This is a genomic window from Paenibacillus litoralis (assembly GCF_046244365.1).
Lineage (GTDB): Bacteria > Bacillota > Bacilli > Paenibacillales > NBRC-103111 > Paenibacillus_V.
Genome location: NZ_CP176395.1, coordinates 5,204,759 through 5,262,429 on the forward strand (window position 1 = coordinate 5,204,759; position 57,671 = coordinate 5,262,429).

The 57,671-nt window shown below is 51.7% G+C and carries 56 protein-coding genes (2 of these 56 running past the window's edge); all 56 read right to left on the bottom strand.

Going from position 1 to position 57,671, the window contains the following annotated elements; translation table 11 throughout:
- Positions 1–1,495 carry the 5' portion of a ribonuclease J gene (locus tag ACKGJP_RS21875; protein ID WP_409340920.1) on the bottom strand. Its footprint begins 182 nt before the window's first position, so only the first 1,495 of its 1,677 coding nucleotides appear in the window; its start codon is at positions 1,493–1,495; its stop codon lies beyond the left edge, outside the window.
- A 181-nt stretch (positions 1,496–1,676) separates the two neighbouring features.
- On the bottom strand, positions 1,677–2,555 hold the full coding sequence (gene dapA / locus ACKGJP_RS21880) for a 4-hydroxy-tetrahydrodipicolinate synthase (protein WP_409340921.1): 879 nt from the start codon (positions 2,553–2,555) through the stop codon (positions 1,677–1,679).
- 11 nt (positions 2,556–2,566) lie between these two features.
- Complete coding sequence (gene dapG / locus ACKGJP_RS21885) at positions 2,567–3,784, bottom strand: aspartate kinase (RefSeq protein WP_409340922.1); 1,218 nt, start codon at positions 3,782–3,784, stop codon at positions 2,567–2,569.
- A 193-nt stretch (positions 3,785–3,977) separates the two neighbouring features.
- Positions 3,978–5,015: an aspartate-semialdehyde dehydrogenase gene (locus ACKGJP_RS21890; protein WP_409340923.1), complete on the bottom strand. Its 1,038-nt coding sequence runs from the start codon at positions 5,013–5,015 to the stop codon at positions 3,978–3,980.
- 110 nt (positions 5,016–5,125) lie between these two features.
- Positions 5,126–5,719 (bottom strand): dipicolinate synthase subunit B, encoded by a 594-nt coding sequence (locus ACKGJP_RS21895; protein ID WP_409347228.1) that lies wholly within the window; start codon positions 5,717–5,719, stop codon positions 5,126–5,128.
- On the bottom strand, positions 5,719–6,612 hold the full coding sequence (gene dpsA, locus ACKGJP_RS21900; RefSeq protein WP_409340924.1) for a dipicolinate synthase subunit DpsA: 894 nt from the start codon (positions 6,610–6,612) through the stop codon (positions 5,719–5,721). The genes ACKGJP_RS21895 and dpsA overlap by 1 nt, the downstream gene beginning before the upstream one ends.
- Positions 6,613–6,806: 194 nt before the next feature.
- On the bottom strand, positions 6,807–7,256 hold the full coding sequence (gene dut, locus ACKGJP_RS21905) for a dUTP diphosphatase (protein ID WP_409340925.1): 450 nt from the start codon (positions 7,254–7,256) through the stop codon (positions 6,807–6,809).
- Entirely contained in the window at positions 7,216–8,499 is a 1,284-nt protein-coding gene (locus ACKGJP_RS21910; protein WP_409340926.1) for a M16 family metallopeptidase, read from the bottom strand. Before ACKGJP_RS21910 ends, dut begins: the two co-directional genes overlap by 41 nt.
- Positions 8,500–8,673: 174 nt before the next feature.
- Positions 8,674–9,702 carry a polysaccharide deacetylase family protein gene (locus ACKGJP_RS21915; RefSeq protein ID WP_409340927.1) on the bottom strand — a complete coding sequence of 343 codons (1,029 nt, stop codon included), beginning with the start codon at positions 9,700–9,702 and terminating at the stop codon, positions 8,674–8,676.
- 299 nt (positions 9,703–10,001) lie between these two features.
- Positions 10,002–12,116 carry a polyribonucleotide nucleotidyltransferase gene (gene pnp / locus ACKGJP_RS21920; RefSeq protein ID WP_409340928.1) on the bottom strand — a complete coding sequence of 705 codons (2,115 nt, stop codon included), beginning with the start codon at positions 12,114–12,116 and terminating at the stop codon, positions 10,002–10,004.
- Positions 12,117–12,450: 334 nt separating this feature from the next.
- Complete coding sequence (gene rpsO, locus ACKGJP_RS21925; protein WP_113028866.1) at positions 12,451–12,720, bottom strand: 30S ribosomal protein S15; 270 nt, start codon at positions 12,718–12,720, stop codon at positions 12,451–12,453.
- A 196-nt stretch (positions 12,721–12,916) separates the two neighbouring features.
- On the bottom strand, positions 12,917–13,864 hold the full coding sequence (locus tag ACKGJP_RS21930; protein WP_409340929.1) for a bifunctional riboflavin kinase/FAD synthetase: 948 nt from the start codon (positions 13,862–13,864) through the stop codon (positions 12,917–12,919).
- A 90-nt stretch (positions 13,865–13,954) separates the two neighbouring features.
- Positions 13,955–14,884 carry a tRNA pseudouridine(55) synthase TruB gene (truB, locus tag ACKGJP_RS21935; protein ID WP_409340930.1) on the bottom strand — a complete coding sequence of 310 codons (930 nt, stop codon included), beginning with the start codon at positions 14,882–14,884 and terminating at the stop codon, positions 13,955–13,957.
- Positions 14,881–15,873, bottom strand: coding sequence for a DHH family phosphoesterase (locus tag ACKGJP_RS21940; protein WP_409340931.1), 993 nt, complete (start codon positions 15,871–15,873; stop codon positions 14,881–14,883). Before ACKGJP_RS21940 ends, truB begins: the two co-directional genes overlap by 4 nt.
- Positions 15,870–16,226 (bottom strand): 30S ribosome-binding factor RbfA, encoded by a 357-nt coding sequence (gene rbfA / locus ACKGJP_RS21945; RefSeq protein WP_409340932.1) that lies wholly within the window; start codon positions 16,224–16,226, stop codon positions 15,870–15,872. Before rbfA ends, ACKGJP_RS21940 begins: the two co-directional genes overlap by 4 nt.
- Positions 16,227–16,232: 6 nt before the next feature.
- Positions 16,233–19,349 (bottom strand): translation initiation factor IF-2, encoded by a 3,117-nt coding sequence (gene infB, locus ACKGJP_RS21950; RefSeq protein ID WP_409340933.1) that lies wholly within the window; start codon positions 19,347–19,349, stop codon positions 16,233–16,235.
- A gap of 135 nt (positions 19,350–19,484) precedes the next feature.
- Positions 19,485–19,799, bottom strand: coding sequence for a YlxQ family RNA-binding protein (locus tag ACKGJP_RS21955; protein WP_409347229.1), 315 nt, complete (start codon positions 19,797–19,799; stop codon positions 19,485–19,487).
- On the bottom strand, positions 19,786–20,100 hold the full coding sequence (gene rnpM / locus ACKGJP_RS21960; protein WP_409340934.1) for an RNase P modulator RnpM: 315 nt from the start codon (positions 20,098–20,100) through the stop codon (positions 19,786–19,788). Before rnpM ends, ACKGJP_RS21955 begins: the two co-directional genes overlap by 14 nt.
- Positions 20,101–20,216: 116 nt before the next feature.
- Positions 20,217–21,314, bottom strand: a complete 1,098-nt coding sequence (gene nusA, locus ACKGJP_RS21965; RefSeq protein ID WP_409340935.1) for a transcription termination factor NusA — start codon at positions 21,312–21,314, stop codon at positions 20,217–20,219.
- Between the two features lie 117 nt (positions 21,315–21,431).
- On the bottom strand, positions 21,432–21,890 hold the full coding sequence (gene rimP / locus ACKGJP_RS21970; protein WP_409340936.1) for a ribosome maturation factor RimP: 459 nt from the start codon (positions 21,888–21,890) through the stop codon (positions 21,432–21,434).
- A gap of 226 nt (positions 21,891–22,116) precedes the next feature.
- Positions 22,117–22,929 carry a phosphotransferase family protein gene (locus ACKGJP_RS21975; RefSeq protein ID WP_409340937.1) on the bottom strand — a complete coding sequence of 271 codons (813 nt, stop codon included), beginning with the start codon at positions 22,927–22,929 and terminating at the stop codon, positions 22,117–22,119.
- A 104-nt stretch (positions 22,930–23,033) separates the two neighbouring features.
- The gene (locus ACKGJP_RS21980; protein WP_409340938.1) at positions 23,034–27,362 is read right to left on the bottom strand and encodes a PolC-type DNA polymerase III; all 4,329 of its coding nucleotides are present in this window, start codon (positions 27,360–27,362) and stop codon (positions 23,034–23,036) included.
- 195 nt (positions 27,363–27,557) lie between these two features.
- Positions 27,558–29,006, bottom strand: coding sequence for a proline--tRNA ligase (proS, locus tag ACKGJP_RS21985; RefSeq protein WP_409340939.1), 1,449 nt, complete (start codon positions 29,004–29,006; stop codon positions 27,558–27,560).
- A gap of 88 nt (positions 29,007–29,094) precedes the next feature.
- Positions 29,095–30,351: an RIP metalloprotease RseP gene (gene rseP, locus ACKGJP_RS21990; RefSeq protein WP_409340940.1), complete on the bottom strand. Its 1,257-nt coding sequence runs from the start codon at positions 30,349–30,351 to the stop codon at positions 29,095–29,097.
- Between the two features lie 214 nt (positions 30,352–30,565).
- Positions 30,566–31,711, bottom strand: a complete 1,146-nt coding sequence (locus ACKGJP_RS21995) for a 1-deoxy-D-xylulose-5-phosphate reductoisomerase (RefSeq protein ID WP_409340941.1) — start codon at positions 31,709–31,711, stop codon at positions 30,566–30,568.
- A 56-nt stretch (positions 31,712–31,767) separates the two neighbouring features.
- Positions 31,768–32,565 carry a phosphatidate cytidylyltransferase gene (locus ACKGJP_RS22000; protein WP_409340942.1) on the bottom strand — a complete coding sequence of 266 codons (798 nt, stop codon included), beginning with the start codon at positions 32,563–32,565 and terminating at the stop codon, positions 31,768–31,770.
- Positions 32,566–32,593: 28 nt separating this feature from the next.
- Positions 32,594–33,361, bottom strand: a complete 768-nt coding sequence (locus ACKGJP_RS22005; RefSeq protein WP_409340943.1) for an isoprenyl transferase — start codon at positions 33,359–33,361, stop codon at positions 32,594–32,596.
- A 90-nt stretch (positions 33,362–33,451) separates the two neighbouring features.
- Positions 33,452–34,009, bottom strand: coding sequence for a ribosome recycling factor (gene frr / locus ACKGJP_RS22010; RefSeq protein WP_409340944.1), 558 nt, complete (start codon positions 34,007–34,009; stop codon positions 33,452–33,454).
- Entirely contained in the window at positions 34,009–34,737 is a 729-nt protein-coding gene (gene pyrH, locus ACKGJP_RS22015) for a UMP kinase (protein WP_409340945.1), read from the bottom strand. The genes frr and pyrH overlap by 1 nt, the downstream gene beginning before the upstream one ends.
- 120 nt (positions 34,738–34,857) lie before the next feature.
- Entirely contained in the window at positions 34,858–35,511 is a 654-nt protein-coding gene (gene tsf / locus ACKGJP_RS22020; RefSeq protein WP_409340946.1) for a translation elongation factor Ts, read from the bottom strand.
- 179 nt (positions 35,512–35,690) lie between these two features.
- Positions 35,691–36,389: a 30S ribosomal protein S2 gene (gene rpsB, locus ACKGJP_RS22025; RefSeq protein WP_113028846.1), complete on the bottom strand. Its 699-nt coding sequence runs from the start codon at positions 36,387–36,389 to the stop codon at positions 35,691–35,693.
- 289 nt (positions 36,390–36,678) lie between these two features.
- Positions 36,679–37,200, bottom strand: coding sequence for a hypothetical protein (locus tag ACKGJP_RS22030; protein ID WP_409340947.1), 522 nt, complete (start codon positions 37,198–37,200; stop codon positions 36,679–36,681).
- Positions 37,193–37,789, bottom strand: coding sequence for a DUF6115 domain-containing protein (locus ACKGJP_RS22035; RefSeq protein ID WP_409340948.1), 597 nt, complete (start codon positions 37,787–37,789; stop codon positions 37,193–37,195). The genes ACKGJP_RS22030 and ACKGJP_RS22035 overlap by 8 nt, the downstream gene beginning before the upstream one ends.
- A 38-nt stretch (positions 37,790–37,827) precedes the next feature.
- Positions 37,828–38,145, bottom strand: a complete 318-nt coding sequence (locus ACKGJP_RS22040; RefSeq protein ID WP_409340949.1) for a hypothetical protein — start codon at positions 38,143–38,145, stop codon at positions 37,828–37,830.
- Between the two features lie 33 nt (positions 38,146–38,178).
- Positions 38,179–39,588 (bottom strand): DUF342 domain-containing protein, encoded by a 1,410-nt coding sequence (locus ACKGJP_RS22045; protein WP_409340950.1) that lies wholly within the window; start codon positions 39,586–39,588, stop codon positions 38,179–38,181.
- Positions 39,589–39,612: 24 nt separating this feature from the next.
- Entirely contained in the window at positions 39,613–40,401 is a 789-nt protein-coding gene (locus ACKGJP_RS22050; RefSeq protein WP_409340951.1) for a FliA/WhiG family RNA polymerase sigma factor, read from the bottom strand.
- Positions 40,402–40,419: 18 nt separating this feature from the next.
- Entirely contained in the window at positions 40,420–40,845 is a 426-nt protein-coding gene (locus ACKGJP_RS22055) for a hypothetical protein (RefSeq protein WP_409340952.1), read from the bottom strand.
- Positions 40,846–40,848: 3 nt separating this feature from the next.
- Positions 40,849–41,343, bottom strand: coding sequence for a chemotaxis protein CheD (locus tag ACKGJP_RS22060; RefSeq protein WP_409340953.1), 495 nt, complete (start codon positions 41,341–41,343; stop codon positions 40,849–40,851).
- Positions 41,340–41,927: a chemotaxis protein CheC gene (locus tag ACKGJP_RS22065; RefSeq protein ID WP_409347230.1), complete on the bottom strand. Its 588-nt coding sequence runs from the start codon at positions 41,925–41,927 to the stop codon at positions 41,340–41,342. The genes ACKGJP_RS22060 and ACKGJP_RS22065 overlap by 4 nt, the downstream gene beginning before the upstream one ends.
- Before the next feature lie 37 nt (positions 41,928–41,964).
- On the bottom strand, positions 41,965–42,426 hold the full coding sequence (locus ACKGJP_RS22070; RefSeq protein WP_409340954.1) for a chemotaxis protein CheW: 462 nt from the start codon (positions 42,424–42,426) through the stop codon (positions 41,965–41,967).
- Between the two features lie 29 nt (positions 42,427–42,455).
- Positions 42,456–44,492, bottom strand: a complete 2,037-nt coding sequence (locus ACKGJP_RS22075) for a chemotaxis protein CheW (RefSeq protein WP_409340955.1) — start codon at positions 44,490–44,492, stop codon at positions 42,456–42,458.
- A gap of 53 nt (positions 44,493–44,545) precedes the next feature.
- Positions 44,546–45,634 carry a chemotaxis response regulator protein-glutamate methylesterase gene (locus tag ACKGJP_RS22080; RefSeq protein WP_409340956.1) on the bottom strand — a complete coding sequence of 363 codons (1,089 nt, stop codon included), beginning with the start codon at positions 45,632–45,634 and terminating at the stop codon, positions 44,546–44,548.
- Between the two features lie 48 nt (positions 45,635–45,682).
- On the bottom strand, positions 45,683–46,555 hold the full coding sequence (locus ACKGJP_RS22085; protein ID WP_409340957.1) for a MinD/ParA family protein: 873 nt from the start codon (positions 46,553–46,555) through the stop codon (positions 45,683–45,685).
- Entirely contained in the window at positions 46,548–47,942 is a 1,395-nt protein-coding gene (gene flhF, locus ACKGJP_RS22090; protein WP_409340958.1) for a flagellar biosynthesis protein FlhF, read from the bottom strand. The genes ACKGJP_RS22085 and flhF overlap by 8 nt, the downstream gene beginning before the upstream one ends.
- Positions 47,939–49,972: a flagellar biosynthesis protein FlhA gene (gene flhA / locus ACKGJP_RS22095; RefSeq protein WP_409340959.1), complete on the bottom strand. Its 2,034-nt coding sequence runs from the start codon at positions 49,970–49,972 to the stop codon at positions 47,939–47,941. Before flhA ends, flhF begins: the two co-directional genes overlap by 4 nt.
- A 21-nt stretch (positions 49,973–49,993) precedes the next feature.
- Positions 49,994–51,121: a flagellar biosynthesis protein FlhB gene (gene flhB / locus ACKGJP_RS22100; protein WP_409340960.1), complete on the bottom strand. Its 1,128-nt coding sequence runs from the start codon at positions 51,119–51,121 to the stop codon at positions 49,994–49,996.
- Positions 51,122–51,898 (bottom strand): flagellar biosynthetic protein FliR, encoded by a 777-nt coding sequence (fliR, locus tag ACKGJP_RS22105; protein ID WP_409340961.1) that lies wholly within the window; start codon positions 51,896–51,898, stop codon positions 51,122–51,124. It abuts the gene before it with no gap.
- A 14-nt stretch (positions 51,899–51,912) separates the two neighbouring features.
- Positions 51,913–52,182: a flagellar biosynthesis protein FliQ gene (gene fliQ / locus ACKGJP_RS22110; protein ID WP_409340962.1), complete on the bottom strand. Its 270-nt coding sequence runs from the start codon at positions 52,180–52,182 to the stop codon at positions 51,913–51,915.
- A gap of 23 nt (positions 52,183–52,205) precedes the next feature.
- Positions 52,206–52,985: a flagellar type III secretion system pore protein FliP gene (gene fliP / locus ACKGJP_RS22115; RefSeq protein WP_409340963.1), complete on the bottom strand. Its 780-nt coding sequence runs from the start codon at positions 52,983–52,985 to the stop codon at positions 52,206–52,208.
- Complete coding sequence (locus ACKGJP_RS22120) at positions 52,982–53,596, bottom strand: flagellar biosynthetic protein FliO (RefSeq protein ID WP_409340964.1); 615 nt, start codon at positions 53,594–53,596, stop codon at positions 52,982–52,984. Before ACKGJP_RS22120 ends, fliP begins: the two co-directional genes overlap by 4 nt.
- 31 nt (positions 53,597–53,627) lie before the next feature.
- Positions 53,628–53,990 carry a response regulator gene (locus ACKGJP_RS22125; protein ID WP_409340965.1) on the bottom strand — a complete coding sequence of 121 codons (363 nt, stop codon included), beginning with the start codon at positions 53,988–53,990 and terminating at the stop codon, positions 53,628–53,630.
- Between the two features lie 24 nt (positions 53,991–54,014).
- On the bottom strand, positions 54,015–55,271 hold the full coding sequence (fliY, locus tag ACKGJP_RS22130) for a flagellar motor switch phosphatase FliY (RefSeq protein WP_409340966.1): 1,257 nt from the start codon (positions 55,269–55,271) through the stop codon (positions 54,015–54,017).
- The gene (gene fliM, locus ACKGJP_RS22135) at positions 55,261–56,262 is read right to left on the bottom strand and encodes a flagellar motor switch protein FliM (RefSeq protein ID WP_409340967.1); all 1,002 of its coding nucleotides are present in this window, start codon (positions 56,260–56,262) and stop codon (positions 55,261–55,263) included. Before fliM ends, fliY begins: the two co-directional genes overlap by 11 nt.
- Before the next feature lie 36 nt (positions 56,263–56,298).
- Positions 56,299–56,772 (bottom strand): flagellar basal body-associated FliL family protein, encoded by a 474-nt coding sequence (locus ACKGJP_RS22140; RefSeq protein ID WP_409340968.1) that lies wholly within the window; start codon positions 56,770–56,772, stop codon positions 56,299–56,301.
- On the bottom strand, positions 56,773–56,994 hold the full coding sequence (locus ACKGJP_RS22145; RefSeq protein WP_409340969.1) for a flagellar FlbD family protein: 222 nt from the start codon (positions 56,992–56,994) through the stop codon (positions 56,773–56,775).
- 58 nt (positions 56,995–57,052) lie between these two features.
- On the bottom strand, positions 57,053–57,671 hold the 3' portion of the coding sequence (flgG, locus tag ACKGJP_RS22150; RefSeq protein WP_409340970.1) for a flagellar basal body rod protein FlgG. 209 nt of this gene lie beyond the right edge of the window; the window shows 619 of its 828 coding nt (coding positions 210–828); its start codon lies beyond the right edge, outside the window; its stop codon occupies positions 57,053–57,055.

Consider the following 57,671-nt stretch of genomic DNA (forward strand, 5'->3'; position numbering starts at 1 on the left):
CGCGTACATAGACGAAACCGCGCGAGATAATGTCCGGACCGGACAAAATCGCGCCATCCTGCTTGCTAAGCGTTACAACGACGACCAGAATGCCGTCCTGCGAAAGCAGCTTACGGTCGCGAAGGACGATATTGCCTACATCGCCTACGCCAAGCCCGTCGATCAGGATGTTGCCGGTAGTCACTTTTCCGCCTTTGCGTGCAGAGCCGTTCTGAATCTCGACGGTTTCCCCGTTGTCAACAATAAAAATATTTTCCCGATCGATGCCTACGGTCTCCGCCAGTTGGCCGTGGAGACGCAGCATCCGATATTCGCCGTGAATCGGAATGAAATATTTCGGCCGCATCAGGTTAAGCATCAGCTTCAGTTCTTCCTGGCTGCCGTGTCCGGAAACGTGTACGCCGGAAACGGAGCCCGGACCGTAAATGACATGCGCCCCTAAACGGAACAACTCGTCGACAGTTCGTCCAACATATTTTTCATTGCCCGGAATCGGCGTTGCAGCAATGATAACCGTGTCCCCAGGCAAAATATCCACTTTACGATGCGAAGAGCGAGCCATCCGGGTCAGCGCCGACATCGGCTCCCCTTGGCTTCCGGTAGACAAGATAACGACGCGGTCCGCCGCAATCTTGTTCACTTCTTCAGGCTCGATCAGCATACCGTCCGGAATCCGCAAATAGCCTAGCTCGGATGCGATTCCTACGACGTTCACCATACTCCGTCCGATTACCGTTACTTTACGTCTCGTTGCGTATGCCGCATCCATTACCTGTTGAATACGGTGAATGTTCGATGCGAATGTGGCTACTACGACGCGCTGTTTCGCTTTGCGGAACACTTCCTCAAGCTCGACGCCGACGCTTCTCTCGGATCCCGTATAACCTGGACGTTCGGCGTTCGTACTATCCGAAAGAAGAGCCAGTACGCCCTTCTGACCGATTTCCGCCATCCGATGCAGGTCGGCATAATGCGCGTTTACCGGCGTTTGATCGAACTTGAAGTCTCCGGTATGAACGACGACGCCTTCCGGCGTTTCGAGCGCTACCCCAACCGAGTCCGGAATACTGTGATTCGTCTTGAAGAAGGATGCTTTGATCGTGCCGAGCTGAAGCTCGGATTCCGCTGTGATCGTAATTCGTTTCGTTTCACCGAGAAGACCGACTTCCTTCAGCTTCGCTTCGATCAGCCCGAGCGTCAATCTCGTAGCATAAATCGGAACGTTCAGCTGTTTCAAAACGTACGGAAGTCCGCCGATATGATCCTCGTGACCGTGAGTGATCAGAATACCTCTCACTTTGTCGCGATTTTCAAGCAAATATGTGATGTCGGGAATGACGATATCAATCCCCAACATATCTTCATCAGGAAATTTCAAACCGGAATCGACAACCACAATATCATTCGCATACTGGATTACATACATGTTCTTTCCGATCTCGCCCACGCCGCCCAGAGCGAAGATCACCAATTTATCGTTATTTTTTTTGGACAAGAAAATAAACCTCCTTATTTAAATTGACGACGATCCGTATTTTCCAAACATTAAGAAGAACCCGCACCAGTCACTTGGAATCATTATACATGATTAAAAACACTAAATACAAGTAAAGCGATTACGATTAGGTTACCCAAAAAAAGAAAACCGATGCTGTGCGCACCGATTTAGACTTTTCTCAACCGAAAAGCGATTGAATGAATCGTCCTTCATGTTCGGTAACATCCACCAGCGGAAGTCTTACGCTTCCTACCTGAAGCCCGCGCAAACGGAGCGCATGCTTGACCGGAACCGGATTCGGAACGCGGTGCGGGCAGTTGAACAAGCCGTCAAAAATCGGCAGCAGCTGCTGATGCAGCTTGGCAGCCTCTTTGACTTGTCCGTTCTCATAGGCATTGATCATGTTCTTCATCTCTTTGCCTACTACGTGGCTAGCAACGCTCACAATACCATGACCGCCCACCGCCAGGAGAGGCAGCGTCAAATTGTCGTCGCCGCTGTAGACAAGGAACCCGGCAGGTGCGTCAGCAATGATCTTAGTCATCTGGTTCAGGTCGCCGCTTGATTCCTTCATCGCGACGATGTTCGGAATTTGCGCGAGTCGCAAAGTCAGCTCGGCAGGCATGTTTACGTTCGTCCGACCCGGAATATTGTAGAGCATGATCGGCAGATCGACCGCTTCGGCGATCGCTTTGAAGTGCTGGTACATACCCTCCGTCGAAGGACGGTTGTAATAAGGCACGACAAGAAGCAGACCGTCTACGCCGCACTGCTTTGCCTGCTTGGAAAGGTGAATGGAATGCGCCGTATCGTAGCTCCCTGCACCTGCAATGATTTTAGCGCGACCGTTCGCATGGCGGACGGCCGTTTCGAACAAGCGCAGCTTCTCTTCCTCCGAAAGCGTTGGAGATTCGCCCGTCGTACCGCAGATGACGAGACTGTCGCTCTGTTGTTCCTCGATCAAATAATCGATCAAGCGCTCGACTTCGGACCAATTCACCTGCATCTGTTCGTCGAATGGGGTAACCATGGCTGTAACAATTTTTCCGAAATCCATTTTGAATCCTCCTAAATGTGCAGTTGAAACTTATTGTGCAGGATGCGTACCGACTTCACTAGATCCTCGCCTCGGACGAGCACCCAAATCGTCGTATTGGAATCGGCGGATTGCAGTATGCTTACGTCTTCCTCGGTAAGCGCTTCAACAATACTCGCCATAATACCCGGGACGCCATTAATACCGCCGCCGATAATAGAAACTTTTGCGCAGCCGGATATGGCTTGCGGTTCGTAACCAAGCGTTTTGAGCGTTTCGACGGCCCGTTGCGCTTCGAAATCGAATACCGTATAGACGACGCCCGACGGATTCACGTTAATGAAATCTACGCTAATCTGCTGCTGCGCCATCGCTTTAAAGACATTTAACTGCAGATCATACTGTCTTTCATAATTGATAACTTGAATTTGCGTAACGTCAGCAACATGGGCAATGCCCGTCACGTATCGGTCCACTAGCGGTTTCGAATCCCCTTTATGCGGGGGAGGTGCGGATACCCATGTACCCGATCCTTCGGAAAACGTTGATCTTACCCGTACGGGTATGTTGGCATGCATGGCGATTTCCACCGCTCGGGGATGAATCACTTTAGCGCCGTTGTGTGCCATATTGCAAATTTCTGCATAGGTGACGCGAGGAAGCGGCTTCGCCTCGCTTACGATTCGCGGATCGGCCGTCAAAATGCCGTCCACATCCGTAAAAATATCGACAAGCTCCGCTTTTAGCGCAGCGCCTAGAGCCGTCGCCGACGTATCGCTTCCGCCTCGGCCCAGCGTGGTGAGATCGTTCTCCGCCGTTACGCCTTGAAAGCCGGTGACGATCACGACACGATCCAGTTCGAGCAGTTCGATAATACGGTTCGGCTGGATCGACAAAATTTGCGCGTTGCCGAATTGCCCATTGGTCAGTATTCCGGCTTGATACCCGCTAAGAACGGAGGACGGAATCCCGCTCTCGTTCAGCAGGCTGCAAAGGACGGCGGCTGAAATCGTTTCGCCGCAGCAGAGCAGCATATCCCTCTCCCTTGCCGGAAGGCGGTTTCCGTTATCCTTAATCAGCTCAAGAAGCGTATCGGTAGCGTACGGCTCCCCTTTTCTTCCCATCGCGGATACGACGACCACAACTCTCATTTGCTGCTGCAATGCTTGCCGGATATGCTTGATCACATGTTCTCTTGCTTGCGCGGTGGAAAGGGAAGTGCCTCCGAATTTTTGAACCAAAATTCGCATGAGGTTCCCTCCTCAAATTATCCCAAAAAGTGACGCTATTCTTTGGAGCCTATTCCGGGTACTTTTCGGGGAACCCTATATCAATCCCCACAAAGCACAGTTACCAAGGAAACGCCGACTGGCATCAGCTTCTTTTGCGGGGCTGCAAGAGCCCCTTCGGCTTTCTGCTTCATCGGCGAGACGGTACGTAGCTTTATTGTTCGATCGCGATATACTCGCCGATTTGAACCGCATTCCAAGCGGCGCCCTTCAGCAAGTTATCGGATACGATCCACATATTGAGCGCACGCGGATTCGAAAGATCGCGGCGAACGCGTCCGACGAACGTGTCGTTCTTGCCTGCCGCGTCAGTGGCGAGCGGATACTGTTGTTCCGCCGGGTTGTCGACCAGCACGATGCCTGGCGCATCGGCCAGAAGGCTTCTTACTTCCTTGATATCGAAGTCTTGTTTCAACTCCACATAGACGGACTCCGAGTGTCCGTATACAACCGGGATTCGAACGCAAGTCGCCGTTACTTCGATGGATTCGTCGTCCATTATCTTTTTCGTTTCCTTAATCATTTTCATTTCCTCGTTCGTAAAGCCGTTGTCGAGGAATTTGTCGATTTGCGGAATCGCATTGAAGGCGATTTGATGCTTAACCGGAAGGGAGGAAACCGGCAAAATATCCGGCGTCACTTGGTTCCCGTCAAGAACTTCCTTCGATTGGCGCAGCATTTCATCGATCGCAAGGTTGCCCGCACCCGAGACGGCTTGATACGTCGAAACGATAATGCGGGATATGCCGAAGCGGTCGTAAAGCGGCTTAAGCGCAGCAACCATTTGGATCGTCGAGCAGTTGGGGTTGGCGATAACGCCTTTATGCTCGTTGATCTTGTCTATATTTACTTCCGGCACGACTAGAGGCGTATCCGGATCCATCCGGAAGGCGTTCGTATTGTCGATACAAACGGCCCCGGCTTCGACAGCATGTGGAACAAGCGCCTTGCTCACGTCTCCGCCCGCGCTAAAAAAGGCAATGTCAATGCCTTGAAAGCTTTCCGGCGTCGCTTCCTGCACCGTTACGTCGCGGTCTTTGAATCGAATCGTTTTACCGGCGGAGCGGGCCGAAGCAAGAAGTCTCAGCTCTTGAATGGGGAAGCTGCGTTCGGCGAGCAAGCGAATGATTTGTTGGCCTACCGCTCCTGTAATTCCGACTACAGCTACGTTAAAAAGCTTTTGATCCGGCATCTGTTACTCTCTCCCCTGTTGAGATCTTACCGTAATTACAGAGACTCGATTAAAGGATGTTTTTACACTCTTGCAACTCCAAAAAAGCAACCTTATTAAACACGGATGAATTAATAATTAAATCTTTCAATGACCATCGGCTGCAGCTGCTTTCCTTGAAGCGCCGCTTCGCACGTATCCATTACAAGATCCATCCTCGCCACCAGCGAATTCGGCTTTGCTTGCGGGGCGTCCTGGCCGAAGGGCACGAAGTAGATGTTTTTGGTTATGAGCAGCTTAGCGATATTGGTCGCATTCAGCCCGAGCCCGTCATTCGTCGAGATTGCCAAAACGAGCGGGCGCTGGTTGCGCATTTGCGCTTTGGCGGCCATCAGAACGGCGCTTTCCGTCATTGCGTTGGCAAGCTTACTCGTCGTATTCCCCGTACAAGGGGCAATGACCATCACATCGAGCAGCTTGGATGGACCGAGCGGCTCCGCATCTACAATTGTAGAAATAATATCATTCCCGGTTATATCTTTCAACTGTTTTTGCCAGTTTTCAGACGTTCCGAAGCGAGTATCCGTCGTCATGATCGTATTCGTCACGATTGGAATCACTCTAGCACCCGCATCGACGAAGTGCTTAATATGCGGCATCACTTCCGGCAGCGTACAATGCGAGCCTGCCAAAGCGAAGCCCACCGTCAACCCATGCCAATCCATCATACATTCCTCCTGTTTCTTTCCTCTTCCATCAGTTGACTTAGCGTCTGGGCAATAATGCGACCCGCTGTTTTCGGAGCAACGATTCCAGGAAGACCAGGAGCAAGCATCGCCTTGATTCCCCGCTTCTCCGCGAAACGGAAATCCGTTCCGCCGGGCTTGGATGCAAGGTCGATGATCAGCGCGCGATGCGGTATATTGGCAATGATTTGTGCTGTGATAATCATAGTCGGAATCGTATTAAAAAGCAAGTCAATGCCCACCACTTTGTCGAACAAATCCTTGATGTAGAAGGGCTCGAAGCCCATCTCCCAAGCCCTTGCATAATGCTCCGGCTTGCGGACGCCAACCTTCACATGGGATCCGAGACCTTGAAGCGTCCTGGCCATCGTAACCCCTGTTCGCCCCATCCCGAGCACCATGCTGTTTGATCCGTGAATCGTGAAGTCGGTGTTCTGGATCGCCATCATAATGGCGCCTTCCGCAGTTGGAATGGAGTTGTAAATCGCCACATCGTCTCGGTCGAACAGCTCAACCAGCCCGATGCCGCTATCGTCGCAAAGCTTTTTGAGATAATCCTTTGCCATTCCCGTATAAATGATGGCATGTTTAGGCAGCGCTTCGATATGCTCGAAGGTCAGCTTCAATTCGTCCGAGCTGAAAATGGTATGAACATGGCCTTGGTCGTCCGTCCCTACAGCCGGTAAAACGACCGCGTCGATATCTTGAAACAAAGCCGCGTTAAGCTGCGTTTTGGTAATCCCGCTGAACGCGTGCTGCAAATTATCAAAGCCGACCAGTTGGATCGTTGCATCAAGTTCGGACAAAATTTGAATCACTTCGAGCTGCCGGGCATCGCCACCGATAAAAAGCACATGAATGCCGGTGAGCATGTTGCTTGAGCACCCCTCTCTCGCCAATTTCGATAACATATCTTATGCCATCGCCCAATAATGGGTTCCTGACGTGATGCAAGACGATCGGCGCCGGCAGAGCTCCAAAAACTGGCGGACATATAGAAAAGCCTAGAGGTGCTAAAAAAATAAAAAAGGCCCCGATCTCGACGATCGAAGCCTTTCTTATTCTGTTAGGAGGTTCCGGTATGCCCGAAGCCTCCGGCACCGCGTGCGGTATCCGAAAGCTCTTGCACTTCCGTAAGCTCGATTTGCGGAACAAGCTGAAACACCATCTGGGCGATCCGTTCGTTCCGAGTGATCGTGAACGCTTCCTGCCCATGATTGATCAGCAGCACCTTGACTTCCCCGCGGTAATCCGCATCGATCGTCCCGGGCGAATTAAGCGCCGTGATGCCGTGCTTGAAAGCAAGACCGCTGCGCGGCCGTATTTGCGCCTCCAGCTCCGCCGGCATGCTCATGGCAAACCCGGTCGGAATCAGACTGCGCTCTCCCGGATTCAGCACAAACGGTTCGTTTACGGCTGCATATAAGTCAAAGCCGCTCGCGAGTTCCGACATTTTGCGCGGAAGCGATATATCTTCATTGCCCGGAAGGCGTTTGATCTGTACCGTGTGAAGCAAGTTGATCCCTCCTGAATTGTTGAATCGCGACGTCGTTCTGACCCACCATGGCAAGCGCAAAAGGCTGGGCGAACAACTGTTTGGTGAGCGAGCGGATATGGTCCATTTCAACCGCTTCGATGCGCGCGATCGTCTCGTCAAGCGTGTAATGCTTGCCGAGCATCAGCTCGTTTTTGCCTAACCGGTTCATCCGGCTGCTCGTGCTCTCCAGACTCAAAATCAGGCTGCCCTTCAACTGCTCCTTACCTTTGCGGAGTTCCGAATCCGTCATGCCGTGCACGATCATCTCTTCGATGACTTCCATCGAGACTTTAAGCACTTCCTCCGTTTGCTTAGGAGCCGTACCGGTGTAGAGCGTAAAAAGTCCGCTATCCAAATGTGCGGAATGATAGGAATACACGGAGTACGCAAGCCCCCGCTTTTCGCGAATTTCCTGGAACAGACGCGAGCTCATGCCGCCGCCGATCGTATTGTTGAGCAAAATCATCGCATATAAATGATCGTCTTTGAGCGAACAGCCTGGAAGCGACAAGCAAATATGGTTTTGTTCGGTTTTCTTGGCATGAAACTTCGAATCGCCGATAAAGGACGGCTCCTTGTATGCAAAGGGCGCACCGGTAGCCGCAAACTGCCCGAAGTGCTTTTCGAGCAGATCGTAGATGCTGTCATCGATGTTGCCGGCAACCGCTATAACCGTATTTTCGATCGTATAGTGCTCAGCCATATAGGCTTTTAGCCGTTCGGAGTTCATTGCCTGCAGGTTGGCTTCCGTACCGAGTATCGTCATGCCGAGCGGGTGATTCCCGTAAGCCGCTTTCGCCAGCAAATCGTGCACCAAATCATCCGGCGTATCCTCATACATCGCAATCTCTTCGAGAATGACGTTGCGTTCCTTGTCTAGTTCCTGCGTATCCATTTGCGAGTTGAAAAACATATCGGCAAGCACGTCGACGGCAATCGGCAGATGTTCATCCAGCACCTTGGCGTAGTAGCAAGTGTACTCTTTGGTCGTAAACGCATTGACATTGCCGCCGATTCCGTCGAAAACTTCGGCAATGTCCTTCGCGCTATAGCGCTCCGTTCCTTTGAACAGCATATGCTCGATAAAATGAGTAATCCCGTTCTGCTCGACCGCTTCATTGCGGGAGCCGGCCTTTACCCAAATGCCGAACGATACGGAACGGCAAGTCGGAATTTGTTCTAAGACGACGCGTAACCCATTGGATAATTCATGCTTAATCAAGGAAGTCCCCCCCAAGTGAACCCCACAAACGTTTCCGCAAGCTAAAGCGAGCTTCATTGATTTGTATATAAGGTAAAGTACGCTGCGTGTCGTAACGCGGCTGCGGAAGATGCAATCGATCCTATTCGTTTGTATGCGGGGCGACACAAATGATTGTTTGCCATATAGCCTATGTTACGGAAGTCTAGTCGGTTGCACGTCCGGAACGCGTGAAGAGGAAAGCAGCTCGCTGACCGTTCCGAGCACGTATCCTTTACGTTTGACTTCTTTGATGATCGATTCCAGCGCTTGACTGGACGCTTGCGTCGGATGCATGAGGATCATCGAGCCCGGCTCCAGTCTGGCGGCAACCTTGCTAATAATCGTCCCGGGCGGCGGATTTTTCCAATCCACCGTATCCAAGGTCCAAAGCACCGTTCTCAGCTTCAGCTCATGAGCAATCTGCACGGTTTGCGCATTAAAGTCGCCGGAAGGCGGAGCAAAAAGCTTGTTTTTGACGCCCAATTCCTTCTCCAGCAGCGCTTCCGTTTTCGTAATTTCCTCGGTTGCCGCTTGCCGGCCGAGGCGGCTCATATTTTTGTGCGAATACGCATGGTTGGACAACTCATGACCATGCGAGCCGATTTCCTTAGCAAGTGGAATATTTTTCTTAAGCCACGATCCATCAAAGAAAAATGTAGCATGAACGTTCTCTTTATTCAATATATCAATCATGGAAGGAATAAATTCATTCCCCCATGCGACATTGATCATGAGCGACACCATCGGTTTTTTGGGGTTGCCTTTATAAACCGGCTGCGCGCCCAAATCGTCGAGGGATACTTTCGGTTCCAGCTCTTTGTAAACGAAAGGGATATCTTTGATCGGCGTTAGCGGCTTCGTCAGCTGGAGCGTTCTTTCCAAATCAACCTCCCGGCCGTTATATCCGGGTACCGCCTTCCAGACGGAGTCTACTTTGGCATCAATCGGCTCGATTCGCCTTCTCGCAGCCTCCTGCCTGACTGATTCCAGCCAGAGCCTTTGCTCTTCGCCATTGTCGGATAAGGAAGTCGCAGCAGCCGCAAAAACGGGCATAGCCGCGCCAAAATCCGTTATCGGCTTCTTTACATTGCGGATATAATCGTCGATACCCGCAGCCTTACCAAGCACAGAGATACAGATGGCCGCTCCCACTGCGCCGAGCGCTAGAACGATTCGATTCATGTTAATGTCAACTCTCCATTCCACGCTGAGGATACGATCGGCCAAAGCAGGCGGCCGCAAGCACATACGTCCCGGACCGTTCCGCTGGAGACGGAAACCAATTGGCCGTCTCCATTAAGATGCTTCTTTGTCCCATTCATATGCGCTTGTCTATCTGCATAGACCAGATCCCGTCGAGATCGCCTTCCAGATTCCGCTTATTATCGCCGAAGATGACAAGAAAACGGACAAGGTGCCGACCTCAAAACAAAAAAGAGACAGACTGCTCTGACTCTTTATGTGGAAGGATGAAATTGTTCTTACTGCTGCTTCTGTGGCTGTTGTTGAGGCTGCTGAGGCAACGTCGCCTTACGGGACAAGTTAACACGGCCTTGGTTGTCGATTTCCGTGACTTTAACCGTAATTTGATCGCCGATGCTAAGCACGTCCTCCACTTTCGCTACGCGCTCATTCGAAATTTGGGAAATGTGGACAAGCCCCTCTTTTCCTGGAAGCACTTCGACGAATGCGCCGAACTTCTCGATGCGTTTAACGGTGCCGAGATACGTTTCGCCGATAACGACTTCCCGAACGATCCCTTCGATAATTTGTTTCGCGCGCTCGTTCGCTTCTGCGTTCGAGGATGCGATATACACTTTACCGTCCTGCTCGATATCGATCTTAACGCCGGTTTCCTCAATGATCTTGTTGATGATCTTCCCGCCTGCGCCGATAACTTCGCGGATTTTATCCGGGTGGATTTGCATGACCGTAATTTTCGGAGCGTATGGAGACAGCGATTTTTTCGGTTCCGCAATGTGCGCCATCATTTTATCCAAAATGAACATACGCCCTTCGCGTGCCTGTGTCAGCGCCTCGGACAAAATGTTCCGGTCGATGCCGTTGATTTTGATATCCATTTGAATGGCTGTTACGCCTTTGGCGCTTCCCGCCACCTTGAAGTCCATATCGCCGAGATGATCTTCCATCCCTTGAATGTCCGTCAAAATGGAAACGTGATCGCCATCTTTAATCAAGCCCATCGCAACGCCGGCAACCGGAGCCTTGATCGGTACGCCAGCATCCATCATTGCCATCGTGCTTGCGCAAATACTAGCCTGGGACGTGGAACCGTTCGATTCAAGCACCTCGGAAACGAGACGAATCGTATACGGGAATTCTGTTTCCGACGGCAGTACCATTTGCAGAGCACGCTCGCCTAATGCGCCATGGCCGATCTCGCGGCGTCCTGGCGCGCGGAGCGGTCTTGCTTCGCCTACGCTGAACGGCGGGAAATTGTAATGGTGCATGAAACGCTTCGTTTCTTCGAGATCCAGGCCGTCAAGCATTTGAACGTCGCCGAGCGCGCCAAGCGTACAAATGCTGAGCGCTTGCGTTTGTCCGCGCGTAAACAATCCCGAACCGTGAGTTCTTGCCAATAGGCCGGTATCGCATTCGATCGGGCGAATTTCCGAAAGCGTTCTGCCGTCCGGGCGCACTTTGTCATGCGTGATCAAGCGGCGAACTTCTTCCTTCACGATATCGTAAAGCACTTCTTTCACGTCGTCTATCTTATCCGGCGCATCCGCATACTGCTCTGTGAAGTGCGCCACGGTTTCGGCATTGACGGCGTCGATTGCGTCTTGCCGGGCATGCTTCTCGGGGATGCGAACCGCTTCAACGAGCCGCGAAGCCGCAAAGCTGCGAACTTCTTCGTTCACCGTCTCGTCTACGCTATGTAGGATCACTTCCATCTTCGGCTTGCCGTTCTCGGCTACGAATTGATCGATAGCGCCGACGATTTTCTTGATTTCTTCATGGCCGAACATGATCGCTTCGAGCATGACTTCTTCCGGAAGCTCCTGCGCTTCCGCTTCGACCATCATGATCGCATCCTTCGTCCCTGCCACGACGAGGTATAAATCGCCCTTTTCGGTTTGCTCGACAGTAGGATTGATCACGAATTGACCGTCAACTCTTCCGACGATGACGCCGCCGATCGGACCGTTGAACGGGACGTCCGAAAGCGCTAGTGCCGCCGATGTGCCGATCATCGCAACAATCTCGGGAGCGCAATCCTGCTCGACGCTCATGACGATATTGACGATTTGAACGTCGTTACGGAACCCCTCGGGAAACAACGGGCGAATCGGACGGTCGGTCAGACGGCTTGACAAAATCGCTTTTTGCGTCGGACGTCCTTCGCGCTTCACATAGCCGCCGGGAATTTTGCCTACGGCATACAGTCTTTCCTCATAGTTAACCGTAAGCGGAAAAAAGTCGAGATCTTTCGGACCGGGCGAAGCGGTTACCGTACATAGCACGGCCGTATCGCCATATCTGGCCATAACGGCTGCGTTGGCTTGCTTGGCAAGTCTACCTGTCTCTAGAGTGAGCGTACGTCCTGCCAAATCGATTTGAATTTTTTTCTCCAATGTTTTCCCTCCTCTACGTGTGCCTCATAAGTCTGCTGCCGGCAGGGTGCCTGTCCGCCATTTTGGGGAACGCAAGCAGCTTCTCTTCCGGTAAATGAGTCGAGTTGCAAACCTTATTTTACTTCTGCACACTGTACATTATTTCCTTCTTTTTGAACAAATAAAAGAGTGTAAATAAACCCCGCAAATCGACGTTCAGCCTTTCCGGCATATTCCGATACTTTGTGGGGCATTTAACGAACGATATCCTTCTTTAAGAAGCAAGAAAAAGCAACCCGCCGACCGCACAGGCTAGCCCATACGGCAGAACGAAGGTTGCTTCTCCGAACGTTTACTATCTGCGCAGACCGAGCTTTTCGATAAGTGCGCTGTAACGTTTAACGTCCTTGTTTTTCAAGTACGCGAGCAATTTGCGGCGCTGACCGACCATTTTAAGCAGACCGCGACGGGAATGATGATCCTTCTTGTGCGTCCGCAAGTGGTTAGTAAGGTTCACAATGTTTTCCGTAAGAATAGCGATTTGTACTTCCGGGGAGCCTGTATCGGTTTCATGAACCTTATGCTCCGAGATCAATTGCTGCTTACGACCTTCTGCAAGTGCCATCCTATTCACCTCCTCAAATCAATGAAATCGCCGTCAGCCCAGAAATCGTCGGTGATACGAGCATCCAAGCTGCGGTTCTCGTCAGCAGGTACAACTTACGTTGTCCGCGACCGTTAATCAGTATAGCATACATGAATGACTAAAGTAAAACGGTATTCTTAAAATAGATGATGACAGCCGTTCCCGGGGTTTGCCCTTATTCGTGACGGGAAGCCAGTCGTTCTCTAGCCGTCTGCGCATCGCGCTGAATTTGGTGCACGAGTTCGTCGACCGAGCCGAACTTCACTTCCTCGCGCAAATAATCGAGAACTTGCACGGTCAGCTCGCGGCCATAAATGGTTTCGTCAAAATCGAAGAGATGGACCTCGATCGTCGGCTTCAACTCGCCCGTAACGAACGTCGGTTTCAGTCCGATATTCATGACGCCCCCCAGCTTTCTGGAGCCAAGCTGCGCCCGAACGGCATATACGCCGCGTTTGGGCAGGACGTAAGCGTCTTTGGCATCGATATTCGCTGTCGGAAAGCCGATTGTCCTTCCTCGCTTGTCCCCCTCGACGACCGTCCCCTTAATCGTATAGAGCCTGCCCATCAGCTGTTCGGCACGAAGCGTATCGCCATCCTGCAAAAATTCGCGAACCAGCGTACTGCTCACCTTGTCGCCATCCATATGAAAAGGCCGGACAACTTCTACGGCAAAACGGCCTTTGCCGAGCAAGCCGAGCGAATCCGCGGTGCCTTCGCCTTGATGACCGAAACGAAAATCGAAGCCGACGACTACCGTTTGGACGGCTAGCCGGCACAAAACCTGATCGACGAACGCTTCCGGAGACAGCTTCGAAAAAGCCGAGTCAAAACGGACGATATACACGGAAGCGACTCCAAGCTTCTCCATGAGAGCCAGCTTATCGTCAAGCGGCGTTAGCGATTGCTCATACTTGCTGTGACCCAATATGACGCGCGGATGGGGATCGAACGTCATGATCGATGCGGGTATGTTCAACTTTTGCGCTGTGCCGATCGCTCGCCGGATGACCTCCTGGTGTCCGAGGTGAATGCCGTCGAAATCGCCAAGGGCCAGAACCTGCGCTTCCGGTACCGCGCTTGCCGGAAGTTCGAATGGGTATGATAACGTATAAACGTTCATGCAATTCTCACCTGTCCTATGTCCGAAAGGCAAGAGAACGAGCTGCCCGATCAGGGCGAGCTTGAGCCGATCTTCCCGTTCGTTAACGTCTTACTCTGAAGATTTACCTGCCTCGGAAAACACTTTCTCCGGGCGAATGATCCCCGTTTCGGGTTCATAGCGAAAAATGCCCAGAAACGTTTCGTCCGGCGCAAAGAGCCGAAATAAATGGTCGGCGGGTGCCGCAGCGGGAGGGCCCGACAATCGAACCTTTTTGCCCTGCAGCGCATCGGCCGCTTCTTTCATGGAAACGTATAAAGCAGGCACATGCGGGATGGCGGCAGCCGTGTCGATCAGCTTCAGCTGAAGCATGCCTTCTTTGGCCAAGCGTTCAACCTCTTCCAAAGTCAGACACTGCTCCCTCGTCATCGAACCCGTTGCCGTACGAATCAGATTCGACATGACGGCCGGATAGCCCAGCGCCGTTCCGATATCGGTGCACAAGGTACGAATGTACGTCCCCTTCGAGCAATCGACGCGGAACTTGATTTCCGGATAGCGCTTCTGCAAATCGACCGACAACAGGTCGATTCCGTATATTTCCACACGGCGAGCTTTGCGCTCCACTTCCTTGCCTTGCCGGGCAAGCTCATAAAGACGCTTACCGTCAACCTTGACCGCCGAATACATAGGAGGCACTTGACTGATGACGCCGACGAACGATCGAATGGCACGCTCGACCTGCTCGGCGGTAACCTGAACGTGCTCCGCTTCCGCAATGACTTGACCGGTCGCATCTTCCGTATCCGTAGAATAGCCGACGGTTAGCGTAGCCTCGTACTGCTTCGGCAGATCCTGTATGTACTCGACGACGCGCGTCGCTCTGCCTATGCAGAGCGGCAGCACGCCCGTCACCTTCGGATCGAGCGTTCCTGTATGCCCGATCCTCTTCACGCCGACGATTCTGCGAACTTTTGCAACCACGTCATGCGATGTAAAATCCACCGGCTTCCAAACCGGCAATACGCCTTCCAAACTCATCCCAGCACCTGACCCACTTCCTTGACCACACGTGCGATCACCTGTTCGATCGTTCCTTCGACCGTACAGCCCGAAGCCCGAACATGGCCGCCTCCGCCAAATGATTGCGCGATTGCCGATACGTCGACCCGGCTTGCCGACCGTAAACTTACCTTCACGGTATGCTCGTTCGCTTGCCGGAAAAGAATGCCGACTTCTACGCCCTCGATATTGCGCGGGTAGTTGACAAGCCCCTCGGAATCCTCCTTGGTGGCTCCCGCCTCCGACATGTCGTCAAGAGACACGGAAACCCATGCGATTTGCCGGTCGTTCGCGAACGAAAGGGTACTTAACGCCTTCCTCAGCAACAGAACTTGAGCAAACGTAAGATTTTCCAGGAAGCGCTCGGCTAATTCATAACCCTTGACGCCATGCTGGATCATCTCCGCCGCAATTCGCATGACGTTCGGTGACGTATTGGAATAGCGGAATCCGCCCGTATCCGTCAGCATGCCGGTATAAATGCATCTGCACAGAGGCTCGTCCCACTGCATGCCGAGACTAACCGCTACATCATACAAAATTTCGGCCGTTGCTGCGGCATCCGGTCTGATCAACTGCACGGAACCGAAGCCGTCATTCGTCGGATGATGGTCAATATTAAGCAATTCGAATCCCTCTTCGAAGAGATTGCTTACATCGCCGATCCTGGGGAAATCCGCACAGTCCACGCTGATGATCGTCCGGAACGTCCGTTCCGGCTTAGCATCCGAGTAATCCACGATACGACCGTACCCCCACAAGCAGTCAAACTTTTGAGGAACCGGCGATTCGTTGATCATCACGAACGTTTTGTTCAGCCTCTCCAGCATCCAGCCGACGGCGAGCGTCGAGCTGGCGGCATCGCCATCCGGATTCAGATGGGACACCACCAGGAAATCGTCATGCTCGCGAATGAAAGCGGCCGCCTTCGACAATTGGCTTTCGTAGGAGGTCGGCGCAGTCGTCATGCTTCTGGCTTCTCCTCGTTCAGCTTTCCTAACAACGATTCGATACGGCTTCCGTATTCGATCGACGTGTCGAACTTGAAAATCAATTCCGGTACGACGCGCAGACGAATCCGCTTGCCAAGCTCTTTGCGGATAAAGCCCGTTCCGCTAGCCAGCGCTTTAAGCGTGCTCTCTTTCTGCTCATCGGTACCGAAAACGCTCAAATATACTTTCGCCTGCGACAAATCATTCGTCGCTTCCACGCCCGTGATCGTTAAAAACCCGACGCGGGGATCTTTAAACTCCGTTTGAAGAATGGTCGTGAGTTCTTTCTTGATCTGCTCGCCGACTCTTCCGGTACGAACTTTTGCCATCTAGTATCACCTCTCGACGGTTTCCATGACGAACGCTTCAATAATATCCCCTTCTTTAAGGTCATTGAAACGCTCGAGTGTAATCCCGCATTCGTACCCTTGCGCAACTTCTTTCGCATCGTCCTTGAACCGTTTGAGGGAATCAAGCTTGCCTTCATAAACCACGATGCCGCCGCGGATAAGCCGGGCTTCGGCGTTGCGTTGAATTTTACCGTCAATGACCATACAACCGGCAATGACGCCAACTTTGGTCACTTTGAACGTGTTGCGGATTTCGGCATGGCCGATAATGTTTTCTTTATAAACCGGATCAAGCATGCCTTTCATAGCCGCTTCGATCTCTTCGATTACGCTGTAAATCACGCGGTGCAGACGAATGTCGACTTTTTCCTGCTCGGCAATCTCCGTCACGCGCGGTTCCGGGCGAACGTTGAAGCCGATGATAATCGCATTGGAAGCCGATGCCAAAATGATATCCGATTCGGTAATCGCGCCGGCCCCCATGTGGATGATTTTAACGCGCGCGCCTTCGACTTCGATTTTGGCGAGCGAGCCTTTCAGCGCCTCGACGGAGCCTTGTACGTCAGCTTTGATAATGACGTTCAAGTCTTTGATTTCGCCTTCTTTGATGTTTTTGTACAGGTCTTCCAGCGTTACGCGGGAGTTCGCACCCATTTCGGATTGACGGAGCGTAATCGAACGCATTTCTGCGACTTCTCTCGCTTTGCGCTCGTCTTCATACACCATGAACGGATCGCCGGCTTGCGGCACTTCCGTCAGACCGGTAATTTCGACCGGAGTCGAAGGCGGAGCTTCCTTAAGCTTCTTGCCTTTATCATTCACCATCGCACGCACGCGTCCGAAGTTGACGCCGGCTACGAAGCTGTCTCCGACGCGAAGCGTTCCGTGTTGGATGAGTACGCGGGCGACAGGGCCTTTGCCTTTGTCGAGCTCGGCTTCGATAACGGTACCGCGCGCACGTTTGTTCGGATTTGCTTTCAGCTCTTGCACTTCCGATACGAGCAAAATCATCTCAAGCAGCTGTTCCAGGTTGGTGCGCTGTTTGGCCGACAGGTTGACGAAAATCGTATCGCCGCCCCACTCTTCCGGCACGAGCTCATACTCGGTAAGCTCTTGCTTGATGCGATCCGGATTCGCGCCTTCTTTATCGATTTTGTTAACGGCAATAATAATCGGCACGTTAGCCGCTTTGGCATGGTTGATCGCCTCGACCGTTTGCGGCATGACGCCGTCATCGGCAGCAACGACGATAATCGTAATATCGGTTACTTGGGCTCCGCGAGCACGCATGGACGTAAACGCTTCGTGACCCGGCGTATCGAGGAACGTAATTTTCTTGCCGTTGATTTCAACTTGGTAAGCACCGATATGCTGTGTAATGCCGCCCGCTTCGCCTGCTGTTACGTTCGTCGAACGAATGGCATCAAGCAGCGTCGTTTTACCGTGATCGACGTGGCCCATGATCGTGACGACCGGCGGACGCTCGATGAGATCGGCTTCTTCGTCTTTCTCTTCGATCAACTCGAAGTTTTCCTCGTCGACCGGCAGCTTGACTTCGACTTCCTCGACGCCGAACTCCGTTGCGATGAGTTGGATCGTATCGATGTCGACCTCTTGGTTGATTGTCGCCATGACGCCCATAAGCAGAAGCTTTTTGATCACTTCCGAGACGTCTTTATGAAGAAGCTTCGCCACTTCGCCGACCGTCATCGTTTTATCGCGGACGATTACTTTTTTCGGTGTGTTGTCGACTTTCTCTTTTCTTACTTGCGTCTGTTGCTGACGGCCTTTGGCACCGTAACGGTTTTTGCCCTGTCCGCCTTTGGATTTATTGTCATCGAAGCGAGTTTGCGTAGGCTTCGTTTTTCTTTGCGTTTTGCCGATGGTCACATCGTCATGATCGCCAACTTGCGCGCTCGGCACGAAGGTCGGACGCGTAGAACGGTTCGGGCCCCGGTTTTCGGGACGGCTGCTGTCGAAACGGTTATTTTGCTGACGCTGCGGCTGCGAGGATTGCGCTGCGCTGCCGCCCATTGCAGGACGAGCGCCGCCGGCGCCTCCAGCCGGACGGTTTTGATCGGGACGGCGTTGGAAGCCGCCTTGGCCTCCGCCTTGACTTTGACCGCCGCCGAAATCGCGGCGAGGTCCGCCTTGACCGCCTTGGCCTCCCTGTCCGCCGCTATAGCGTTGTCCTTGGCCTTGACCGCCCTGTCCGCCTTGACCGCCGCTGTAGCGTTGGCCTCCGCCTTGGCCGCCTTGACCACCCTGACCGCTGCCGTAGCGTTGGCCTTGACCGCCGCCTTGGCCGCCTTGACCGCCGCTGTAGCGTTGGCCTCCACCTTGACCGCCTTGACCGCTGCCGTAGCGTTGGCCTTGACCGCCGCCTTGGCCACCTTGACCGCCGCTGTAGCGCTGGCCTTGGCCGCCTTGGCCTCCCTGTCCGCCGCTATAGCGCTGGCCCTGGCCTTGACCACCCTGTCCGCCGCTGTATTCACGGCGCTGGCCTTGGCCGCCGCCGTAACCGCTGCGTTGATCGCGATTGCCTTGCGGCCGATCCTGACCGCTGCCTTGCGGACGTTGTCCTTGCGGCTGCGAGGACTGGCTTTGGCTTTGGCTTTGCTGAGGCGCCTGAGCTTGCGATTGTGCCGGCTCGCTTTGCGCTTGCTGCTGAGACTGACCTGCCGCATGCACCTGTGCCGATTGCTGAGGCTGGCGCTGCTCTTGCTGGCTGGCTTGCGGCCGCTCTTGCCCGGAACCTTGAGCGTTTGCAGGACGCTGGCTTTGCGCTTGTCCTTGCGGACGCTGCTGCGGTTGCCCTTGCCCTTGCTGTTGCGGCTTGGCTTGCGAAGGAGCCGACTGACCGGCCGGCGCGCCGCCCCGGTCGCTTGCCGCCCGTTTGGCAGCGGCGTTCGCTTTTACATCGCGGAAAAACTTCTCGACCGATTCGACAGCCGAATTTTCCATGACGCTCATATGGTTGTTGACTTCAATGCCGGTACGCTTCAAAATCGTAATAATCTCTTTGCTGCTCATGTTCAGCGACTTGGCATATTCATATACGCGAAGCTTATCTTTATTATCCTTGTTGTCTTGTTTACTCAAATTGTTCCACCTCCGAAGATTTTCCACACACTTACATACTTTCCACCGCTCTCATACGCGGCATCGTCCACTTCAAAGAAACACAACGTCTCCAACCTGCAGCGTCCGCTCGCATAACCGACTCCGCCCCCCGCTTCACTCGGTATTATCGTGAATCCGGCTACCGATCAGCTTGGCAAAGCCAGCATCGGTAACCGCCATGACGACGCGCTCGGGTTTGCCTAAGCTCGCCCCCAGCTCGTTCCGGCTGCCATATACGATTAGCGGCACTTCATAAAACGAACATTTATCCGAGATCTTCTTGCGTGTGTTATCCGATGCGTCCTCAGCCACGACGACCAGCTTCGCCTCTCCCGATCTTACCGCGTCAAGCACGCTTTCGTCGCCGGTCACGACTTTCCCGGCGCGCATGGCCAGCCCAAGATTCGAGAACACCTTATTCTTCATCATCATTCTCCGATTCTTTGGCCGCTAAAAATTCGTCTTCCACCTTAACGAAATCGTTAGCGAGCTGATCGTAAATGTCATTACTGACGGTTTGCTTCAAGGCCCGATCCAGCGCCTTGCTTTTTTTGGCGAGCTTAAAACAGGATACCTTGCCGCACAAATAAGCGCCGCGACCCGATTTTTTGCCGCTCAAATCGATCAAAATTTGCTCATCCGGCGTCCGGACGACTCTGATCAATTCTTTTTTAGGCATCATTTCCTGACAAGCTACACATTTGCGAAGCGGTACTTTTTTCGTTCTCATCGCTCTATCACCAATCCTGTTAAGGCCGCAAGCAAAGCTTGTCGGTCAACGGCATTTTTCAAAACGTGTACGAACGGGCGCTTCTCCCGCACTTACAAGACTTTGATTCGATACGTTCAGTCGATGCTGACCGAATCCTGGCGCATCTCTTCAGATGTATCTTTTGGCCTTCCGAATTCTTGCTCGGCCTGCGTTTCGCTCTTGATGTCGATCTTCCAGCCGGTCAACTTCGCCGCGAGACGGGCATTTTGGCCTTTAATGCCGATTGCAAGCGAAAGCTGATAATCGGGAACGATGACGCGGCACATTTTCTCCGATTCGAACACGTTCACTTCGAGCACTTTGGACGGACTCAGCGCATTCGCCACATATTCCTCGACGCTTTCGGACCATCGGACGATATCGATTTTCTCGCCCTTCAGCTCCGATACGATCGTTTGCACGCGCAATCCCTTCTGCCCTACGCACGAGCCGACCGGATCTACTTCGGCGTTGCGGGAATGAACCGCGATTTTGGAACGGAACCCCGCCTCGCGGGCTACGGAACGAATTTCGACCACACCGTCGAAAATTTCCGGAACCTCGAGCTCGAACAACCTTTTCAACAAGCCGGGATGTGTCCGCGACAAAATGATTTGCGGCCCTTTCGGGGTATTATCAACCTTAGTAATGTATGCCTTGATGCGGTCTGCGTGCTTGAATTTCTCGGTAGGCATCAGTTCCGCCAGAGGAAGTACCGCCTCTACTTTGCCGAGATCGACATAGACGTTACGCGTATCTTGACGCTGTACGATACCTGTTACGATGTCTTCTTCTTTCTCGATAAAGGCATTGTAGATCAGTCCCCGCTCCGCCTCGCGAATGCGCTGCGTAACGACCTGCTTGGCGGTTTGAGCCGCAATACGTCCGAAGTCCCGCGGCGTCACCTCGATCTCGACGATATCGTCGAGCTGATAATTCAAGTTGATTTCGCGCGCTGCGTCGATCGAAATTTCCAAACGCGGATCAAGCACCTCGTCGACGACATTTTTACGCGCATACACCTTGATAACACCGGTATGACGGTTTACATCGACCCGTACGTTTTGCGCCGTGTTGAAATTTCTTTTGTAGCTGGAAATGAGTGCCGCCTCGATCGCTTCAATCAAAATATCCTTGCTAATCCCTTTGGTTGATTCAATCTCATGCAACGCATCTATAAAATCAGTGTTCATTTGCCTGAAGCTCCCCCTTTCAATTAGTAAACATCGATTCTTAAGGAAATGATGCGAACGGTTCCGTTTGTCGATGCAAACGAAACCGCCCTGTACTGCCTGCAGCTGTCATGGTGCTTAGAATACGATTGCCAGTCTGGCGCTTGCTACCTTCTCGGCCGGCAGTTCCACTTGCTTCTTGCCGATTTGGATCGAAAGCTTCTCTTCGTCGTATGCAAGCAGCTTGCCCTCGAATTCCTTCAGACCGCCAACCGGCTCGTATGTAGTGACGAACACATGTTTGTCGACCGCCTTCCGGTAATCCTCCGGCTTACGAAGCGGACGTTCCGCTCCCGGCGAAGACACTTCGAGAAAGTAAGCATTCGGAATCGGATCCTCTTCGTCCAGCTTGCCGCTAAGAAACTCGCTGACCCGCCCGCAATCGTCGATATCGATCCCGCCTTCTTTATCCACATATACGCGAAGAAACCAATTGCTTCCTTCCTTCACATATTCAATGTCGACAAGCTCGAAGCCGCTCTCTTCCAGAAACGGTACAAGCATCGGCTCCACTAAAGCTTTTACCTGCGAACTCATGATATTGCCCCCTTTCTGTCTTACTTCCGACCGTCCATAACCGCAAACAGCCCAATACAAAATGTAAAGAGTGGGTTTCCCCACTCTCGGATACGCACACCTATCAAGATGATTACCAAAAATATTATAGCATAGTCATTTAAACAAATACAATAGGCCATGAAAACAAAATGAAAGCGCAAAACCGCTTAACGAATAGCCTTTATGCCTGGTGTGCAAGGCGTAGTTAAAGCTCCTCGCTCAGTATTGACCTGATCCGAGCGACCAGCAGCCGCTTCTCCAGATCCGGTACCCCTTCGACCAATCTGGCTGCGGCCACAGGAAGTTCCCACTCTTCGATCCGCCCTTGAGAAACGCCAGTCAGCAGAATATAGGAATCCAGATACGCTTCATTAAGCTTCTTTCTTAGCTCTTCAAAACGAAGCCTCCCGGGCTCGGGTATTTCGGGAGGCAAGACGGCGTGCATAAGCATCATCCGGGTTCGCATAACATCGGCCAGCGGATTGCCGGAAACGCCGCTGCTCCAATCAATGACAACTGCCCCATTATCACTCAGCAAAATATTGCCCGGATGAAAATCGCCATGACAGACGAAGGAGCCATCCGGCAATTGATTGAGCTTAGCGGCTATTTCCGTCTTCTCTTCTTCCGTCAACAGAGGCGCATGGCGGATCGCCCGTTCGAGTGCGGGCCTTTGAACCGGCAATCCGGATACCTGGTCCTGCCTATGCATTGCCGCATGCAAGCCGGCCATAAGACGTCCGTGTTCCTCCGCTTGTTCGGGATCGCAAAACAATCGTTCCATCATGCTGGGAGCGCCGACTCGCTCATAAACAACCCCAAACCTTCCATCCACTTCAACCATACCGTACACCTTAGGTACCGGCAGTCCGCCTGCAGCCACCGCACGGCTAACAGACCACTCATGCTCCGCGTAGGCTTTGGGCATAAAGCTCCGAAACAGTTTAGTAACCGTGCCTTCGTCCCGAGCATAAACTTCCGCCGTATTGCCTTCGCCGATTTTGTTTCCGAGCGGCATGTGCGAAACCTCCTGCAGGTGACCAAATTCAAGAATTCAATTGTGTTTCGTCTCCTCAAGCTAACCTTTGCACCACTACTCCATTCCAGAGCACCGGAACGCTTTTAGAATAACGACAACTGGTTCGACTCCGGCAATCCCCTAAAGCAGCCCATCCCGTTCAAAATTTCCACGATCGTTTTCGATGCTTTCGACCTCTGCTGGAAGTCCTCAATCGACAGGAAGTCGCCGTCGTCCTTGGCGGCGGCAATCTGCTTGGCGGCATTGTCGCCGATCCCTTGAATCGCCGAGAACGGCGGGAGGAGCGAATCGCCTTCCAGCAAAAACTTGCTCGCATGCGATTTGTACAGGTTGATCGGTTTGAAAGTAAATCCCCGGGCCGTCATTTCCAGCGCCATTTCCAAAATCGAAATCATACCCTTTTCCTTTGTGGTGGCCTGGAAGCCCTTCTCCTCGATCTCGATCAGTTTACGCAAGATCGCATCGTACCCTTGGCAGAACAGCTCCACATCGAAATCGGACGCGCGGACGGTAAAGTAAGTAGCGTAGTACTGGAGCGGGTAATACACCTTGAAGAAGGCGGTACGGACGGCAGAAATGACATAAGCCGAAGCATGCGCGCGCGGAAACATGTATTCGATCCGCTCGCAGGACTCGATGTACCAGGCAGGCACATTATGCTTCTTCATATCGTCCTTCCACTCCGGCGTGAGCCCCTTCCCTTTCCGTACGCTCTCGGTAATTTTGAACGCAAGTCCGGCATCCATGCCCGCCTTATAAATCAGGAAAAGCATGATGTCATCCCGGCAGCCGATAACGGTTTTGATCGTACACGTGCCTTTGCGGATTAGCTCCTGCGCATTGCCTAGCCAAACGCCTGTACCATGGGACAATCCTGAAATTTGCAGAAGGTCGGCGAACGTTTGCGGCTTCGTTTCCTCGAGCATTTGGCGTACGAATTTCGTTCCCATCTCGGGCACACCGTAGGTTGCAACAGGTGTCCGGATTTGCTCCGGCGATACGCCAAGCGCATCGGTCGAGCTGAAAATGCTCATCGTCTTCGCATCGTTCATCGGAATCGTGGTCGGATCGAGATCCGTCAAGTCCTGCAGCATACGCATCATCGTCGGATCGTCGTGTCCGAGTATATCGAGCTTGAGCAGGTTCTCGTCGAAGGCATGGTAATCGAAATGGGTCGTTTTCCACTCCGAGCTCTGGTCGTCCGCAGGGAATTGCACCGGCGTGATGTCTTCCACATCGATATAATCCGGCACGACAACGATACCGCCGGGATGCTGTCCCGTACTGCGCTTAACGCCGGTACAGCCTAGAGCCAGCCGGTTCACTTCGGCCATCCGCCAGCTCTTGCCCTTCTCTTCCTCGAACTTTTTAACGAAGCCGAACGCCGTTTTCTCAGCAACGGTACCGATCGTACCTGCGCGAAACACGCTTTTCTCCCCGAAAAGCACCTTCGTATAGTTATGCGCCTCCGGCTGGTATTCTCCGGAAAAGTTCAAGTCGATATCGGGAACCTTATCGCCTTTGAAACCAAGGAAGGTTTCAAACGGAATGTCCTGGCCTTCGCCCTTCAGCTTCTCGCCGCAGTTCGGGCACACCTTATTGACAAGATCGAAACCGGAGCCAATGCTGCCGTCCGTGAAAAACTCGCTGTATTGACACGATAAGCACAAATAATGCGGCGGAAGCGGATTAACCTCGGAAATGCCCAGCATCGTCGCAACGAAAGAAGAGCCGACCGATCCCCGCGAGCCGACAAGATAACCGTCCGCGTTCGATTTTTTAACCAGCTTTTCCGAAATGAGATAGTTGGCGGAGAACCCGAATTGGATAATCGGTTTCAGCTCTTTCTCCAACCGCGCGACGATCAGCTCAGGCAGTGGCTCGCCGTACATGCTGACCGCGGTTTTGTAGCAGGTGTCGCGAATCTCTTCATCCGCTCCTTCGAAGATCGGCGAGAACAGGCCATTGTCCGTCGGCCCGCCCTTCTTAGGGAACAGCTGAATCTCTTCGAACTGGTCGGCAAGATCATTCGTGTTTTTGACAACCACTTCGAACGCCTTCGTCTCGCCCAGAAACTTAAACTCGCGCAGCATTTCGTCCGTCGTACGGAAATGGACGTCAGGCTTGCGTTGATCCTTGAGCGGACTGAAGCCCGTAATTCCATGAATCGTAATGTCCCGGTGCAATTTCTCGTGCGGGTGCAAATAATGCACATTGCCCGTAGCGATGACCATTTTATTCTGTTTGTAGGCGATATCGCATACGCGGTTCAGCGCTTGCTTGATTTCCTCTTCGCTGCCCACAAGCCCCTTCTCCACCAAATGCATATACAGATCGACCGGCTGGATTTCGAGTACGTCGTAGAAATCGGCTACCTGCTCGGCTTCCTCCATCGACTTATTCAGCACCGCTTCAAAAAACTCGCCCTTCTCGCAGCCCGAAATGACCAGCAAGCCTTCGCGCATCTCGGCAAGCTTGCTTTTGGGGATACAGGCAACCCGGTGATAATGTTGGGTATGAGACATCGATATGAGTTTGTATAAGTTCTTTTTACCCTCTTGCGTACGAGCATAAATACAGCAATGGAACGGCCGCGTGTTGCTCAAGTCTTTCCCGACATAGTCGTTCAGTCTGTGAAGCTCCGTAATCCCCCGATCGGAAGCTTCTTTGATCAGATGGAAAAGCACCTGTCCGAGCGCGATGGAATCGTCGATGGCGCGGTGATGGTTTTCCAGGCTTACTTTGAATTTATCCGACAGCGTATTGAGCCGGTGGTTTTTCATAGACGGGAACAGCAGCCTGGCAAGCTCCAGCGTATCGAGAGCGGGATTCGGGCATTCCGGCAGCCCCAATCGTTTCAGGTTCGCTTGAATAAATCCCATATCGAACTTGGCGTTATGCGCGACAAGCACCGAATCCCCGATAAACTCGATGAACTTCGGCAGCATTACATCCAGTTCGGGAGCGCCTCTAACCATTTCGTCCGTAATATTCGTCAATTGGCTGATATGGTAAGGAATTTTCTCGTGCGGGTCGATAAATGTGGCAAACCGGTCGATTTCCTTGCCGTCCTGCATCTTCACGCCGGCAAGCTCGATAATTTTGTTGTTGATGACGGACAATCCGGTCGTCTCGACGTCAAAAACGACGTAAGTCGCATCCGCCAATGCCATCTCGCGTTCCTGGAGTACGATCGGCACCGCATCGTTCACTACGTTAGCCTCAACGCCGTACAACATTTTAATGCCGTGCTTCTTCGCGGCCTTGCCGGCCTCCGGAAATGATTGAACGCCGCTGTGATCGGTAATGGCGATCGCCTTATGTCCCCACTTCGCCGCGGTTTTAATATATTGGTCGATCGGCGTCACGGCGTCCATCGTGCTCATGGTCGAATGGAGATGGAACTCAACCCGCTTAACCTCCGCAGTATCGGTTCTTTCCTTCGGCGGCATGACTTCCACGACGTCGGACGGTATCATCATGAGCTCTGGCGGCTGCATGAACCGGTCATATTCGACTTTACCGCGCAGCTTCAGCCACTTGCCGTTGCTGATCAGACTGTATACTTTCACGTCATCCTTCGTTCGCGCGAAGGCCTTGATCATGATCGAATCCGTATAATCCGTTATACTGAATTGAAAAAGCGTCGAACCGTTCCGCAGTTCTTTCATTTCAAAGCCGAACACCATACCCTGGATCGTCGTCTTCTTCTCTTCTTCTCTGATGGTCTGGATCGGCACAGGCGGTTCTTTAATCTCGTAACCGATCATCAGCTTCAATTCCGCGTCAGAGACCAGCTCGGATTCCGCTTCCTTCTCGATCGATGTGACGATCTCTTGTGTAACGGTCCGTTCTTCCTCAACGATTTTTTGGGCGAACTTCTCGTATTCTTCGGTACTCGATTCGTTAACCGTCAGCTTCACGTCGAACTCTCGTCCAAAATGCTCCACGTAGAAACGCCGGATCCACTGATCCAGCTGCTTCTTGCGCGCCAACTCCAGCCCAACGGCATCGAGCAGCTTAAGGGTTAATAGGGAACCCTCCGCATCCACCTTCGCTTTGGACAACCAGCCGTTAAAGGAACCGGCATTTTGCTGCATCCACTCGATCAGCATTCCCCAATATTGTTCCGCGATTTCCGGGCTTCCAATCGGCTCGCTATAGTGCATCACAAAGCGAATCTCAGCGATATGCGCCAGCTTGTCGCGAATCAATCCCGTAAACGAGCGGTATATATCGTGGGGAACGAGCGTTTCGTTCTGTAAATGAAACAGCCATTCGCGATTGGAACGGCTGACCTCGACTTGTTCGATCGTACAGGCGGCGAAATAGGAATGTATGATTTCAGCCGGTACACTTGCTTGACTGACCAGCATTTCAAAACGGCTGCGCTTGTCATTTCCGTTGCCCATCTAATTCCTCCTAAAACAAAAGCTATCCTACTATTGTATAAGAGACGTTCGGTTATCTCAATCTTTTTGCTCTCCCAATGCTTTGATATTTTTGCAAAATAAATAACCGCAGCGAATCTTATCAAGCCATAAGCGGCAAAAAAGAGCTGAGGAGAATATCTCCGCAGCCCTGCGACCGATTGTCTATATATTCGTTTAGTAGGCGCGCCCGAAAACGACCGTATGCTTCGAAGCATCGCCGCATACTAGACATTTCGTTTTGTGTTCGCCCGGCTCGAACGGTATATTCCGGCTTGTCGCGCCCGTTTCTTCTTTTACCTGCGCTTCACATGCGTTCGAGCCGCACCAGCCGGCAAGCACGAATCCGCGCTGCTGATCGAGAAATTGCTTCATTTCGTCAAGCGTCTCGACCGATGTGAAGTACTCGTCGCGGAACTGCTTCGCCTTCTCGAACATATCGTTGTGAATTTCCGTCAGCATGAGCTGAACTTCCTCAACAAATCGATCTTGCGCCACGACACGCTTCTCGCCGGATACGCGGGAAACAAGAACGACTTGTCCGTTCTCCATGTCGCGCGGTCCCAGCTCGACGCGTACCGGGATGCCCCGCATTTCGTACTCGTTGAATTTCCAGCCCGGACTTTGATCCGGACGGTCATCCACCTTCGCTCGAACACCCGCCTGCTTCAGCTGCGCAAACAGTTCGTTCGTACGCGCTACGACCTGCTCGCGCGTTTTCGGCGGCCCGATCGGAATGATAACGGCTTGTGTCGGCGCTACCTTAGGCGGGAGCACCAGCCCGCGATCGTCTCCATGAACCATAATCATCGCGCCGATGAGACGCGTGCTGACGCCCCAGGACGTCGTATGGGCGAACGTATGCTGGTTCTCGCGATCCAAATACTTAATGTCGAACGCGACGGCGAAATTAGTGCCGAGATAATGGGACGTTCCCGCTTGGACCGCTTTACCGTCTTTCATCATCGCCTCGATCGAATACGTATCCACTGCGCCGGCAAACTTCTCGGACGGCGTTTTTTGACCGACGATTACCGGAATGGCCAAGAAGTTTTCGACGAACTCGCGGTATATTTCGAGCATTTGCATCGTTTCGCGGCGCGCATCTGCTTCGTCTTCATGCGCCGTGTGACCTTCCTGCCACAAAAACTCGCTCGTCCGCAAAAACGGCTGCGTCCGCTTCTCCCACCGCACGACGTTTGCCCATTGATTAATCAGCAGCGGCAAATCGCGATAAGAGTTGATCCACTCCGAGTACATATGACCGATCATCGTTTCGGATGTCGGGCGGATAGCCAACCGCTCTTCCAGCTTTTCTCCGCCGGCTTCGGTTACCCATGGGAGCTCGGGATTAAAGCCTTCGACGTGTTCCTTCTCCTTTTGGAAGAAGCTCTCGGGGATGAAAAGAGGAAAATACGCATTACGATGCCCGGTTTCTTTGAAACGGGCGTCCAGCTCCCGCTGGCACAGCTCCCAAATCTCATAGCTGTCCGGCTTGAACACGATACAGCCGCGAACGGGCGAATAGCTCATAAGATCGGCTTTCTTGATAACGTCTAGATACCATTTGGAAAAATCTTCGCTCTGCGGCGTAATTTCTTTGACAAATTGTTTGTCGTTTGCCATGTTTTGTTCTCCTGCCCCACTTTTCGAATGAACCGGGACGATCAGCGTCATCCCGGCAGCACTTCCCTATGATACAGCAAGCCGGACGTCAACCTTTCATCAACCGTAAAATATCGTTGTACGTAACGGCAATCATTAAAAGCATCAGCATCGCAAAGCCGATAAAATGGACCATGCTCTCGCGATTCGGGTCGATCGGTTTGCCTCTGACGGCTTCGATACCTAGAAAGACTAAACGGCTGCCGTCAAGCGCCGGAATAGGCAGCAAATTGAATATACCGAGATACAAGCTGAGAAGCGCCGACCAAAATATCATCGGAGCCGGACCCGCTTCGGCATATTTGCCGGATTCCTCGACGATACGGATCGGTCCGCCTAAATCATCCATTTTGAACTGGCCGAAAACCAGCGTTTTGAAGCCCAGCAAAATTTGCTTCGTCGCGAAGGTCATGTTATCCCATGCGCCGCTAATCGCTTCGCCGGTTTTCACGCCGCGGTTGTTCCATTCCAGTCCGATTCCTACGAGCGTCACGCCGTCTTTCTCTTTAGGCGTTACTTCCTTCTGCAGCTGCTCGCCCTTGCGCTCGATTATCCAGTTCATCGGCTTGTCTTGGGAGCCTTTGATCAGATCCGTAAGCTTGACGCGATCCGTTCCGATCGGCTCATGATTGACTTCGCGAATAATATCCCCCGCTTGCAAACCGGCTTTTTCGGCGGGCGAGCCCGGTTCGATCCTGCCTAGCTTAACAGCTTCCGGAACGCCGTTCACAATCATGAAAAGCAGAAACAGAACGAAAGCCAGCAAAAAGTTCATGACCGGACCCGCAAAAATCGCAAGCGCGCGTTGGCCGACCGTTTTACTGCCGAATTGACGGTCAAGCGGTGCGATTTGATGCTCTTTGCCCCCTGTCACCATCATCGCTTGAGGGTGAATCGGGAATCTTAGCTGCTCATCTTCCACTTGAAGACGGACGAAAAGCTCTTTCTCCAGATCGATCTGCTCGACGACGCCAAGAACGGCATCAACCCGGTAGTCCACCTTGTCGAGATACAGCTCGGTAACCGTATTGTTGACGACTTTGCACGCGATCGTTTGCCCGGGATTGATCTGCACGATTTCCGGGTCTTCTCCCGCCATTCTGACAAAACCGCCGATCGGCAAGAGACGCAGCGTATAGCGCGTTTCGCCTTTCTTATAAGAAAACAGCTTCGGCCCAAAACCGATCGCAAATTCCCTGACCAAAATCCCCGCGCGCTTGGCGAAGTAAAAATGTCCCCATTCATGAAGCGTTACAAGCACAAAAAACATCAGGACAATCTGCAAACCGTTCTGGACATATGACAATGGAGTCCCTCCCTATAGGCCTATCGGCAACATAAAACGAGCCGCATTCGATAACCGTTTAACATGCGTATGTTCTAAGATTACCATTATTACGGTTGCGAATACAAGCCAACCGGCTTTCAGGGAGCCGCCGCCCGACATTCGTTCGTCTCGGCAGAAACAGCAAATTCTCGTTTCAAAAAAAACCGGGCAACGCGAACGCTGTCCGGAATGATTAGAATCGGATACCCGCTGCGGTTTCTCTAGCCCATCGATCCGCATGCAGGATTTGCTCAAGGTCTGGCGATGATACCGACTCGTGCTTCTCCAGAACGATCGAAATGATGTCCTCGATTTGCAAGAACTGAATCTCCCCGTTTAGAAACCTCGAAACCGCCATTTCGTTCGCCGCATTGAACACCGTTGTCGCCGTACCACCCGTCCTGCCGCACGCAAACGCCATTTTTAAGCATGGGAAACGATCGTAGTCCATTTCTTTAAAATGGAGCGTGCCTATTTGCGCAAGGTTAAGCGGCTTGGTAGGCGTAACCGATCGATTGGGATAAGTAAGCGCATACTGTATCGGCACCCTCATATCCGGATTTCCCAGCTGGGCAATTACGCTGTTATCGACGAATTCGACCATCGAGTGGATGACGCTTTGCGGATGCAGCATGACGTCAATTCGATCGTAAGGCAATTCGAACAGCCAATGAGCCTCGATGACCTCCAGGCCCTTATTGACCATCGTAGCCGAGTCGATCGTAATTTTCGCGCCCATGGACCAGTTAGGGTGGTTGAGCGCTTCCTCTACCGTTACGCCAACCAGCTGCTCTCGGGTACGGTCGCGGAACGAGCCGCCTGATGCCGTTATTGTAATTTTGTTGATTTGATCGGGATGTTCGCCATTTAAGCATTGAAAAATAGCCGAATGCTCGCTATCGATCGGAAGCAGCCGGACGCTGCGTTTTGCTGCAAGAGCCGTTACAAGATGGCCTGCCGTCACTAGGGTTTCCTTGTTGGCAAGTCCGATCTGTTTGCCGGCTTCAATCGCCGCAAGCGTGGGCTGAAGCCCTACGCTGCCGACCATTGCGGTAACAACCAACTCCGCATCGGTTCCGGCTGCCGTCTCAAGAAGTCCTTCGTGCCCCCAAAAAAATTGCGTCGAAGCTCCGAACTCTTGCTTCAACTGTTCGGCATGAGCTTTCGTTGCAACGGACACTTTCCGCGGGCGAAATTTACGTATTTGCTCCGCCAGCAGTTGAATGTTGCCTCCCGCCGCAAGCGCTTCAACCGAATAACGCTCCGGGTCATGCGCGATAACGTCCAGCGTTTGCGTTCCGATCGAGCCAGTCGAGCCAAGAATCGATATTTTTTTCATCCTGCACACCTCTTCATAAGCAAAAACGTTTACGGGTCTAGATCCTGAATAATTGCTTACATGGAAGGAAGGACGGCCAGCAGATTGACAAAAGGAAACACGATCAGCCAACTGTCGACGCGATCGAGTACACCTCCGTGTCCGGGCAGAAGCGAGCCGGTATCCTTAATCCCCTTCACACGTTTATACGCGGATTGAATTAAATCGCCCATCTGTCCGACTACCGCAATGACGACACCGAGTGCGATCGCACGGCCGATGCCGAGCATCTCCGGTTTTGCCACTGAGAATAAAATAGCGGCTACCACCGTCAGCACGACGCCTCCGAGAGCCCCTTCAACCGTTTTTTTCGGGCTGATCGCCGGCCAAAGAGGCGTCTTTCCGATTGCCCGTCCTGTAAAATAGGCCCCCGAGTCGGTGATCCAAATGCAGATGAAGACTAGGCATGTCCAGAACAATCCGTTCTCCGGCAAGCGGGTTGCAATCATGTAGTGAAAGCCGAAGCCGATATAGATGACGGAGAGAAAAAGCAAAGCCGCTTGATCTACCGTCACTTTGTTTTTCGTCGTTACCGTCAGTACGAAAAATAATAGCATGACGATCCAGACGATCGTATGTACAGGCAGTTTGTCCGCTATCCAAGCAAGCTGCCACGGATCTACCAGCAAAAAAATGCCGGCCAAGCCGATGATGCGCAGCGGCATATTTTTGCCGATTCCGCACATTCGCATAAACTCGTCATACCCGATGCAGGCGAGCACGAACAGCAATGTGGCATACCAATAACCACCAAAATACAAAAATGCCAAAAACGGGACGCCTGCTAATATTCCGGTGATGATTCGCTGCTTCAAACGTCATTCCTCCAACCGGACACCGCGATTATTTCAAGCCGCCGTAACGCCGGACGCGACGTTGATATTCACGAATGGACTCGTAAAAAATATCTTCGGTGAAATCCGGCCAATACTTTTGCGTAAACCAAAATTCCGAATAGGCAAGCTGCCAGAGCATGAAGTTGCTGAGACGCAGCTCTCCGCTCGTCCGAATCAGCAAGTCCGGATCCGGCAGGTCGGAAGTCAGAAGGCGCTCGCTCACATGCTCCTCCGACAGCTGTTCGGGGGAAAGCTTTCCTTCGTTCATCTCCCGGCACAACTGCTTCATCGCTTCAAGCATCTCTCTGCGGCTTCCATAGTTGAAGGCAAAATTGAGAATAAGCCCATCGTTATGCTGCGTCTTGGCTATCGCATCTTCCACGACTTTAAGCGTATGAGGCGGAATATCTTCCTTCCAGCCCGTCATCCGGATTTGAACGTTTTTTTCGATCAGTTCCTCGATTTCGAGCGGGAAAAACTCTTGCGGCAGCTTCATCAAAAAGTCGACTTCATCGCGCGGTCGCTTCCAGTTTTCCGTTGAAAAAGCGTATAGCGTCAGGACCTTAACGCCGATATCGTTAGCAGCGACGGTAATTTTTTTGACATTTTTCATGCCCGCATGATGTCCCGCGACTCTCGGCAATCCGCGCTGCTGCGCCCATCTTCCGTTGCCGTCCATGATGACGGCGACGTGGTTCGGGACATTGCCTGCAGATATGTCGGATATCTCCTCTGTGTTGTTGGCACCAACTAGCTTTTTAAAGAAACGCATCATTCCAAGTTTCCCCCACGACGGATTCAAACCATTCAGAAAAGAACGAAAAAGCGAAAAGCCCCCACCAGACTGGGGGTTCGAATCGTTAAGCTACACTTCCATGATTTCTTTTTCTTTAGCCGCTAATGTCTTATCGATTTCCGCAATAAACTTATCCGTCGACTTTTGAACGTCTTCCTGGTGGCGACGGGACTCGTCTTCCGACAAACCGGCCGTTTTCTCCAGCTTTTTAATTTCATCGTTCGCATCGCGTCTAATGTTGCGAATGGCAACCTTGGCTTCTTCGCCGGATTTCCGCGTCATTTTGACCAGTTCGGAACGCCGTTCCTCTGTAAGCGCCGGAATCACGATACGAATCGATGCACCGTCATTCGAAGGCGTCAGACCAAGATCGGATTTCATGATCGCTTTCTCGATCGCGCCGATCGAGCTTTTGTCCCAAGGCTGAATCATCAGCGTGCGGGAATCAGGCGTGTTGATATTCGCCAATTGATTGACCGGCGTTAACGCCCCGTAATATTCCACTTGAATTCTGTCGAGAAGCGCGGGTGTAGCGCGGCCAGCGCGCAGCGAGGCAAGTTCTTTTTTCAAAGAAGAGATCGCTTTTTCCATACGTTCATCGGCATTTTTTTTGACCGATTGCGGCATTATTTTACACTCCCTTTAACAATGGTACCGATTTTTTCTCCTAGCACGACTCGTCTGATGTTGCCTTCTTCGGTAATCGAGAAGACGATGAGCGGGATGTTATTATCCATACACAAGGAAGACGCCGTCGCATCCATTACGCCCAGGTTTTGGTTCAATACGTCCAAATAAGTAAGCGTCTCGTATTTCACCGCCGACGGGTCTTTGAACGGATCCGCCGAATAGACGCCATCGACTTTGTTTTTGGCCATCAAGATGACTTCGGCTTCAATCTCCGCTGCACGAAGAGCAGCCGTTGTGTCCGTAGAAAAGTACGGATTTCCGGTGCCTGCCGCAAAAATGACAACGCGCCCTTTCTCTAGGTGACGAATGGCTCTCCGCCGAATATACGGCTCTGCAACCTGCTGCATCGTGATGGACGTCTGAACGCGAGTTGGTACTCCGACATTCTCAAGCGCATCCTGAAGCGCCAGGGAGTTCATCACGGTCGCAAGCATTCCCATATAATCCGCGGTCGCGCGATCGATCCCTTTTGCGCTGCCGGCGATACCGCGCCAAATATTGCCGCCTCCGACAACGATCGCCACTTCCACATTCAGCTCATGGACCTTCTTCACTTGCTCCGCTATGGAGGCAATCGTAAGCGAATCGATACCGTAGCCTTGCTGGCCGGCTAACGCTTCACCGCTCAGTTTCAATACAACGCGTTTGTATTTGGGCTGTTCCAATTGTAAACCTCCATTAACAAAATAACAAATTTCAACCTTCTATGCATGTAAATCTTTTAGTTTTGCTAGGTGAAAAAAGAAGGAACACGATAAGGTGTTCCATCTTTGTTTTGAAAATTATTACATTTTAGCTTGAGCCATTACTTCTTCGACGAAGTTGTCGACTTTCTTCTCCAAACCTTCTCCAAGCTCGAAGCGAACGAAACGACGAATCGAGATGTTCTCGCCGATTGTTGCGATTTTCTCTTTAACAAGCGTCTCAATCTTTTTGTCCGGATCTTTAATGAAGGATTGTTCCAGCAAGCAGAACTCTTCATAGTATTTGGAAAGACGGCCTTCCACCATTTTGTCGACGATGTGGGCAGGCTTGCCTTCATTCAGTGCTTGAGCTTTCAAAATTTCGCGTTCTTTCTCGAGCTCTTCTTGAGGCACTTCATCGCGGCTAACGAATTTCGGATTGGATGCCGAAATTTGCATAGCGATGTCTTTAACGAAATCTTTGAATTGGTCGGTTTTTGCAACGAAGTCGGTTTCGCAGTTGATTTCAACCAATACGCCGATACGTCCGCCGGCGTGGATGTAGGAACCTACAGCGCCTTCCGTGGCGATACGGCCTGCTTTATTTGCCGCTGCCGCAAGACCTTTCTCGCGCAATACTTCGATCGCTTTCGTCATATCGCCGTCTGCCGCTTCCAATGCTTTTTTACAATCGAGCATCCCTGCTCCTGTTTTTTCGCGCAATTCTTTAACCGCTGCTGCACTAACTGCTGCCATTCGTATGTTCCTCCTTTAGATAATCCCCACAAAGTGAAGCGAAGCTGCCGAAGCTTATTCCGAGTACTTTCTGGGGGGCCCCAATTCTTAGTTCATAAAATCAAATTCCTTCAAAAAAAGGGCGGGTGATAGGTTATTCACCTTCAACCCACCCTTTCTTGTTACGTTCACATTTGGGTTTAAGCAGTTGTTTGCTCGCCTTGATGAGCTTCGATAACCGCATCGGCAATTTTCGCCGTCAACAGCTTGACCGCGCGAATCGCGTCGTCGTTACCCGGAATGACATAGTCGATTTCGTCCGGATCGCAGTTGGTGTCGACAATACCTACGATTGGGATACCGAGTTTGCGCGCTTCTGCAACCGCGATACGCTCTTTACGAGGGTCGATGATAAACAATGCGCTCGGCAAACCTTTCATGCCTTTAATACCGCCGAGGAATTTCTCAAGACGTTCCATTTCCTTGCGAAGAATGATAACTTCTTTCTTCGGAAGCACTTCGAACGTGCCGTCTTGTTCCCATTTCTCCAGCTGGTGGAGGCGGTCGATCCGTTTTTGGATCGTTTGGAAGTTGGTCAGCGTTCCGCCGAGCCAACGTTGGTTGATGTAGAACATACCGCAACGTTCCGCTTCTTCTTTAACGGAATCTTGCGCTTGTTTCTTTGTTCCTACGAACAGGAACGTTCCATTCTCAGCGGCAACAGACTTAACAAAGTTGTAAGCCTCTTCGACCTTTTTCACAGTTTTCTGCAGGTCGATAATGTAAATGCCGTTTCTTTCGGTGAAGATGTATTTATCCATTTTCGGGTTCCAGCGACGGGTTTGGTGTCCGAAATGCACACCAGCCTCGAGCAGCTGTTTCATCGAAATGACTGCCATCTTCACTCACCTCCTCTAGTTTGGTTTTTGTGGCCTCCGACGATCGCATCTTCAGCGCAAAACTTTTCGAAAAAAGCACCTTTGCGCGAATTGATCGACGTGTGTTTTTCAACGCCGACAATAACTATAACATAATTGGCCGAGTCGTTGCAACACTTTGCCAAATAACATATAAGTTGTTGTCGGAAATCGGGTCCAAAAGCATGACCAATGCTTCTTCATCCACCGCAATCGCATCGTATCCAAAAATAAAAAGCAGATTTCTGTCAAGAAATCTGCGGAGTTTTATTTATTCAGCGGGAATTTTCGTCAGCTTATCAATGATACTCTCCGGCTTCTCTCCGGGTGTGAACGAGTAGGTGCCGCTGCGCAGCTTCGTTGTCGCCTGCGCTTGCTTAAGCGATTGGTCGAATGCCGCTTTGTCGATAATGCCCGCTCCCGACAAAATCTCCCCTACCTGCGTTGAACTAATGCCGTCCGGTATCGTTACGCTTTTTGGCGAAGCCGGAGATACCGGCGCAGATACAGCCGGCGTCTGCACGGGTGCTGCGGATGGCGCTTGTGAAGGGGCAGGCGTCGAAGTCTGCGATGCGGCAGGCGAGGGATTAGAAGCCGCCTTCGGATCTTTTTTCACCAACTGATATCCGTTCGATTCCGCCCACTGCTTGACCTTCGTTTCATCCAATTGCACGTCTCCGGAAGAAGGAGCGGCGGGTTTGGTTTCCGCAGTTGCTTGCGTAAGCTGCAGCGAGACGGAAGCGACGATCAGTCCTGCGCCGAACCCGGCCAACATGTTTCTCAGCTTAACCACGACTTTCCTCCTCCTGCTTCGCAAGCTGGACGATCAAGTTGACTTCACCTTTGGTTAGCCCCAGCTTTTTGGCGATATGTTCAATGGATTTTCCTTCGTCGTAAAGATTGAATATATGTGCAAATCGATCCCGCATGCCGACCGATTCCGTTTGCTTCGTTTCATCCCCTACCTCTTCCTCCGGGGATACGTTTGGCTTGGATGCCTCCGCCGCGAGCTCCGCAGCTTTCGCAGCTTCGGCTTCAACCGGCGCCAAAGCCGCTGCCGTAAGCGCATTACCGTTCTCGAGCGCTTGCAGCTTGCTGTAGATCAAATGCTTCAACTCGCTGGAGAGCTCCAAGCTTTGCTTTTCGAGCGATTCGATTTTATCGGTTAGTTTGCCAACCTGCTGTTCGTGCGTCTGCTTCATTCGGGAAACCGAGTCGAGCAGCTGTTTATTTTCTTCCTCGATTTCCGAGGCAAAATGCTCCATCGTTTCCTCTAGCTCTCTAACCATACTGGCAGCAGGAGGAGAAGACGTCTTCGGCAAAAAACGCGAAAGCACGATACAGCCTGCTCCGATTACTACAAGCACAACCCAATCATTCATGTCCAAGCCTCTTTTCTTCATCGCAAACGTAGCGGAAGCTACAGCGACAAATCAATCCGATGTCCCTTATACGGATGCTCGCAGCTTTGCGGTGCTCCCTCACTTTCACCCGGTTGCCGATTGCTTTCAGTCGTTTGGCGATCAGGCCGCGATCGTTTGCGTTCGTCACGAATGTTCGCCTTGGCAGCCGATTCGCTTTTCTCGCTTCTCGAACGATTCAATTCCGCATCTTTCTGCATGGCACCTGCCGCTGCCGCTTGGTCAAGCACAGGCTTTTGCTGCATTTGGTTTTGCCAGTGCGCAGCATCACCGTTCTTATGAACAGCGAGCTGCAGGTCTATCGGTTTGAAGTTCATGGGCTCACCTCATTCCGCTGCTCCAGCAGCCGTCTACAAATAAGGAACCATCGAAATATCCCCGTCGGAAATGCGGAAAACTACGCGCTGCACCGCATCTTTGACGAACTTCGTATACCTTCCGATCACGATTTTGGTGCCTCCATATACGATGGACAGCACTTCGACCTTTGCTTTATCCGTATCGGACAAAGACTTTTCGATTTCTAGAATGCGTTCCCGAATCTGGGTTTGCTCCTCGATTGCTTGTTTTTTGGTAAGCTGCAGCTTCACGCGGATCGCCAATCTTTCGGGAGTCAGTTGTCCCGCAGCGGCAAGTTGATCAAGGATGACAAGCGCCTTTTCGGTTTTGTCCAGATTTTCTTGTCCCGTTCTTACTTGTCCCCGAAGCTGAATAAGCTCATTGCGGAGCTCCGGAAGCACCCCTACTTCAACGAAGGTGTTCGTCGACATCGAATTGCCGATCGTCCGGGCAGTAACCTTATCTCCGGCTTGAATGATGCCGCCGACGATCAATCCCTTGGCTCCGAGACAGACGACGCTGTTACCCGCCCGCACGTTGGAATGCATGATGCTTTGAGAAACCAGGATGTGCTCAGCCGCCTCGACATTGCCATCTTGAATAAAGGAGCTTTTTACGTTGACTCCCGCTTTGATCAAGCCTTTGTTTTGGCCCAAAATGCCCGCGCTTATTTCGATGGAGCCGCCCGCTTCCATATCGGCGCCTTCTACGCCTCCCGTAACGCGAATATCTCCGGAGGCCTTTACCTTAAAGCCCGGGAGCACGTTGCCGCGAATGACAACGGTTCCTACAAAATCGATATTGCCGATGTTGTAATCCACGTCCCCATTCACTTCGAAAACGGGAAAAACGTTGATCTTATCGCGATCCGTTTTGACGATCATGCCGTCAATCGCCGCATACATATGCAGCCCTTCGGCGCTCACCACAACATTTTTCCCGAGTTTAAACCTCGCTTCTTTCCCTTCCCGGGGGAGCAAAATCTCGCCGGTCACCCCTCTGCCTGGCGTTCCCGGCGATGGTGGAACTCGTTTGGCGATCAACTCGCCTTTACGCACATTGCTGAGCGCCGTCACTTCCTTATAGTCCACCTTGCCGTTTTCCATTTCAAGGGGCTTCTTATCGTCTTGATCCAAGTTATGCAGGAAAGTAATGACTCCGTCCGTACCGCTGATTGCCAGTTCCCCTTCAGCCACGACCGCTTTCTCTTCCACAAACCCCAAAGGGTTCATCGCGATTTCATGCAGGACGCCATGCTTCACGCCGACCGTGATCAGTTGAGCTCTAAGCATGCTTTCCAATTGAACGGCCGTACATTGGATCGTTTCGTCTAGCCTCGTTACTTGCATATATGCTTTCAGCTTGTCGCTCGACACGGTCACTCTAATGAAGTTCTCCGAAAGATGAGCGGAATCACTCACGATAATCCTCCCTTGCTGCTGTTACTATTGATCGATAAAGAGCTGGACCTTAAACCGGTTTAACGAACCGCGAAGCCGCAGAATCGCCTTGGAATGAAGCTGCGAAATCCGGGACGGCGACAGCGACATCACCTCCGCAATTTCGCTCAGGGACAAGTCGTCAAAATAAAACAGCGATACGACGGTCCTTTCTTTTTCGGTCAATCTCTCGATGGCCTTGGCAAGCGTTTCCTTCAAGAAAAACTCGTTCACCTTGTATTCGGGATTTTTGGCTTTGTCGTCGATCAACAACGAGAGCCGCGTCTCCGACTCTTCTTCGCGAATCGGATCGTCTATCGAGCATACCGAAGTGACGGCGATATCCTGAATCATTTGGCTGAATTCCGTCTCGGATACTTGCATATATTCGCTCATTTCTTTATCCGTTACGGAGCGCATATATTTCTGTTCCAGCTTCTGATAAGCATCCTCGATCCGTTTCGCCTTCTCGCGAATGGAGCGCGGCACCCAGTCTCCCTGGCGGAGTCCATCGATGATCGAGCCGCGGATACGCCAGGACGCGTAGGTTTCGAATTGCAAACCCCGCCGGTAATCGAATTTTTCAATCGCATCGATCAGCCCCATAATGCCATGGCTGCATAAGTCGTCCTTGCTCACGTTTTTGGGTAAACCGATCGCCAAGCGGTTAGTCACGAAGTCGACGAGCGGCAAATACTGCTCGATCAAGCTTTTTTTGGCTTGCAGCACTCCGTCTTCCTTCCATTGCTTCCATAGATCCATATTGGTCAAGTGCGGCTGCTTATGCTCGATCATGGCGGGCGTACACCTTCCTTACTCTTCTGACATATGACGAAGCGCTTTGGCCATTTCTTCGGAATCCGTATTGCTCTTGGTGACTAGCTTCGGTGGTTTCAGAGGTGAAAATGACGAATCGTCCTGCCCAGGATGCATATTGCCCTTCAGCATTTCGTGAATATGAGCGTCATCGTCGGGTGTACTCATATCAAACTTGGTTCCCGTATGACTTTCACCGGGCGTATCTACACGATGAGGAAAACCTTGCTGTGCCGGATTCGAAAAGCCTGCCACCGTTCCGAGCACCCAACGAAAAGCAAAGACCGCAACGAACAGCAGCGCAAAGCTGTACACGCTTCGCAGTAACGTTGTCGGCAAAGAATTATTGCCAAGCGACAGCAAGAACGTCATCGCAAAACCAAATAATCCGACAGTCGCATTCCAGCGGTAATTTCCTATCATCTTTCACATTTCCTTAATGCCGTATGTAACGCTTCGTATAACGAGAATACCGGTTTCACTATCAAACTCGATCGTTCTGCCATAATTACCACCCGTATCTTCTGCTTTAATCGGAATCGAAAACTTCTTCAACATTTCTTTGCAAGCCTCCACGTTTCGAGGGCCGATTCGCATCGTGTCGCTCCCGGTCGTAAACGCGAACATTTGTGCGCCTCCCGCCAATTTCGCTTCCAACCGATCCGGCGACGCTCCAAGTTCCTTCATTCTCCGGATCATTTCCGGCAGCGCGGTATCGGCATACTTGGCAATATTCATATTCCCTTCTTTGGCGATTTCCGAGGAAGGAAGCATAACATGCGCCATACCGGCCACTTTCTGCCTGGCATCGAACAAAGTTACGCCCACGCATGAGCCCAGTCCCGTCGTTTTGAGCACGCCGGTCAAACGGGCAACATTTAAATCAGCCATACCTACCTTAATCAGGTTCGTTTGCGTCATCTGGGTGGTACTCCTAATGCGGAGAAGATCGTCTCAAACGATTGCGGATCAGGAATGAAAAAAAACTGTCCTTCAATCGTATCTTGTCCGTTCAAAAATTTCGTATCGATCAGCATCGCCTGGTCGCCCATCTGTCCGTATTCCATTAACCCGTAGCTCAATATTGCGCCGGCCATATCGATAGCTAGCGCCGGGACGGTCGGACTCATCGAAAGTTTTGTAAAATCGGCCAATGACGTCAAGAACGACCCCGCCAAAATATTTCCGATCTCATTTAAAGCCGAAAGCTCCATATCGGAAAAATGCTCGGTATCCTCCACTTCGATGCCGACCAAGCTATTCAGCATACGCTTAGCGGAATCGATTGACAAGAGGAAAAACATATTGCCCGGCGTTTCGCCTTCTACCCGCAAAAAGATAGCCAGTACGATCGTCTCGTTACCGCCCACGCTATCCGCTACTTCTTCAAAGGGAACTAGCCGGACTTTGGGAACAAGCATGTCGACAGGCTTGTCCAACAACGTGGACAATGCAGTCGCGGCATGACCGGCGCCGATATTGCCCACTTCCTTCAAAACATCCATTTGGAACTCGGCAAATGCTGTAAAATCGCTCACGGCTCTACTCCTCGATATGTTCCAGTTGGATGATTTCACTCTTATTCAGCACTTCTTCCAGGTTCAGCAGCACCAGCAGCCTGTCCTCGCCGATTCTAGCCACACCGCGTAAATATTTCGCCTTGACGCCGCCCACGATTTCCGGCGGATCCTCTACCGAATCCGAGTCGACATCGATAACGTCGCTTGCCGAATCGACAACCAAGCCGACTTCGATATCCTTAATATTAATGATGATAATCCTCGTTTGATCGGTGGGCTCGGTTTCTTCAAGGCCGAAGCGTCCGCGCAAATCGATGATCGGCGTGACGACGCCGCGCAGGTTGATTACCCCTTTGACGAAATGGAACGTTCTCGGAACACGGGTCATCGGCATGATGCGCTCGATGGTTTTCACCTTTTCGACTTCTACCCCATATTCTTCGCTGCCGAGCGTAAACACGATCACTTTCATTTCTTCACTCATGATAAGCCCTCCTCGATTCGGGTCTGTTGTTATTTGATCAACGCGTTCGGGTCGATAATGAGCGCTACTTGTCCGTCTCCCAGTATCGTGGCGCCGGATACGGCGAAAATGTTCGTTAAGTATTTGCCGAGCGACTTTAGTACGATTTCTTGCTGGCCGATAAAGTCGTCAACTTGCAGCGCCGCCACTTTATCGCCCTTGCGTACGATTACCATATGTAATTCTTTGCTGTTCTCATCCGTGTCCGGCACTTTGAAAACATTGCTTAGCGATACGATCGGCACGACACTCTTGCGGTAATCGATCAAGCGGCTGCCGTGAATGACGCGCACTTTGTCGGCGGGAACAGCCATCGTTTCGACGATCGAGGAGAGCGGAATGGCGTATTTCTCGCTTCCGATTCGCACAAGCATCGCTGCGATAATGGAAAGCGTAAGCGGCAGCTGTACGGAAAATTTCGTGCCGGAGCCAAGCTTCGAATCCACGTGCACATGGCCGCCGAGCGATTGGATTTTGGTCTTGACGACGTCCAGTCCGACACCGCGTCCGGATATGTCGGAAATTTTATCAGCCGTACTGAATCCGGAGGCGAAAAGCAGCTGATAGACTTCCTGATCGGTCATTTTTGCTGCCTGTTCTTGCGTAATGACGCTATTCTTCAGCGCCGTTTTCAATACCTTTTCGCGGTGAATCCCTTTCCCGTCGTCTTCGATTTCGATGAATACGTGGTTTCCGCTATGAAACGCCCTAAGCTGAATCGTCCCGGTATCGTTCTTTCCGGACGCCAGGCGATCCTGCACGGATTCGACGCCATGGTCGATCGCGTTGCGAAGCAAGTGGACGAGCGGATCGCCGATTTCATCGATAACGGTCCGGTCGAGTTCGGTTTCCGCGCCCGTGATGACAAGATCGACTTTTTTGTCCAGCGACTTGGCGATGTCGCGGATCATCCGCGGGAACCGGTTAAACACCGTTTCGACCGGAACCATTCTGAGCTTGAGCACGATATTTTGCAGATCGCTGCTGACTCTCGCCATATGCTCGACCGTTTCGATCAGATCGTTCCGCCGGATTTCGCCCGCCAGCTGTTCTAACCTTACGCGATCGATCAGAAGCTCGCTGAATAAGTTCATGAGCGTATCCAACCGTTCGATATCGACGCGAATCGTTCGATTGGCCTGGCCGCCTCCGCCTTGCGCGGGAGCTGCGGGTTTTTCGCCGGACGGCTTAGCGGCTTCAGCCTGCTGCTGCGCTTGGACGGGCGAAGCCGCTGACGGACTGCCGTGCTGCGCGCCGTTCTTTGCGATTTGGCGCAAATTGTCGGCTGTCATGGCAACGACTTTAACGGAATCGATTTCGGATACGTCTCCGATCAGCTTCTCAAGCTGTTCCTTGCCGACGTTCGATATGTAATAAACCGCAAACATGTCGTCGAATTTCTCTTGCTCGATTTCTTCGACGCTCGGTATGGCTTTAATAACCTCGCCGTTCTGTTCGAATTGGTTAAATACCATATAAGCGCGAGCCGCTTTAAGCACACAATCCTTGCGCACCGTCACTTCGACATAAAATACGCTCAAGCCCGCTTCGATCGACTGCTCCATAATGGAATACTGGAATTCGTCGACATCCGACTGCTTGCCGGAATCCGTTTTTGCAGCCGCGCCTTGCTGTTTGCCTTCATAATCGCCCGATACGATCGATTTGAGCATCGTGACGATTGGCGAAACGTCTAACCGGCCGGTGCCGCCTTCAATAATATCGTTAACCATCGACTCTAGCGCGTCCAAGCTTTTGAACAGCACGTCAAAGATGTAGGCGTTCATGTTCAGCTTCAAGTTCCGCACCAGATCCAGCACATTTTCCATTTGATGCGTCAGCGAGGCAATATCTTCATACCCCATTGTCGCGGACATCCCTTTGAGCGTATGAGCCGAACGGAAAATGTTATGTACGATGCTGATTTCGTTAGGCTGCTGCTCCAAAGCCAGCAGGTTTTCGTTCAGCGCCTGCAAATGATCTTTCGATTCATCAATAAACATTGATAAATATTGATTCAATTCCACTCTCAACACCTCCACGAAGATCGATCGATTGCGTACGGAACCGACGCTATTCCTTAATGCATGACTGCCTGAACCAACTTAACCGGAATATCCTGCTGACGCAAAACGTGCATGACGCACTTTTTCTCGACAGCTGCTCTCGGCATACCGTAGACCACGCAGGTTTCTTCCGATTCGGCAATCGTCGTTTCGGCTCCGGATAGCTTGAGTGCGGCCATTCCACCAGCCCCGTCGCTGCCCATACCGGTCATCAATACGATATGTCGGCGCAGCTCCGTAAAGGAAACGAGCGATTCAAACAACCTGTCGACGGAAGGACGATGTCCGGAACGAAGCTCCTCTTTCGTGATCCGCAGCTTATAGCCTCTGGCGCCGTCATGCGACAACGTCATATGAAAGCCGCCGGGAGCGATATAAGCCGTTCCGTTCTGCACCTGCATCCCGTCGGCCGCTTCCACGACTCGAATGGCGCATACCGTGTCAAGCCTCTGGGCCAGCGATTTCGTAAAGTTCGGCGGCATATGCTGCACGATCAAGACCGGAGCCTTGAATGCGGCAGGCAGTTGGACCAGCACCTGCTGTAAAGCTCTCGGACCGCCGGTTGACGTACCGATCGCAACGAGATGCTCGATCTTGTCCGTTTGCGGCACAAAGCTGGACGGTTTCTCAGCCGGTTCTGCCTGTTTTTTGGATACTGGCAGTACGGATTCCGGGATGCGGGTCCCGAAAGGCAGCTTCCTGACTCTCGAAACCGCTGCGGCAAGCAATTTTTCATGCAAAAGCGCCTTCACTTTATGGATGTCCAAGGAGATGGAGCCGGAAGGCTTTCTCACAAAATCGACCGCTCCCCATTCGAGCGCCAAAATCGTTTCGTTAGCGCCTTCCTGCGTCAAGCTGCTCAGCATGACTACCGGCGTCGGCTGCTCCCTCATGATGATGCGAAGCGCGTCAAGCCCGTTCATCTCCGGCATTTCGACGTCCATCGTAATAACATCCGGTTTAAGCTGCTTCGCGAGTTCCACAGCCTCAATGCCGTTCTTGGCCGTAGCGATAACCGTAAATTGGGGATGCTCCGCGATCATATCGGATATCATTTTTCTCATGAACACGGAATCATCGACTACTAACACCCGGTAAGGCATGGCTCTCCCCCTTCAATGATGTATTCTCTATATGAGCTTAAGAGGACTTTATTTTAACAATCGGATCATCCGGTTCAAGAACCCCTTCACCCCGTTTGGCTCGGCAGCGCTCGCTTGCGTCTGGCCCGACAAGAAACGGTTTGCCAGCTCGCGTATGCTTTTGGCTGCATCGCTGTTCGGAAACGCTACGGTAAAAGGCACCTGCTTGCGAACCGCCTTGGACACGCTGATATCGTCCGCCACGAAACCTAGCGTCGGGATGTCGATGTCCAGAAATTGCCTTGCCACCATGCTGATTTTTGCGGCCGTTTCCCTGCCTTCCCGATCGTCCGAAACCCGGTTGACGACCAGCCGAAACGGCACGTCGTATTCCATTTTCGTCACCATCTTGATAATGGCGTACGCGTCGGTAATGGCGGTAGGCTCCGGCGTCGTAACGACGATCGTTTCCTGCGCGGCCAAAATAAATTTCAGCGTTTCCTTCGACAAACCCGCCCCCGTATCGAAAATCATATAGTCGACATGCCCGTTTAACTGACTCACTTGCTCGGAGAAGTAATCGAGCTCCTGCTCGGTTAAACGAAGCAGATCCGTGAAGCCTGAACCGCCGGCTATGAATTCGATGTCGTGATGCCCTTTTTGGATGATTTCCCAGATGGTCTTTTCCCTTTTGAGCAGGTGATACAAGTTGTACTTCGACGAAATGCCCATTAACACGTCGATATTGGCGAGCCCGATATCGGCGTCGAAGATGAGCACCTTAAAACCTCTGGATTGCAGCGTTAGAGCAAAATTAAGCGTAAAATTCGACTTGCCTACGCCGCCCTTGCCGCTTGTCACGGTAATGACTTTCGTCGCCCGGTTCGCCGCTTCGTGCCTGGAAAGAAGGAGGTTTCGCAAGCTTTGAGCCTGGTCATTCATCGGCGTCATCCCCCAGAATCAGGTCGATGATTTTGCCGCCCTCCGCCAGCGCGATATCCTCAGGCACATTTTGTCCGTTCGTCAAATACGAGAGTTTGAGCGGATATTCCCGGATCAGATTGATAACCGGACCGTACGTGTCCGTCTCGTCCATCTTGGTAAAAAGCACTTTCTCGATTCCATACTTCGTAAAATTGCTTGCGATCATATGCATATCCCGATATTTGGAGGTAAGCCCCAGCACCAGGAAAGTCTCGGTTTGTCCGGATTGCTGAAGCAGCGCGTTCAGCTCCGATACGTACAGCTCGTTGCGGAAGTTCCGTCCCGCCGTATCCATCAAAACAAGCTCGCAATGCTCCAAACGTTCATAAGCTTTACGCAAATCTAGCGGAGACGAAACCACCTCAAGCGGGATGTCCAAAATGGTTGCGTACGTTTTTAACTGCTCGACCGCCGCGATCCGGTAGGTATCCGAGGTAATGAAGCCGACCTTCCGTTTATGCTTAATCACTTGCTCGGCAGCCATTTTGGCAATCGTCGTCGTTTTGCCGACACCGGTCGGACCTACGAAATGCGCCAGCCGCGTTTGTTCGGACAGCTTGTAGCCTTTGCGGTCAGGGATCAGCTGAAGGAGGACCTCTTTAGCCGTTTGCCTGACAAAGGATGACGTCAATTCGTGCCCGCCGGCCTCCGCCCGCTCTTGGACCGCTTCAAGCACCGCCTTCACGATATCGTCCGCAACTTCCTGCTCCCGCAATCTCGTATCGAGCTTTTCCAGAACAGGGTCGAGAGGCGGGCCTCCGACTCCCGCTCCGGCCAGCGACAACTTCGACATCATGGCCTTCATCAGCCGGATTTCCTGAAGGAGCTCGTCTTTGTTTGCCTGCTCGGGCGGACGTGCCTTTTCCTGTCCGGCCGAAGGGCGCTCCCGTACTACAACGGCCTCAACATTTGCCGGAGCCTTCTCGGCGACGATAGGACTTGCGGCCGGACGGCTTACATCCGCCATCGGCTGCGGGGCGGTTCTCGGCACTCTTTGTAAAGGAGGCGGGACGATCGGAATATCGTTATCGTTCGCTTTCATGACATCGGGCACATAAGGCATCCGCTGGTCAAGCACCGCGACCGATTGCTTCCGATTCATGGCCGCCGCTACTTCGCTTACTTGCTTGAGAGCGGAATTCAAATCTTTTTTGGGTGGGCCGGCAGGCGAGACGCTCGAGTCGATGGCGGCAATGACTTCGATCTTCTTCTTGCCGAACATGCCTAGAAATCCGCCGGAACGTACTTCCTTCGTATTTAAAATGACGGCGTCCTTCCCCAAGTCGGTGCGGATGCGCTGCAGCGCATCCGGCATCGAATCGACAACGTAGCGCTTCACCCTCATAAGTTGACAACCCCCATGCTTTGAATTTCAACGTTCGGCTCAAGCTCGCTGTAAGACAGCACCGGTATATCCTGCAGCGTTCTTTCGAGCAGTTGGCGCAAGTACATCCGAATGGTCGGAGACGTTAATAAAATAGGCGATGTTCCGGATTGGACGGCTTTCGTCACTTGCTCGGTTACGCGGTGGTGGATGAGCTGAGACGTAGACGGGTCGAGCGCCAAATAGGAGCCATGCTCCGTCTGTTGGACGGCCTCCGCGATCTTTTTCTCAAGCGTCGGACCGACCGTTATGACCTTCATGGCATCGTCGGACGCGGCGTACTGAAGCGTAATTTGTCTGGATAGCGCCTGACGCACATATTCCGCAAGAACATCGGGATCTTTGGAATAAGTTCCGTAATCGGCCAATGTCTCCAGAATCGTAACGAGATCGCGCACCGACACTTTCTCGCGCAGCAGCTTGGACAATACTTTCTGTACGTCTCCAACCGACAGCACGCTCGGGATCAGCTCATCGACAAGCGCAGGGTAAGCCTCTTTGACGTTGTCGATAAGCGCCCTTGTTTCTTGGCGTCCCAGCAGCTCATGGGAATGCTTCTTGATGACCTCCGTCAGGTGCGTCGCCACGACGGACGGCGGGTCGACAACCGTGTAGCCCGACAGTTCGGCGCGTTCCTTGGTCGGCTCGTCGATCCACATGGCCGGAAGACCGAACGCCGGCTCCGTCGTTTCGATACCCGAGATGGATTCGTCATCGTAACCGGCGCTCATTGCCAGGTAATGATTAAGTAATAATTCACCTCTGGCAACCGTATTCCCTTTAATTTTAATGACGTATTCATTCGGTTTTAGTTGAATATTGTCGCGAATTCGGATAACCGGCACAACGATGCCGAGCTCCAGCGCGCATTGTCTTCGAATCAGGATAATCCGGTCGAGCAGATCTCCTCCTTGCTGCGTATCGGCAAGCGGAATGAGTCCGTAGCCGAACTCGAATTCGATCGGATCCACCTGCAGCAAGCTGATGACGCTCTCCGGACTGCGGACTTCTTCGATCTGCTGCTCTTCTTCCTTCTTCTCTTCCTCAACCTGCTGCCGCTGCAGCGTTTGCTGCATTTTGAGCGCGGCATAAACAAGTACGCCCGCTATCGGCAGCGCAATATACCAGTGAATCGGCGTGAAAATACCGAGCGCCGTTATCGTTCCCGCCACGATGTAAAGCAGCTTTGGCTGGGAAAGCATCTGCTTGGAAAGGTCGGAAGCCAGATTTCCTTCCGAGGAAGCGCGCGTAACGATGATACCCGCTGCCGTAGAGATAAGCAGAGCTGGAATTTGGCTGACCAGCCCGTCGCCGATCGTTAATGTCGAGAACAGCTTTGCCGCTTCGCTGAACGACTTGTCCAGAAAAAGCATACCGATTATAAGACCGCCGATCAGGTTGATCACGAGGATGATAATACCCGCGATCGCGTCCCCTTTAACAAATTTGCTGGCACCGTCCATCGCCCCGTAAAAATCGGCTTCCCGCTCGATTTTTTGCCTGCGCTCCCGCGCTTGCTGCTCGTTGATGAGACCGGCGTTCAAATCGGCGTCGATACTCATTTGCTTACCTGGCATCGCATCGAGCGTAAACCTTGCAGCTACTTCGGCAACGCGCTCCGAGCCTTTGGTAATGACGATAAATTGCACGATGACGAGAATCAAAAAGACGACAAAGCCCACGACAATATTGCCTTGGGCAACGAAACTGCCGAACGTCGCCACAACGTTCCCCGCTTCGCCATGAGACAAAATGTTCCGCGTCGTCGAAACATTAAGCGCAAGCCGGAACAAAGTCGTCACAAGCAAAAGCGTCGGAAATATGGAAAACTGCAGAGCGTCCTGCGTATTCATGGCAACTAACAAAATTAGCAGCGCCACGGATATATTGATGATCAATAATACGTCCAGTAAGCCGATCGGTATCGGGACAACCATCATGAGCACGATCCCGATAATCCCGACAAGTACCGATAAATCTCTTGCTCTCACTATCGATGCCCCCTTTATTCGCTATTTGGTCTTGTTCTTAAGTTTATACACATAGGCCAGTACCTCGGCCACCGCTTGGAACAAATCGGGAGGGATCGATTGCCCGATTTCTACCTGATCGTGAAGCGCGCGCGCCAGCGGGCGGTTCTCCATGGTTACGATGCGGTTCGCCTTGGCGATTTCCTTAATTTTCAAAGCTATGTAGTCCGTACCTTTGGCAAGCACGACCGGAGCTTCCATCTTCCCGGATTCGTACTTGAGCGCAACGGCGTAGTGAGTCGGATTCGTAATGATGACATCCGCCTTTGGAACCTCCTGCATCATGCGCTGCATGGCCATCTTCCGCTGCCGCTCTTTAATCTTGCCTTTAATATGCGGATCGCCTTCGGTGGATTTATACTCGTCCTTAATGTCTTGCTTGGACATCTTCAAGTTTTTCTCGTGTTCGTATTTCTGGTACAAGTAGTCGAAAAGAGCTAGAACGATAAGCGTGCCGCCGATTTCCAGTCCAAGCTTGAGCGTCAGCCCAGCGACATAGGCGAATATCGATTCCAAAGGAACATGGGCGAGACCTAAAATGTTCTCCTTTTCGCCCCATAAGGTCAGATAAACGATTAAACCGATTATCGTAACCTTCAGCATCGATTTAATAAAATCGACGACGGCCCGCATGCCGAAAATGCGCTTAGCCCCTTCGATCGGATTGATCTTGTTGAATTTCATCTTCAGCGGATCGCCTGTAAACAAAAAACCGATTTGGATATAATTCGCCGCGAAAGCAATCACGACCGTAATGAGAAATATCGGAGCCAGCAAAATGAGCATTTCAACCATAAATTGAGTAGCCATGGAAGTGATGTTCGAGATGGACAATTCCATTAGCATGTAATCGTGAAACGTATCTACAAACAGCTTATAAATACGCTCCTTGTAAAAACCGCCTAGCATCATGAAGGAAAAGAAGCTAAAGAGCAAAATAAAGGCGGAGGGCAGCTCCATGCTTTTGGCCACTTGCCCTTTTTTCCGCGCATCCTGTCTCTTTTTCGGTGTGGCCGATTCCGTCTTCTCGCCGGCGAACAACTGCAAATTCATCTGAAACCGGAACGATGACACGAAAGAACCTCCAGCCTCGCCAAGTCGTATCCGCATTTACCGCAGCAAGCCGGTCATGTGGTGTACGGCTTTAAACATTTGATCGAACAACTCGGAGAAGAGATTGAAAAAGCCTGGGATCAACAGGATCAGCATAATAAAGCCGACGATGACCTTAAGCGGCATCCCGATGACGAAAACGTTGAATTGCGGCGCCACCTTCGTTAAGATGCCGAGCCCTACATCCACCAAGAACATTGCGGTAATGAACGGTGCGGCCATTTGAAAAGCCAAGGCAAACGCCTTCGAGAAGGAAGTTACCAAAAATTCGTTCACGCTGCCGTCATACAATTTGGCAAACAGGTCGCTCGATAAGGGTACCCACTCGTAGCTGTCCAAAATGGCTGCAATCAAGTAGTGGTGGCCGTTCAGCGCCAAAAAAAGAAGCGTCGCGATAAAGAACTTCAGATTGCCCAGAAGCGGCGCTTGAGCGCCCGTCATCGGATCGATGATATTGGCAATGCCGAATCCCATCTGCAAATCGACGAACGAACCCGAAATTTGGACGACCGTAAAAAACAGGTAAGCGATAAAGCCCAGCAAGAGCCCTATCACAATTTCCTTCATGATGGAAATCGCATATAAGGCGTCTATAGCAGCAGGCTGAGCGGCGCTTTGCGAAGCGACGATAATGAACGATAGAAAGACCGACAGTCCTATTTTGTAATGCGCGGGTACGTGTCTGGCCGAAAAAATGGGAGTCACGACAAAAAAGGACGTGATTCGACAAAAAACAAGCAAAAAAGAAGGTAAATACAGCAATATCATTTCCATGACCGTTGTCCAACCTAGCTAATGTATTTATGCAAGTTATCCAGCAGCCGAAACGTAAAATCGACAAGCGTCGTTAATATCCATGGTCCAAAAACAAGAATGGACAGCAGTACGGCAACGATCTTCGGAACGAAGGCCAGCGTCTGCTCCTGAATCTGCGTCGTGGCTTGAAATACGCTTATGATCAAACCGACGACCAATCCGATGAGCAGCATAGGCGCACTCGCCTTCAGGACGGTGTAGACGGCTTCACCGGCCAATCGGATGACAAACTCGGCACTCAATACGATTTTCCTCCCATTCGACGTCAGGTAGTAAAGCTAAGCAAGAGTGACTTGACGACCAAATACCATCCGTCTACCAAAATAAACAATAATATTTTGAACGGGAGCGAAATCATTACCGGCGGAAGCATCATCATCCCCATAGCCATTAACGTGCTGGAAACGATCATATCGATGATTAGAAACGGAATAAAGATCATAAATCCCATTGAAAATGCCGTTTTGAGTTCGCTGATCGCATAAGCCGGCACAAGCGCCGTCATTGGCGTATCCTCGATACTGGTAGGCCGTTCCGACTTGGAATAGTCCAAGAACAGCTGCAAATCCTTCTCCCGCGTATACTTGCCCATAAACTGCTTCATCGGGATCGCCGCTTTTTCTAAGGCTTGCGTTTGATTCAGCTCGCCTTTGAGATACGGCTGCAGGGCTACATCATTGATCTCCCCTAACGTAGGCGCCATTACGAATAAGCTCATAAACAATGCTAGACCGATTAAAACCTGATTTGGCGGCATCTGGTTCGTCGCAAGCGACGTCCGGACGAATCCTAGCACAATCACGATTCGGGTAAAGCAGGTCATCATAACGAGGATAGCCGGCGCTAAGCTTAAAACCGTTATGAGGAGAACGATGGCGATCGTGTTAGACGATCCCGCTGCGCCTGAAGTACCGCCGTCTATGCCGATCTTAATTTCCGGAATCGGGTTCGTCGCCGGGTCGGCGGCAAAAGCGACAGAAGCCGTTAGTCCAACCAGCAGCTGCGCAAGCAATAAAACGAAGACAACCTTTTTAAAGGAATTCATTTGTTATCATTCAACCGATCTGCGCGATATTCATCCTGTGTCAACTCGTCGATCCGTTCTTTTCGGCCGGAAACCTGTTTCATCCGATCGGCAAAAAGCTCATGAAAAGAAGCAGGCAGTTCTTCTTCTGTCTGCTCTTTTTTGCGGAGCGAGCGAACCCATTTGGCAAAACTCGTAAAGCTTTGCAAATCTACCGGAGCTTTAGGCGCCATATTGTCCCGGATCTGCTCGATTTCGTCAGGATCGCTGATTTGGGAAATCAATTGCACGTTATCGCCTACTCCGAGTACAAACAGGCTGTTTCCAATCTCGACGATTTGGACCGATTTGTTCTGTCCGAGAGCGACGCCACCCAAATTTTTCACGGCGCGTCCGGTAGAAAATTGCTTGTTTTTTTTGGCGATAAACTTAATGATGACGAAAAACAATCCGATAATAAGAAGTAGAAAAAACATGACTTGGAACAGCATGCCGTAAACGCTGAAGCCGTCCCCGACAGGGGGAGCTTCCTCCTGTGCGGCAAAGCTGCTTTGCGTAAAGCCAAGTAGCACGACGGAGCTGAACAGCGTAAGACTAACCGTACGATTTTTCAAGCTGAGCAAAGCTTCCATCCCTTTCCATTCCCGCTAACCCTGCCGTCGCTTAGCCTAAAGTCTTCTTGATTGCTTCGATGACGCGGTCATGTTGAAACGGTTTTACGATGAAGTCTTTTGCGCCCGCTTGGATGGCATCGATAACCATCGCTTGCTGACCCATGGCGGAGCACATGATGACCTTTGCATTTGGATCGATTTTTTTGATTTCTTTAAGCGCGGCAATGCCGTCCATTTCCGGCATCGTAATATCCATCGTCACCAAATCCGGACGTACTTCCTTATATTTTTCTACCGCTTGCAAGCCGTCGTTCGCCTCGCCGCATACCTCATACCCGTTTTTGGATACGATATCGCGAATCATCATTCTCATAAATGCTGCGTCGTCTACAATAAGAATTCGTTGTGCCATGTCTGTTCAGTCCTCCTGAAATGGTTATTGTAACTTTTGAATGCGATCCCACTGATTGATAATGTCGGTAACGCGAACCCCGAAGTTCTCGTCGATGACGACAACCTCGCCTTTTGCGATAAGCTTATTGTTGACTAGAATGTCAACCGGTTCCCCTGCAAGCTTATCAAGCTCGATGATCGAGCCTTGAGACAAATCCAATATATCTTTTATTACCTTTTTGGTTCTGCCGAGCTCTACCGTTACTTTAAGCGGTATGTCGAGCAGCAGATTCAAATTGGTATCGTCCCCTAGATGACCTGATTGCTGCGTGAAGTTCGTAAATTGCGCAGGCTGCACATTTACATTCCGGTTGTTCATCGCCCCGTAAGTTGCCGGCGACGGCTGCGCCTGATACATAGGCGGCTGCTGGTACATCGGAGGCTGTTGATACATCGGCTCCTGGTACATGGGCTGTTGGTGCATAGGTTGCTGCATCGGCGGCTCCATATATGGGGCAGGCTCCGCAGCTCTAGGCGGAGGCGATTGATGCGTCGGCGCAGGCTCATGAACCGGCTTCGGCGCTTCGGCGACACTCGCAGGCTCGTCCATCGATGCGCCTCCCATCAGCGTTGCGACCATATCTTTCGCAAACGACACCGGCAGAAGCTGCATAATGTTGGAATCGATCAAATCTCCGATTGTCAACCGGAACGAAATTTTGATAAAAATATCTTCGGGCGGCAAACTCTGTTCGGAGTCCGCTTGAGCGAAGTTCAAAATATCGATGCCAGGCGGCGAAATATTAACGAATCGGTTGAAGATGGTCGACATGGAAGTGGCCGAGGAACCCATCATCTGATTCATGGCTTCCTGCACGGCGCTAATATGTATTTCGCTGAGCTCGGCGTCTCCCGGGTGCCCGTCCCCGCCCATCATCAGGTCCGCGATGACTTGAGCATCCCGCGTTTTGATGACAAGCAAATTGATGCCATGGAACCCGTCGACATAATTGACATGCACGGCGACGTGAGGCTTAGGAAACTCGTATTGCAGCTCATGCTTGCTGATGGTAGAAACCTTCGGCGTCGTAATATCCACTTTCTTACCTAGCAAGGTAGAAAGGGCGGTTGCAGCGCTCCCGAACGTAATATTGCCGATTTCGCCGAGCGCGTCCTGCTCGAGTGACGAGAGCAATTGGTCCAAACCCGGGGCTTCCGAAGATTCGTTCTGGCTATCCGACGTTTGTCTAAGCAAAGCGTCTATCTCTTCTTGTGACAAATAATCTTTACTATTCGTCATGTTCTTCTTCGACTCCTTCGCTCACGATTTCGGTAACTTGGACGGCCACTTTGCCTTTCACCGTACCGGGACTGCCGATAAACTTGAGCTTGTCCCCAACTTTGATGTGCAAACCTTGATCCACGGGCTTATCCAGCGAGATGACATCCCCTACGGCCAAATTCAAAAATTCATGAACGCTTATTTCCGAATGGCCTAGTTCGGCGATCATCGACAGCTTCGCTTTGTTTACCCTTTCCTGGAGTGCGTCCGACTCCTCCACCGTCTTCGTCTTCTTGTGCGTCACGAACATGTGATGCACGGACAGCCTTGGCATAATCGGTTCGATTACGACGTGGGGGATACATAGATTGACCATCCCTGTCGTATCGCCGATCTTCGTGCTCAGCGAAATGAGCGCGATCGTATCGTTCGGGGAGGCGATCTGCATGAACTGCGGATTCGTCTCCAGCGCTTCCAAGCGCGGGTACAACTCGACGACCGTCCGCCACGCTTCGGTCAACGACTCCAGCGCGCGGCTGAACATTTTTTCCATAATGATCGTATCGATTTCCGTTAACGCGCTGATTTTCGACGGTGCGGCTCCGGAGCCGCCGAGTAAACGATCCAGCATCGCATAAGCTACGTTCGGGTGAATCTCAAGCACCATTCTGCCTTCCAGCGGCTCCGCTTCAAATATATTTAAAATCGTCATCTTCGGGATGGACCTTATAAATTCATCATAAGGGAGTTGTTCGACACCGACAACATTTATTTGCACAAAAGTGCGCAATTGCGTCGAAAAATATGTCGTCAAATACCGCGCAAAATTTTCATGGATTCGCGTCAAGCTGCGGAGATGATCCTTTGAAAAGCGGGTAGCGCGTTTAAAGTCATATACTCTGACTTTTTTCTGGGTCTCCTCTTTCTTTAGCTCTTCCGCTTCCATTTCTCCGGAAGACAGCGCTGCTAGCAGGGCGTCTATCTCATTTTGTGAAAGAACGTCAACCAACGGGCTCACCTCCTTCATGACGTCTCAAATGATCGATTATTGTACGATGATGTCCGTAATGGAGACTTGCTTTAGCTTCCCTTCCGTCAGGACAGGGTTAATTTTATTCATCAGCGTTGCCGTCAAGCTGTCTTGTCCCTTGCTGCCGGAAACTTGTTCCCGCGTCATGTCGGCAAGCGTAAGCGTAATGATCGATTTCACCTTGAAATCCAGCTTTTCGAATTCTTCTTTCGCTTTTTTCGAGTCAAGCTCGAAAGCGAAGCTCGCTTTGATGATTCTGTCTTTTTCCGATAAATTCGTCACCACGTCTTTTAGAATGAATGTGTTGTCTTTAATTTGAGAGGCCGATAATTTTTTGCCCTGAACCGATTCGACGGCGCTTTTCGGGTCGGCATCTTCCGCTTTGTCTTTTTTGTCCATATAGTTCCAAAGGACAAAAAAAGCGGTCAAAATCAAGGTGATGACAATAAGCATCGCGATTACGATCTGGAACAACTTGCTCTTAAACAACTAAGACCCCTCCACATCCTTACTCGTTATCGTGCCTCTTACCGCTCCGATGCGCTGCATGTAATCGGCAACTAAGCGAATCACGTCGGATACCTTTTCGAGAACAACGATTTTTTTTCCCGTCGTGAGGATAAGCATCGTTTCGGGAATTTCATCGATCGTTTCGATCATTAAGGCATTTACGGTTATTGGCTTCCCATTTAAACGGGTGACGGTAATCATCAATTCCCTCCGTTTCGATAATGAGGGGGTTGGGTCGCAACCCCCTCATCGATTCCTATTATCGTTTCAGGTTAACAACTTCCTGCAAAACTTCATCGGAGGTAGTAATGATACGGGAATTCGCTTGGAAACCCCTTTGAGCCACGATCATCTCGGTAAACTCGGCCGTCAGGTCGACGTTGGACATTTCGAGCTGACCGGATATGATAGCGCCCGTTCCCGTTTCCGGATTATTGGCTTCAATAATCTCTTGCGCGCTGTCAGGGTTAGCGTTCGGCGTCATCCGGTACAAATTCCCTCCGACTTTGTCGAGGCCGCCCGGATTCGCTACTTTCACGACGCCGATGCGCATGCCGTTATCGATCGTCCCGTCGTTCAGCTTCTTGTTAATCGTACCGTCTTGACCGATACTGAACTCCACCACGGTCGTGAAGTCTATCGTAATCGGTTCGCCGCCCGGCTGGGTGACGAGCAAGCCCGAGCTATTCACGAGATTCCCCATGGCATCGACTCTAAAGCTTCCGTCACGGGTAAGGTACGCTTCCTCTTGACCTTGACCGGCATTCATTTTTACCGCGAAAAAGCCGTCTCCGTCGATCCGCAAGTCCGTTGGCACGTTCGTTGTCATCGCACTGCCCGGCGTATGAATCGTATCGATAGCGCCGATCGTAACGCCG

Coding starts and splice junctions, on each gene's coding strand:
- dapA (WP_409340921.1), bottom strand. CDS start 2,555: ATGGATTTCGGAAAAATTGTTACAGCCATGGTTACCCCATTCGACGAA.
- dapG (WP_409340922.1), bottom strand. CDS start 3,784: ATGCGAATTTTGGTTCAAAAATTCGGAGGCACTTCCCTTTCCACCGCG.
- ACKGJP_RS21890 (WP_409340923.1), bottom strand. CDS start 5,015: ATGCCGGATCAAAAGCTTTTTAACGTAGCTGTAGTCGGAATTACAGGA.
- ACKGJP_RS21895 (WP_409347228.1), bottom strand. CDS start 5,719: ATGGATTGGCATGGGTTGACGGTGGGCTTCGCTTTGGCAGGCTCGCAT.
- dpsA (WP_409340924.1), bottom strand. CDS start 6,612: ATGCTCACCGGCATTCATGTGCTTTTTATCGGTGGCGATGCCCGGCAG.
- ACKGJP_RS21915 (WP_409340927.1), bottom strand. CDS start 9,702: ATGAATCGAATCGTTCTAGCGCTCGGCGCAGTGGGAGCGGCCATCTGT.
- rpsO (WP_113028866.1), bottom strand. CDS start 12,720: ATGGCACTTGCAGAAGGTCGTAAGCAGCAATTGATCTCGGAGCATAAG.
- ACKGJP_RS21930 (WP_409340929.1), bottom strand. CDS start 13,864: ATGAACGTTTATACGTTATCATACCCATTCGAACTTCCGGCAAGCGCG.
- truB (WP_409340930.1), bottom strand. CDS start 14,884: ATGAGTTTGGAAGGCGTATTGCCGGTTTGGAAGCCGGTGGATTTTACA.
- ACKGJP_RS21940 (WP_409340931.1), bottom strand. CDS start 15,873: ATGACGACTGCGCCGACCTCCTACGAAAGCCAATTGTCGAAGGCGGCC.
- rbfA (WP_409340932.1), bottom strand. CDS start 16,226: ATGGCAAAAGTTCGTACCGGAAGAGTCGGCGAGCAGATCAAGAAAGAA.
- ACKGJP_RS21955 (WP_409347229.1), bottom strand. CDS start 19,799: ATGATGAAGAATAAGGTGTTCTCGAATCTTGGGCTGGCCATGCGCGCC.
- rnpM (WP_409340934.1), bottom strand. CDS start 20,100: ATGAGAACGAAAAAAGTACCGCTTCGCAAATGTGTAGCTTGTCAGGAA.
- nusA (WP_409340935.1), bottom strand. CDS start 21,314: ATGAACACTGATTTTATAGATGCGTTGCATGAGATTGAATCAACCAAA.
- rimP (WP_409340936.1), bottom strand. CDS start 21,890: ATGAGTTCGCAGGTAAAAGCTTTAGTGGAGCCGATGCTTGTACCGTTT.
- ACKGJP_RS21975 (WP_409340937.1), bottom strand. CDS start 22,929: ATGCCGCTCGGAAACAAAATCGGCGAAGGCAATACGGCGGAAGTTTAT.
- ACKGJP_RS21980 (WP_409340938.1), bottom strand. CDS start 27,362: ATGGGCAACGGAAATGACAAGCGCAGCCGTTTTGAAATGCTGGTCAGT.
- proS (WP_409340939.1), bottom strand. CDS start 29,006: ATGGCAAACGACAAACAATTTGTCAAAGAAATTACGCCGCAGAGCGAA.
- ACKGJP_RS21995 (WP_409340941.1), bottom strand. CDS start 31,711: ATGAAAAAAATATCGATTCTTGGCTCGACTGGCTCGATCGGAACGCAA.
- ACKGJP_RS22005 (WP_409340943.1), bottom strand. CDS start 33,361: ATGATGCGTTTCTTTAAAAAGCTAGTTGGTGCCAACAACACAGAGGAG.
- frr (WP_409340944.1), bottom strand. CDS start 34,009: ATGCCGCAATCGGTCAAAAAAAATGCCGATGAACGTATGGAAAAAGCG.
- tsf (WP_409340946.1), bottom strand. CDS start 35,511: ATGGCAGCAGTTAGTGCAGCAGCGGTTAAAGAATTGCGCGAAAAAACA.
- rpsB (WP_113028846.1), bottom strand. CDS start 36,389: ATGGCAGTCATTTCGATGAAACAGCTGCTCGAGGCTGGTGTGCATTTC.
- ACKGJP_RS22035 (WP_409340948.1), bottom strand. CDS start 37,789: ATGAATGATTGGGTTGTGCTTGTAGTAATCGGAGCAGGCTGTATCGTG.
- ACKGJP_RS22040 (WP_409340949.1), bottom strand. CDS start 38,145: ATGAACTTCAAACCGATAGACCTGCAGCTCGCTGTTCATAAGAACGGT.
- ACKGJP_RS22050 (WP_409340951.1), bottom strand. CDS start 40,401: ATGATCGAGCATAAGCAGCCGCACTTGACCAATATGGATCTATGGAAG.
- ACKGJP_RS22055 (WP_409340952.1), bottom strand. CDS start 40,845: ATGATAGGAAATTACCGCTGGAATGCGACTGTCGGATTATTTGGTTTT.
- ACKGJP_RS22060 (WP_409340953.1), bottom strand. CDS start 41,343: ATGACGCAAACGAACCTGATTAAGGTAGGTATGGCTGATTTAAATGTT.
- ACKGJP_RS22065 (WP_409347230.1), bottom strand. CDS start 41,927: ATGGATGTTTTGAAGGAAGTGGGCAATATCGGCGCCGGTCATGCCGCG.
- ACKGJP_RS22070 (WP_409340954.1), bottom strand. CDS start 42,426: ATGAGTGAAGAAATGAAAGTGATCGTGTTTACGCTCGGCAGCGAAGAA.
- ACKGJP_RS22080 (WP_409340956.1), bottom strand. CDS start 45,634: ATGCCTTACCGGGTGTTAGTAGTCGATGATTCCGTGTTCATGAGAAAA.
- ACKGJP_RS22085 (WP_409340957.1), bottom strand. CDS start 46,555: ATGAATGACCAGGCTCAAAGCTTGCGAAACCTCCTTCTTTCCAGGCAC.
- flhF (WP_409340958.1), bottom strand. CDS start 47,942: ATGAGGGTGAAGCGCTACGTTGTCGATTCGATGCCGGATGCGCTGCAG.
- flhB (WP_409340960.1), bottom strand. CDS start 51,121: ATGCGGATACGACTTGGCGAGGCTGGAGGTTCTTTCGTGTCATCGTTC.
- fliR (WP_409340961.1), bottom strand. CDS start 51,898: ATGGAAATGATATTGCTGTATTTACCTTCTTTTTTGCTTGTTTTTTGT.
- fliP (WP_409340963.1), bottom strand. CDS start 52,985: ATGAATTCCTTTAAAAAGGTTGTCTTCGTTTTATTGCTTGCGCAGCTG.
- ACKGJP_RS22120 (WP_409340964.1), bottom strand. CDS start 53,596: ATGGAAGCTTTGCTCAGCTTGAAAAATCGTACGGTTAGTCTTACGCTG.
- ACKGJP_RS22125 (WP_409340965.1), bottom strand. CDS start 53,990: ATGGCACAACGAATTCTTATTGTAGACGACGCAGCATTTATGAGAATG.
- fliY (WP_409340966.1), bottom strand. CDS start 55,271: ATGACGAATAGTAAAGATTATTTGTCACAAGAAGAGATAGACGCTTTG.
- ACKGJP_RS22145 (WP_409340969.1), bottom strand. CDS start 56,994: ATGATTACCGTCACCCGTTTAAATGGGAAGCCAATAACCGTAAATGCC.